58 protein-coding genes (2 of these 58 running past the window's edge) are annotated in these 55240 nt (G+C 67.0%); 32 read left to right on the top strand and 26 right to left on the bottom strand.

The window, feature by feature from the left end; translation table 11 throughout:
* Window positions 1-256, top strand: partial view of a guanylate kinase gene (gmk, locus tag ACT009_RS06995; RefSeq protein WP_445193615.1) — the 3' end only. The gene continues 410 nt to the left of window position 1, outside the view; the window shows 256 of its 666 coding nt (coding positions 411-666); the start codon falls outside the window, past its left edge; its stop codon occupies window positions 254-256.
* A 35-nt stretch (window positions 257-291) separates the two neighbouring features.
* Here gmk and ACT009_RS06990 read toward each other — a convergent pair whose 3' ends face one another.
* Genes ACT009_RS06990 through crcB form a run of 5 tightly spaced genes read right to left on the bottom strand, consistent with a single transcriptional unit; the run spans window position 292 to window position 3445 of the window.
* Window positions 292-975 carry an ATP12 family chaperone protein gene (locus ACT009_RS06990; RefSeq protein ID WP_445193614.1) on the bottom strand — a complete coding sequence of 228 codons (684 nt, stop codon included), beginning with the start codon at window positions 973-975 and terminating at the stop codon, window positions 292-294.
* The gene (locus ACT009_RS06985) at window positions 972-1190 is read right to left on the bottom strand and encodes a hypothetical protein (protein WP_445193613.1); all 219 of its coding nucleotides are present in this window, start codon (window positions 1188-1190) and stop codon (window positions 972-974) included. Before ACT009_RS06985 ends, ACT009_RS06990 begins: the two co-directional genes overlap by 4 nt.
* On the bottom strand, window positions 1187-1861 hold the full coding sequence (locus ACT009_RS06980) for an HAD-IA family hydrolase (protein WP_445193612.1): 675 nt from the start codon (window positions 1859-1861) through the stop codon (window positions 1187-1189). The genes ACT009_RS06985 and ACT009_RS06980 overlap by 4 nt, the downstream gene beginning before the upstream one ends.
* A gap of 4 nt (window positions 1862-1865) precedes the next feature.
* The gene (locus ACT009_RS06975) at window positions 1866-3077 is read right to left on the bottom strand and encodes an RluA family pseudouridine synthase (RefSeq protein WP_445193611.1); all 1212 of its coding nucleotides are present in this window, start codon (window positions 3075-3077) and stop codon (window positions 1866-1868) included.
* The gene (gene crcB / locus ACT009_RS06970) at window positions 3074-3445 is read right to left on the bottom strand and encodes a fluoride efflux transporter CrcB (protein ID WP_445193610.1); all 372 of its coding nucleotides are present in this window, start codon (window positions 3443-3445) and stop codon (window positions 3074-3076) included. Before crcB ends, ACT009_RS06975 begins: the two co-directional genes overlap by 4 nt.
* 94 nt (window positions 3446-3539) lie before the next feature.
* Between crcB and ACT009_RS06965 the strand changes: the two genes are divergently transcribed.
* Together ACT009_RS06965 and ACT009_RS06960 are read left to right on the top strand one after the other, a co-directional pair.
* Entirely contained in the window at window positions 3540-3761 is a 222-nt protein-coding gene (locus tag ACT009_RS06965) for a hypothetical protein (protein ID WP_445193609.1), read from the top strand.
* Window positions 3762-4103: 342 nt separating this feature from the next.
* A complete protein-coding gene (locus tag ACT009_RS06960; RefSeq protein ID WP_445193608.1) occupies window positions 4104-5495 on the top strand; it encodes an amino acid permease in 1392 nt (463 codons plus the stop codon).
* Between the two features lie 49 nt (window positions 5496-5544).
* Here ACT009_RS06960 and ACT009_RS06955 read toward each other — a convergent pair whose 3' ends face one another.
* Both ACT009_RS06955 and acnA read right to left on the bottom strand, forming a co-directional pair.
* On the bottom strand, window positions 5545-5958 hold the full coding sequence (locus tag ACT009_RS06955; protein WP_445193607.1) for a DUF2147 domain-containing protein: 414 nt from the start codon (window positions 5956-5958) through the stop codon (window positions 5545-5547).
* Window positions 5955-8636: an aconitate hydratase AcnA gene (acnA, locus tag ACT009_RS06950; protein ID WP_445193606.1), complete on the bottom strand. Its 2682-nt coding sequence runs from the start codon at window positions 8634-8636 to the stop codon at window positions 5955-5957. The genes ACT009_RS06955 and acnA overlap by 4 nt, the downstream gene beginning before the upstream one ends.
* Window positions 8637-8776: 140 nt before the next feature.
* On the opposite strand from acnA, the gene ACT009_RS06945 reads away from it, so the two are divergent.
* From ACT009_RS06945 to ACT009_RS06930, 4 genes are read left to right on the top strand one after another with little or no spacing between them, the layout of a single operon-like run.
* Complete coding sequence (locus ACT009_RS06945) at window positions 8777-9439, top strand: helix-turn-helix domain-containing protein (RefSeq protein ID WP_445193605.1); 663 nt, start codon at window positions 8777-8779, stop codon at window positions 9437-9439.
* Between the two features lie 37 nt (window positions 9440-9476).
* The gene (locus tag ACT009_RS06940) at window positions 9477-9827 is read left to right on the top strand and encodes a hypothetical protein (protein WP_445193604.1); all 351 of its coding nucleotides are present in this window, start codon (window positions 9477-9479) and stop codon (window positions 9825-9827) included.
* A gap of 45 nt (window positions 9828-9872) precedes the next feature.
* Entirely contained in the window at window positions 9873-10310 is a 438-nt protein-coding gene (locus tag ACT009_RS06935) for a hypothetical protein (RefSeq protein WP_445193603.1), read from the top strand.
* Window positions 10311-10326: 16 nt separating this feature from the next.
* Complete coding sequence (locus ACT009_RS06930; protein ID WP_445193602.1) at window positions 10327-10794, top strand: hypothetical protein; 468 nt, start codon at window positions 10327-10329, stop codon at window positions 10792-10794.
* A gap of 88 nt (window positions 10795-10882) precedes the next feature.
* On the opposite strand, the gene ACT009_RS06925 is transcribed toward ACT009_RS06930, so the two are convergent.
* Window positions 10883-11059: a hypothetical protein gene (locus ACT009_RS06925; protein ID WP_445193601.1), complete on the bottom strand. Its 177-nt coding sequence runs from the start codon at window positions 11057-11059 to the stop codon at window positions 10883-10885.
* 152 nt (window positions 11060-11211) lie between these two features.
* Between ACT009_RS06925 and ACT009_RS06920 the strand changes: the two genes are divergently transcribed.
* From ACT009_RS06920 to ACT009_RS06905, 4 genes are all read left to right on the top strand, one after another.
* The gene (locus ACT009_RS06920) at window positions 11212-11664 is read left to right on the top strand and encodes a hypothetical protein (RefSeq protein ID WP_445193600.1); all 453 of its coding nucleotides are present in this window, start codon (window positions 11212-11214) and stop codon (window positions 11662-11664) included.
* Window positions 11665-11722: 58 nt separating this feature from the next.
* Complete coding sequence (locus tag ACT009_RS06915; protein ID WP_445193599.1) at window positions 11723-14896, top strand: bifunctional cytochrome P450/NADPH--P450 reductase; 3174 nt, start codon at window positions 11723-11725, stop codon at window positions 14894-14896.
* Between the two features lie 72 nt (window positions 14897-14968).
* Complete coding sequence (locus ACT009_RS06910; protein ID WP_445193598.1) at window positions 14969-16465, top strand: WS/DGAT/MGAT family O-acyltransferase; 1497 nt, start codon at window positions 14969-14971, stop codon at window positions 16463-16465.
* Entirely contained in the window at window positions 16465-16878 is a 414-nt protein-coding gene (locus tag ACT009_RS06905; RefSeq protein WP_445193597.1) for a phasin family protein, read from the top strand. The genes ACT009_RS06910 and ACT009_RS06905 overlap by 1 nt, the downstream gene beginning before the upstream one ends.
* A gap of 155 nt (window positions 16879-17033) precedes the next feature.
* On the opposite strand, the gene ACT009_RS06900 is transcribed toward ACT009_RS06905, so the two are convergent.
* Genes ACT009_RS06900 through ACT009_RS06870 form a run of 7 tightly spaced genes read right to left on the bottom strand, consistent with a single transcriptional unit; the run spans window position 17034 to window position 25953 of the window.
* Window positions 17034-17840 (bottom strand): esterase/lipase family protein, encoded by an 807-nt coding sequence (locus tag ACT009_RS06900; protein WP_445193596.1) that lies wholly within the window; start codon window positions 17838-17840, stop codon window positions 17034-17036.
* Between the two features lie 56 nt (window positions 17841-17896).
* Window positions 17897-18427: a GNAT family N-acetyltransferase gene (locus tag ACT009_RS06895; RefSeq protein ID WP_445193595.1), complete on the bottom strand. Its 531-nt coding sequence runs from the start codon at window positions 18425-18427 to the stop codon at window positions 17897-17899.
* Window positions 18424-19491 (bottom strand): alpha/beta fold hydrolase, encoded by a 1068-nt coding sequence (locus ACT009_RS06890; protein ID WP_445193594.1) that lies wholly within the window; start codon window positions 19489-19491, stop codon window positions 18424-18426. Before ACT009_RS06890 ends, ACT009_RS06895 begins: the two co-directional genes overlap by 4 nt.
* Window positions 19491-19856, bottom strand: a complete 366-nt coding sequence (locus ACT009_RS06885; RefSeq protein WP_445193593.1) for a poly(R)-hydroxyalkanoic acid synthase subunit PhaE — start codon at window positions 19854-19856, stop codon at window positions 19491-19493. The genes ACT009_RS06890 and ACT009_RS06885 overlap by 1 nt, the downstream gene beginning before the upstream one ends.
* 52 nt (window positions 19857-19908) lie before the next feature.
* Window positions 19909-21492: an efflux transporter outer membrane subunit gene (locus ACT009_RS06880; RefSeq protein ID WP_445193592.1), complete on the bottom strand. Its 1584-nt coding sequence runs from the start codon at window positions 21490-21492 to the stop codon at window positions 19909-19911.
* Window positions 21489-24740 carry a multidrug efflux RND transporter permease subunit gene (locus ACT009_RS06875; RefSeq protein WP_445193591.1) on the bottom strand — a complete coding sequence of 1084 codons (3252 nt, stop codon included), beginning with the start codon at window positions 24738-24740 and terminating at the stop codon, window positions 21489-21491. The genes ACT009_RS06880 and ACT009_RS06875 overlap by 4 nt, the downstream gene beginning before the upstream one ends.
* Window positions 24741-24747: 7 nt before the next feature.
* A complete protein-coding gene (locus ACT009_RS06870) occupies window positions 24748-25953 on the bottom strand; it encodes an efflux RND transporter periplasmic adaptor subunit (RefSeq protein ID WP_445194037.1) in 1206 nt (401 codons plus the stop codon).
* A 447-nt stretch (window positions 25954-26400) separates the two neighbouring features.
* Between ACT009_RS06870 and rpiA the strand changes: the two genes are divergently transcribed.
* The 6 genes from rpiA to ACT009_RS06840 all read left to right on the top strand — a co-directional run bounded on the left by rpiA (window position 26401) and on the right by ACT009_RS06840 (window position 32952).
* A complete protein-coding gene (rpiA, locus tag ACT009_RS06865) occupies window positions 26401-27075 on the top strand; it encodes a ribose-5-phosphate isomerase RpiA (protein WP_445193590.1) in 675 nt (224 codons plus the stop codon).
* Window positions 27076-27144: 69 nt separating this feature from the next.
* Window positions 27145-29244 carry a transketolase gene (gene tkt / locus ACT009_RS06860; RefSeq protein WP_445193589.1) on the top strand — a complete coding sequence of 700 codons (2100 nt, stop codon included), beginning with the start codon at window positions 27145-27147 and terminating at the stop codon, window positions 29242-29244.
* Window positions 29244-30368, top strand: a complete 1125-nt coding sequence (gene tal, locus ACT009_RS06855) for a transaldolase (RefSeq protein ID WP_445193588.1) — start codon at window positions 29244-29246, stop codon at window positions 30366-30368. Before tkt ends, tal begins: the two co-directional genes overlap by 1 nt.
* A gap of 48 nt (window positions 30369-30416) precedes the next feature.
* Window positions 30417-31400, top strand: a complete 984-nt coding sequence (gene gnd / locus ACT009_RS06850; protein ID WP_445193587.1) for a phosphogluconate dehydrogenase (NAD(+)-dependent, decarboxylating) — start codon at window positions 30417-30419, stop codon at window positions 31398-31400.
* Window positions 31397-32209: a Cof-type HAD-IIB family hydrolase gene (locus ACT009_RS06845; RefSeq protein WP_445193586.1), complete on the top strand. Its 813-nt coding sequence runs from the start codon at window positions 31397-31399 to the stop codon at window positions 32207-32209. Before gnd ends, ACT009_RS06845 begins: the two co-directional genes overlap by 4 nt.
* Window positions 32206-32952 (top strand): HAD-IIB family hydrolase, encoded by a 747-nt coding sequence (locus ACT009_RS06840; RefSeq protein WP_445193585.1) that lies wholly within the window; start codon window positions 32206-32208, stop codon window positions 32950-32952. The genes ACT009_RS06845 and ACT009_RS06840 overlap by 4 nt, the downstream gene beginning before the upstream one ends.
* Window positions 32953-33138: 186 nt before the next feature.
* On the opposite strand, the gene glnA is transcribed toward ACT009_RS06840, so the two are convergent.
* The 5 genes from glnA to aroQ form a co-directional block, all read right to left on the bottom strand.
* On the bottom strand, window positions 33139-34551 hold the full coding sequence (gene glnA / locus ACT009_RS06835) for a type I glutamate--ammonia ligase (protein WP_445193584.1): 1413 nt from the start codon (window positions 34549-34551) through the stop codon (window positions 33139-33141).
* Window positions 34552-34606: 55 nt separating this feature from the next.
* Window positions 34607-34945, bottom strand: a complete 339-nt coding sequence (locus ACT009_RS06830) for a P-II family nitrogen regulator (RefSeq protein ID WP_445193583.1) — start codon at window positions 34943-34945, stop codon at window positions 34607-34609.
* A 317-nt stretch (window positions 34946-35262) separates the two neighbouring features.
* Window positions 35263-36612 (bottom strand): acetyl-CoA carboxylase biotin carboxylase subunit, encoded by a 1350-nt coding sequence (gene accC / locus ACT009_RS06825; RefSeq protein WP_445193582.1) that lies wholly within the window; start codon window positions 36610-36612, stop codon window positions 35263-35265.
* A gap of 4 nt (window positions 36613-36616) precedes the next feature.
* Window positions 36617-37108: an acetyl-CoA carboxylase biotin carboxyl carrier protein gene (accB, locus tag ACT009_RS06820; protein WP_445193581.1), complete on the bottom strand. Its 492-nt coding sequence runs from the start codon at window positions 37106-37108 to the stop codon at window positions 36617-36619.
* A 14-nt stretch (window positions 37109-37122) separates the two neighbouring features.
* The gene (aroQ, locus tag ACT009_RS06815) at window positions 37123-37548 is read right to left on the bottom strand and encodes a type II 3-dehydroquinate dehydratase (RefSeq protein ID WP_445194036.1); all 426 of its coding nucleotides are present in this window, start codon (window positions 37546-37548) and stop codon (window positions 37123-37125) included.
* 123 nt (window positions 37549-37671) lie between these two features.
* Between aroQ and thiS the strand changes: the two genes are divergently transcribed.
* The 3 genes from thiS (at window position 37672) to ACT009_RS06800 (ending at window position 39617) form a co-directional block, all read left to right on the top strand.
* The gene (thiS, locus tag ACT009_RS06810) at window positions 37672-38679 is read left to right on the top strand and encodes a sulfur carrier protein ThiS (RefSeq protein WP_445193580.1); all 1008 of its coding nucleotides are present in this window, start codon (window positions 37672-37674) and stop codon (window positions 38677-38679) included.
* A gap of 95 nt (window positions 38680-38774) precedes the next feature.
* Window positions 38775-38945, top strand: a complete 171-nt coding sequence (locus ACT009_RS06805) for a CsbD family protein (protein WP_445193579.1) — start codon at window positions 38775-38777, stop codon at window positions 38943-38945.
* Window positions 38946-39119: 174 nt separating this feature from the next.
* Window positions 39120-39617, top strand: a complete 498-nt coding sequence (locus ACT009_RS06800; RefSeq protein WP_445193578.1) for a GAF domain-containing protein — start codon at window positions 39120-39122, stop codon at window positions 39615-39617.
* 77 nt (window positions 39618-39694) lie between these two features.
* Here the strand turns inward: ACT009_RS06800 and ACT009_RS06795 are convergent, their stop codons facing one another.
* Entirely contained in the window at window positions 39695-41338 is a 1644-nt protein-coding gene (locus ACT009_RS06795; protein WP_445193577.1) for a thiamine pyrophosphate-binding protein, read from the bottom strand.
* 89 nt (window positions 41339-41427) lie between these two features.
* Between ACT009_RS06795 and ACT009_RS06790 the strand changes: the two genes are divergently transcribed.
* The 9 genes from ACT009_RS06790 to ACT009_RS06750 all read left to right on the top strand — a co-directional run bounded on the left by ACT009_RS06790 (window position 41428) and on the right by ACT009_RS06750 (window position 48595).
* Window positions 41428-42342 (top strand): SMP-30/gluconolactonase/LRE family protein, encoded by a 915-nt coding sequence (locus ACT009_RS06790; RefSeq protein WP_445193576.1) that lies wholly within the window; start codon window positions 41428-41430, stop codon window positions 42340-42342.
* Window positions 42343-42415: 73 nt separating this feature from the next.
* Window positions 42416-43123 (top strand): CoA transferase subunit A, encoded by a 708-nt coding sequence (locus ACT009_RS06785; protein WP_445193575.1) that lies wholly within the window; start codon window positions 42416-42418, stop codon window positions 43121-43123.
* A complete protein-coding gene (locus tag ACT009_RS06780) occupies window positions 43123-43758 on the top strand; it encodes a CoA transferase subunit B (protein ID WP_445194035.1) in 636 nt (211 codons plus the stop codon). The genes ACT009_RS06785 and ACT009_RS06780 overlap by 1 nt, the downstream gene beginning before the upstream one ends.
* Window positions 43759-44184 carry an HI0074 family nucleotidyltransferase substrate-binding subunit gene (locus tag ACT009_RS06775; RefSeq protein WP_445193574.1) on the top strand — a complete coding sequence of 142 codons (426 nt, stop codon included), beginning with the start codon at window positions 43759-43761 and terminating at the stop codon, window positions 44182-44184.
* Window positions 44181-44585 carry a nucleotidyltransferase family protein gene (locus ACT009_RS06770; protein ID WP_445193573.1) on the top strand — a complete coding sequence of 135 codons (405 nt, stop codon included), beginning with the start codon at window positions 44181-44183 and terminating at the stop codon, window positions 44583-44585. The genes ACT009_RS06775 and ACT009_RS06770 overlap by 4 nt, the downstream gene beginning before the upstream one ends.
* 11 nt (window positions 44586-44596) lie before the next feature.
* A complete protein-coding gene (gene leuC, locus ACT009_RS06765; RefSeq protein ID WP_445193572.1) occupies window positions 44597-46039 on the top strand; it encodes a 3-isopropylmalate dehydratase large subunit in 1443 nt (480 codons plus the stop codon).
* A gap of 129 nt (window positions 46040-46168) precedes the next feature.
* Complete coding sequence (locus ACT009_RS06760; protein ID WP_445193571.1) at window positions 46169-47005, top strand: N-acyl homoserine lactonase family protein; 837 nt, start codon at window positions 46169-46171, stop codon at window positions 47003-47005.
* Window positions 47005-47634 (top strand): 3-isopropylmalate dehydratase small subunit, encoded by a 630-nt coding sequence (gene leuD / locus ACT009_RS06755; protein WP_445193570.1) that lies wholly within the window; start codon window positions 47005-47007, stop codon window positions 47632-47634. The genes ACT009_RS06760 and leuD overlap by 1 nt, the downstream gene beginning before the upstream one ends.
* Window positions 47597-48595: an NADPH:quinone oxidoreductase family protein gene (locus ACT009_RS06750; RefSeq protein WP_445193569.1), complete on the top strand. Its 999-nt coding sequence runs from the start codon at window positions 47597-47599 to the stop codon at window positions 48593-48595. Before leuD ends, ACT009_RS06750 begins: the two co-directional genes overlap by 38 nt.
* A 187-nt stretch (window positions 48596-48782) precedes the next feature.
* On the opposite strand, the gene ACT009_RS06745 is transcribed toward ACT009_RS06750, so the two are convergent.
* Entirely contained in the window at window positions 48783-48923 is a 141-nt protein-coding gene (locus ACT009_RS06745; RefSeq protein WP_445193568.1) for a hypothetical protein, read from the bottom strand.
* Between the two features lie 172 nt (window positions 48924-49095).
* Between ACT009_RS06745 and ACT009_RS06740 the strand changes: the two genes are divergently transcribed.
* The 3 genes from ACT009_RS06740 to grxD are packed head-to-tail and all read left to right on the top strand — an operon-like array spanning window position 49096 to window position 49995.
* Window positions 49096-49419, top strand: a complete 324-nt coding sequence (locus ACT009_RS06740) for a DUF1476 domain-containing protein (protein ID WP_445193567.1) — start codon at window positions 49096-49098, stop codon at window positions 49417-49419.
* A 1-nt stretch (window position 49420) separates the two neighbouring features.
* Window positions 49421-49651: a BolA family protein gene (locus ACT009_RS06735; RefSeq protein ID WP_445193566.1), complete on the top strand. Its 231-nt coding sequence runs from the start codon at window positions 49421-49423 to the stop codon at window positions 49649-49651.
* Window positions 49652-49662: 11 nt separating this feature from the next.
* Window positions 49663-49995 carry a Grx4 family monothiol glutaredoxin gene (grxD, locus tag ACT009_RS06730; RefSeq protein WP_445193565.1) on the top strand — a complete coding sequence of 111 codons (333 nt, stop codon included), beginning with the start codon at window positions 49663-49665 and terminating at the stop codon, window positions 49993-49995.
* Window positions 49996-50416: 421 nt separating this feature from the next.
* On the opposite strand, the gene ACT009_RS06725 is transcribed toward grxD, so the two are convergent.
* The 4 genes from ACT009_RS06725 to ACT009_RS06710 all read right to left on the bottom strand — a co-directional run.
* Complete coding sequence (locus ACT009_RS06725; protein ID WP_445193564.1) at window positions 50417-52282, bottom strand: ABC-F family ATP-binding cassette domain-containing protein; 1866 nt, start codon at window positions 52280-52282, stop codon at window positions 50417-50419.
* Between the two features lie 72 nt (window positions 52283-52354).
* Complete coding sequence (locus ACT009_RS06720) at window positions 52355-53158, bottom strand: LytR/AlgR family response regulator transcription factor (protein ID WP_445193563.1); 804 nt, start codon at window positions 53156-53158, stop codon at window positions 52355-52357.
* A complete protein-coding gene (locus ACT009_RS06715) occupies window positions 53155-54273 on the bottom strand; it encodes a sensor histidine kinase (RefSeq protein ID WP_445193562.1) in 1119 nt (372 codons plus the stop codon). Before ACT009_RS06715 ends, ACT009_RS06720 begins: the two co-directional genes overlap by 4 nt.
* A 90-nt stretch (window positions 54274-54363) precedes the next feature.
* Window positions 54364-55240: the 3' portion of a TonB-dependent receptor domain-containing protein gene (locus tag ACT009_RS06710; protein ID WP_445193561.1), read on the bottom strand. 2432 nt of this gene lie beyond the right edge of the window; the window shows 877 of its 3309 coding nt (coding positions 2433-3309); its start codon lies beyond the right edge, outside the window — the gene reads right to left on this strand; the stop codon is at window positions 54364-54366.

The raw sequence follows: 55240 nt of genomic DNA, 5'->3' as shown, positions 1-55240 counted from the left end.
GTTCATCTTCCCGCCCTCGATGGAGGAACTCCACCGCCGGCTGACGAGCCGCGGCACCGATGCCGCCGAGGTGATCGACGCGCGGATGGCGCGCGCGGCGAACGAGGTGAGCCACTGGGACGGTTATGATTATGTCTTGGTCAACGACGATGTCGACGCGTGTTTCGCGGGCGTGAAAACGATCCTTGCGGCCGAGCGGCTGAAGCGGTCGCGGCAAACCGGGTTGATCGGGTTCATCAGGAAACTGACGCGGTAGGGACGCCGTTCCTCGCTCGTTCTAGCGGCGGGACGTCAACGTAGCGTCTCCAGAAACCGGACCGCTGCGTCATAGTCCGTCCGTTTCGCGGCGAGCGCCTGCACGGCCAGCGTGTCGTTGCCCCAATGCTCCTCCTGCCAATCCTCGTCGACGTGTGCGGTCGACCAGACCACGTCGGGCGTCATCGCGCGTTCGATCAGCGCCAGCGCGAGCACCAGCGAGCCGGTGATCGTCACCACCGGCGAGAGCGCGGCAAGCTCGAACGGCGCGAGCGCGCCCACCGCATCGCCCAGCCGGGTGACGGTCGCGGCGGGCTGATCGATATGCATGATCCCGCGGGTGACCGCGAAATGCACATCGTAGCGGGTTCGCGCCCAGTCGAGCGGCGGGTCCCACGCCTCCGCCTGGCGCGCGACCAGTTCGGCGGGAGTATCGGCGCGGTAGCAGAGCAGGTCGCTCCCGGCGTAGCGCGCGAGATCGGCCGCGAAACGCTCCGGGTCGGGACCGATGCGGTCGATCGCGGCGTTGGCGAGCCCGGTCAGCGGCATCGCACGGGGATCGACCTCGCCCTCCACCCCGCGCCATTCCGCCGCCACTGCCTCGGCAAGCGCGGCGGTCGGCAGGATCAGTGGGGTGCGGTCCGGGGTCCGCACCGGCCGTGCATCGAGCGAGATCCCGCCGGTGTCGTCGACCGCGACGGCCGTCCAGAACCGCTTCACGGCAGCGGGCTTCGCCAGCGGCGCGCCAGTGCGCGCGGGACAGTGGCGATCATCAGCAACGCCGACAGCACGATCGCGAAGCCGAGGATCTTGGTCGGCAGGTCGGTGGCGCGGGCAAGCAGCATCAACCCCAGGATCGCGCCCGCGACGCCCGCGATCCGGACCCCGATCATCATGAAGTAGCGCGTCCGCGCGCGCGCATCCTGGTCGGTCATGCGGCCTCCATCATCAGCCCGGGCAGGTCGGCGACCACCGTCGCGATGCAATCGGCGCCCGCGAACGTCAACTCGCCGATCGCGTGATAGCCCCATGCCACGCCGATCGCGCGCGCACCCGCCGCACGCGCCATCGCCATGTCGAAGCTGGTGTCGCCGATCATCACCGTGGTCGCGGGTACCGCGCCCGCCTCCGCCATCGCCGCCGCAAGCATCGCGGGGTGCGGCTTGGACGGGTGCCGGTCGGCGGTCTGCAACGTCACGAAGGTGTCGGTCAGGCCGTGGGCGGCGAGCACATGCGCGAGCCCGCGGTCGCTCTTGCCGGTCGCGACGCCGAGCACCCAGCCGGCGGCGGCGAGATCCGCGAGCACGCGATCGATGCCGACGAACAACGGCTCGTCCTGCAACGCGCCGCTGATCCGCATCGCGCCGTAAGCGTCCTTGTAATCCTGCGCCAGGCGGCGGTGGACCGGGTCGTCGGCATCGGGCAGCAACATCCGCATCGCCTCGACCAAGCTCAGGCCGACGATGCGCCGGATCGCGGCGCGCGGCGGCGGCGGCATGCCCACGCCTCCGAACGCGGCTTCGCAGGCGACGCAGATGTTCGCCTGACTATCGACCAGCGTCCCGTCGCAGTCGAACACCGCCAGACGCGCAGGATCCTGTGCCACGGCCTCAGCCCCGGCCGCTACCGCGCCCGCTTCCGCCTGGCTTGGGCCCACGCGGACCCGGCTTCGGCGGCCTTCCCGGCGAGGCGGGGCGCGCGGGAGCGTCGTCCGCGCCGCGCCCGCGCCGTTCGCCGCGGCGTTCCTTGCGGACCGATTTAGCATGTGCCCGGGCGCGGGTCTTGAGCTGTTCCCTGCTGGGCGGGCTCTTCTCGTCGAGAACCAGCGCGTCCCCGAGCTTTTCGTCGAAGCCGAGCTGCGTCAGGCTCTCGGCGAAGTGGGTGGGCAGCGGCGCGGTGACGTCGATCGCGCCGCCATCGGGGTGATCGACCTTGATGCGCCGGGCATGGAGGTGCATCTTGCGGCTGATCCCGCCGGTCAGGAACGCGGCGGCGCCGCCATATTTGCCGTCGCCGACGATCGGGTGGCCGATCGCGGCCATATGCACGCGCAGCTGGTGGGTTCGTCCGGTGAAGGGCTGCAGCTCGACCCAGGCGGCGCGGTTGCCGGCATGTTCGATGACGCGGTAGCGGGTGCGCGCGGGCGCGCCCTCCGCTTCGTCGACGTGCATCTTCTCGCCGCCGGTGCCGGGCTGCTTAGCGATCGGCAGCTCGATCATGCCGTCCTCGATCGAGGGCACGTCGACCACCAGCGCCCAATAGACTTTGCGCGCGGTCCGCCCCGAAAATGCCTTGGCGAAGAACGCCGCGGCACGGCTGGTGCGTGCGACCAGCAGCGCCCCCGAGGTATCCTTGTCGAGCCGGTGGACCAGCTTCGGCCGGCCTTCATTGTCGTATTGCAGGGCGTCGAGCAGCCCGTCGACGTGACGGTCGGTCTTGGTGCCGCCCTGGGTCGCGAGGCCCGGCGGCTTGTTGAGCACGAAGGCCTGGAAATCCTGGTGGATCACCATTTCCTGCGCGAAGGCGGTCTCGTCATCGGACAGGATCACCCGTTCGCGCTCGCGCTTCGGCTTGTCGTCGACCCGCGCGGGTTCGGCAGGGGGCACGCGCAAGACTTGCCCCGCCTTGATCCGGTCGCCCGGGGTCGCGCGCGCACCGTCGACCCGCAACTGCCCGGTGCGCGCCCACATCGCGACCGTAGTGAAGCTGGTGTCGGGCAGATGCCGTTTGAACCAGCGATCGAGCCGGATGTCGTCGTCGTCGAAACCGACGCTGAATTCGCGCACGGTGGCGCTCTGGCTGTCGCCCTTGCCCGCGGTCATGCGACGCTCCGGGCGAGCGTCAGCCCTGCGAACAGCGCCAGCGCGGCGCCGAAAACCGACGCCAGCGCATAGCCGATCGCGGTCGCCGCGGCGCCGCTTTCGACCAGCGTCACCAGATCGAGCGAAAAGGCGGAGAAGGTGGTGAACCCGCCGAGCACCCCGACCCCGACGAACAGGCGCCAGTCGTCGCTGGCCCCGGTCCGCGCGAGGGTGCCGACGAGGAGCCCCATCAGCAGCCCGCCGGCCAGGTTCACAGCAAGCGTGCCATAGGGGAAATCCGGCCCCAGCCATGCGAGCATCGCACGGCCGGTCAGGAAGCGGGCGCCGGATCCGAGCGCGCCACCGATCATGACGAGAAGAAGTTGCATTGCCGGGCTCCTAGCGCGTTTCGCGGCCAACGCGAAGCATCGCCTGCGCGGACAGGCTTGCGCGGTGCGCGGGCACGCGCCATCTTTACCGGATATGTTGAACCTCGCCTCTATCCTGTTCGGCCTCGTCACCCTGGTGCTCGGCCTCGTCGCCTTCGTTCCGCTGCTTGGGTGGATGAACTGGCTCGTCATCCCGATCGGCATCGTCGGCGCCGCGCTCGGTGCGATGTCATCGAGCAACACCGGGCGGAACCTGAACCTGGTGCTGATCGTGATCTTCGCGATCCGGCTGAGTTTGGGCGGCGGGATCATCTGATCGGCGGCGTTTACCTGTACTGCGCCTGATCGTGCTCCCGCCAAGGCGAGACCTCTGCGAAAGTCGCCGGATTCGCCAAATCCTTTCGTCACCCCGGACTCGTTCCGGGTCCACCGTCATGCTAAATCAATGGCTTATGCCCGTGCGGAACAGTAGATCCCGGAACAAGGCTCTCCTGAGCGAAGTCGAAGGGTCCGGGATGACGGAGTGGGTTTTGCAGTGGTCTCGCGACGGCGGGAACCCAGTATTGGGTTCCCGCCTTCGCGGGGACACTGGGTAGAGTACGCCCCCTTTACACTCCGCGCGCTCTCCCCCTACCCCGGCGTAAAGGGGAGAGCGGCCATGAGCATGTTCCGGCGCAAGATCATCACCGAACAGCCTGCCGAGCAGCAGCTCGCGCGAACCTTGTCGTGGCCGCATCTGGTCGCGCTCGGGGTCGGGGCGATCGTCGGCACCGGCATCCTGACGCTGATCGGGGTCGGCGCCGACCGGGCGGGGCCGGCGGTGATCCTGTCGTTCGTGATCGCGGGTGCGATCTGCGCGTGCGCGGCGCTCTGCTATGCCGAGATGGCGACGATGATCCCCGCCTCGGGATCGGCCTATACCTATAGCTATGCAGTGCTGGGCGAGATCATCGCCTGGGTGGTCGGCTGGTCGCTGATCCTCGAATATTCGCTGGTGGTATCGACCGTCGCGGTCGGTTGGTCGGGCTATGCGGTCGGGTTCCTGAAGGGGCTCGGCATCGTGGTGCCGCCGGCGCTCGCCAACGGGCCGGCGCTCGGCGGGGTGGTCAACCTGCCCGCGGTGGCGATCATCGCGATCGTCGCGGGGCTGCTGACACTCGGCACCCGCGAGAGCGCGCGAATCAACATGGCGCTGGTGCTGCTGAAGATCGCGACGCTGGCGCTGTTCGTCGCGGTGGCGCTGCCGCATTTCGATGCCGCCAACCTGACGCCGTTCGCGCCTTATGGCTATGGCAGCACCGCCGCCGCGGGCGGGGTGAAGTACGGCGTGATGGGCGCCGCGGCGATCATCTTCTTCGCCTTCTACGGCTTCGATGCGATCTCGACCGCGGCGGAGGAGACCAAGCGGCCCGAGCGTGACCTGGCGATCGGGATCGTGGGGTCGATGCTGGCGTGCACGGTGATCTACATGGTCGTCGCCGCGACTGCGGTGGGGGCGATGTCGTTCACGCGCTTCGCCAAGAGCCCGGAGCCGCTGGCGCTGATCCTGCGCGAGATCGGCAGCCCCGGCATCGCCACGATCGTCGCCGCCGCCGCCGCGATCGCGCTGCCGACCGTGCTGCTGGCGTTCCTTTACGGCCAGAGCCGGATCTTCCTGGTGATGGCGCGCGACGGGTTCCTGCCTGTCGGGCTCGCCAAGATCTCCGCGCGGGGCACGCCGGTTCGGATCACGCTGCTGACCGCGATATTCGTTGCCGTCATCGCAGGCGTGGCGCCGCTCGACACCATCGCCAGCCTCGCCAATGCCGGCACCCTGTGCGCGTTCATCGCGGTGGCGGCGTGCGTGCTGGTGCTGCGACGCCGCGATCCGGCGGCGGCGCGGCCGTTCCGCACGCCGATCGCGTGGGTGGTGGCGCCGGCGGCGATCCTCGGCTGCGTGTACCTGTTCTTCAGCCTGCAGGCGGTGACCCAGCTGTGGTTCCTGGGATGGAACGGCGTCGGGCTGGTGGTGTACTTCGCCTATGGGCGGCGGCGGGCAGTGGCGACTTGACGGGATAGCTCCCGGCGTCACCTCTCCTTCCGTCACGCCACCCCAAACGTTATCGCGCCGCGGTCCAGACCTGGGTGCGGCAGAACGGGCCGACGCAGCCCTTCACCTTCAGCGTGTTGCCGCTGCGGATGAGTTCGGAACGGTAGCTCTTGCCGCTTTCGGGGTCGTAGATGCGGCCCTTCCAGCGGCCGTCGTCGGGGGCGAAGCCGGTCAGGAAGACCATGCCGACGATCGGGCGGGTACGCAGCGCCGCGTCGGGGTTGTTGGTGTCGGTGGTCGGCTTGGACGGATCGACCTTCAGCACCTTGGAGATGCGGCCGCAGACATGCTGGCCGCAGGCGCCGATCTCGACCAGCGCCTTGCCTTCGACCGTGACCCAGCGGCCAGCGATCGGGGCCGGTGAGACCGCTGCCGCGGCGGTGCTGGCGGCACCGAGTACTGCCAGCGCGATGAGCGCCTTCATGCCGCGAGCTTACGCAGCACGTAGTGGAGGATGCCGCCGTTGAGGAAATATTCCAGCTCGTTGACGGTATCGATCCGGCACCGCGTCGCGAAGGTTTCTGTGGTGCCGTCGGCGCGGGCCAGCGTGACCTCGACGACCTGGCGGGGGCGGAGCGCGCCGACGCCGAGGATCGTGAAGGTCTCCGACCCGTCGAGCTTCAGCGTCTCGCGGGTGATGCCGTCCGCGAACTGAAGCGGCAGCACGCCCATGCCGACCAGGTTCGACCGGTGGATGCGTTCGAAGCTTTCGGTGATCACCGCGCGGACGCCGAGCAGGTTGGTGCCCTTTGCCGCCCAATCGCGCGACGAACCGGTGCCGTATTCCTTGCCTGCGACGATGACGAGCGGGGTGCCGTCTGCTTTGTAGCGCATCGCCGCGTCGTAGATCGGCATGGTCTCGCCGTCGTACCTGGTCATGCCGCCTTCGACGCCCGGCACCATTTCGTTCCGGATGCGGATGTTGGCGAAGGTGCCGCGCATCATCACGTCGTGGTTGCCGCGACGCGCGCCGTAGCTGTTGAAGTCGGCCTGGCTGACCTGATGTTCCTGGAGGAACACGCCCGCCGGGCTCGCCGCCTTGATGCTGCCGGCAGGGCTGATGTGATCGGTGGTGATCGAGTCGCCGAGGATCGCGAGCGGCTTGGCCTCGATGATGTCCTGCACCGCGCCTGGGGTCATCTCCAGCCCGTCGAAATAGGGCGGGTTGGCGACATAGGTGCTGCCGGCGCGCCACTGATAGGTGTCCGACCCGGTGACCTCGATCCCGCTCCACTTGGCGTCGCCCGCATAGACGTTGCCGTAGCGCGCGCGGAACATGCCGTCGTCAATATTGGCGTCCATCACCGATCGGACCTCGGCATTGGTCGGCCAGATGTCGCGCAGATAGACGTCGTTGCCGTCGCCGCCCTGGCCGAGCGGCGTCTCGATCATGTCGGAGGTGACGCTGCCCTTGATCGCATAGGCGACGACGAGTGGGGGCGAGGCGAGGAAGTTCGCGCGAACGTCGGCCGAGACGCGGCCTTCGAAGTTGCGGTTGCCCGACAGCACCGAGGCGGCGACGATGTCGTTCTCGTTGATCGCAGCCGAGATCGCGGGCGCAAGCGGCCCGGAATTGCCGATGCAGGTGGTGCAGCCATAGCCGACCAGGTTGAAGCCGAGCGCGTTGAGGTCGTCCGTCAGCCCCGCCTTGTCGAGATAGTCGGTGACGACCTGGCTGCCGGGTGCGAGCGAGGTCTTGACCCACGGCTTGGACGTTAGTCCGAGCGCGCGCGCCTTGCGGGCGACGAGGCCGGCGGCGACGAGCACGCTGGGGTTCGAGGTGTTGGTGCAGCTGGTGATCGCGGCGATGACGACGTCGCCGTCGCCGATGCCGTGATCCTCACCCGACACGTCGACGCGGGCAGGCTGTTCCTTGTGGTAGATCTTGAACAGGTCGCCGTTGAACACCTCGTCGACCTTGCCGAGCGAGACGCGGTCCTGCGGGCGCTTCGGCCCGGCGAGCGAGGCGACGACGCAGCTCATGTCGAGTTCCAGCGTGTCGGTAAAGATCGGATCGGGCGCGTCGTCGTGGCGCCACAGGCCGTTCGCCTTGGCATAGGCCTCGACCAGCGCGATCGTCTCTTCGGGCCGCGCGGTGAGACGCAGATAGTCCATCGTCTTGTCGTCGATCGGGAAGAAGCCACAGGTCGCGCCATATTCGGGCGCCATGTTCGCGATCGTCGCGCGATCGGCGAGCGTCATCGAGGCGAGGCCGGGGCCGAAGAATTCGACGAAGCGCCCGACCACACCCTTGGCGCGCAGCATCTGGGTGACGGTGAGGACGAGATCGGTGGCGGTGATGCCTTCGTTCAGCGCGCCGGTCAGCTTGAAACCGACGACCTCCGGGATGAGCATCGACACCGGTTGGCCGAGCATCGCTGCCTCCGCCTCGATGCCGCCGACGCCCCAGCCGAGCACGCCGAGGCCGTTGACCATCGTGGTGTGGCTGTCGGTGCCGACCAGCGTATCCGGATAGGCGATCATCTTCCCGTCGCTCGCGCCGCTCGCGTTCGACGACCAAATAGCCTGGCCGATATATTCGAGATTTACCTGGTGGCAGATCCCGGTGCCCGGCGGCACGACCTGGAAATTGTCGAGCGCCTTCGATCCCCATTTCAGGAACTCGTAGCGCTCCATGTTGCGCCGGTATTCGAGATCGACATTGTCTTCGAACGCTTTGGGCGTCCCGAATTCGTCGACCATCACCGAGTGATCGATGACGAGGTGGACGGGAACCTGCGGGTTGATCTTGGCGGGATCGCCGCCGAGCTTGGTGATCGCGTCGCGCATCGCGGCGAGATCGACGACGCAGGGAACGCCGGTGAAATCCTGCATCAGCACGCGGGCGGGGCGATACTGGATCTCGCGGTCGCTGCGGCGTTCCTGCTGCCAGTCGACGATCGCCTGGATATCCTCACGCGTGACGGTGACGCCGTCTTCGAAACGGAGCAGGTTTTCGAGCAGCACCTTCATCGAGAAGGGCAGCCGGCTGATGTCGCCGAGCTGTGCCGACGCCTTGTCGAGCGAATAATAGTCGTAGGACTTGCCGCCGGCTTCCAGAGTCGATCGGGTGTTGAGGCTGTCCTGGCCGATGGCGGTCATATGCGTCCTTCCTGGTCGCGCAAGCCTGCCTCACGATCCGGCGCTCGGGGAGGCGGCGGAAACCGCGCGGGCGGTGCGGGCGCAAGCGAATTGCGGGTATGTGCGCGGCCTTAGCAAGGGGGGCGGAGCGGGGGAAGGGTGTGCGGCGCCTTTCGACCGGCGGCAGCGACAAGGTCCGAAGCGGCGCGGATCATATGCTCGCGGGGCACGCGCCATTGCTTTGTCGATGCAGGCATCGGAAAGCCGTGGCCATGGAGTCCACTCGATTCGACCGGCTGACAAAGCGCCACCGCGAGTGCCTGCGCGGGGTGCGCGAGCTGAAGGGATCCAAGGAGATCGCCGAGGAGCTCGGGATCGAGAAATCCACCGTCGACAGCTATCTGACCGAAGCCGTGAAGGTGCTGGGCGCGCGCAACCGCCGGGACGCCGCGCTCCAGCTCGACCGCCACGAGCGCGATGTCGACGCCCCATCATCCCCGCGTGCGGACGCCCCCGACAAAATCGGGGGTCATTCTGCACGGCTAGCTGCCGCCACCGATCCGCTGCCAGTGACGGCGTTGCCGGGCGAACAGGTCGCCGGGCGATCGGCAGACGATGCGGAGGAGCCCGGTAAGGGCCGCTTCGCACGGTTCCGGTTGCCCTATCGGCGGAAGGGGCAAGCGGGGAACGAACTCTCTGTCGGCGACCGGTTAATATGGATTCAGGTGATCACCTTGGGGCTGGCGATCGGCTTCGGCATGCTCATGATGGGCCTGCAAATCCTGACCGGTATCATGGAGAGTCTGTCTCGCCACCTTTCCTGACTGGGAACGGGAGCCCTTCGGGGCCGGGAGGATGGCTATGTCCACGACGAACACGATGCCCGCGGCGGATGCCGTGGCGGAATTGCTGTGGCGGATCGAAAGCCAGATCGACGAGGTCTTTGCGACCGGCGGCGAACTGCTCAGCGCGTTGCCGCGTGCCAGGGTCGCCTCCAACCTGCCGGCGATCGCCGGGCAGGCCGCGTTCGAACATTTCAGCCAGGCGCTTCTCGCCCTCGGTACGGCGCGCGGCCATGTCGTCGCCGGCCACCGGGTGGTCGAGAAGGTCGGCAAACAGATCGGGTATGAAACCAACTTCGGCGATGAAAAGCCGAAGGGAATGTTCAACCCGACAGGCGGAGACGTCGCCCAGCTGCGCGTCGCTGCCTAGGCGTCATGGCTTGGCTCCCGGGTCGCTCCTTTTTGGGGCCAAGCCATGACCCATATCATCGTCTTCAATCTGCTCCTCGGTGCCGCCTGCCTCTACGCCTTCACGCGGGGCGGGGCGCCCGAGCGGCTCACCGCCGCCGTGTTCCTGATCGCGGCCTGCGCGAGTTATTATGCTCCCTTCAGCCGGTATCGCCAGGTGGAGCTGACGCTGTTCGCGATCGATCTGGTCACGCTCGCCGCGCTGGCCCTGATCGCCGCGCGCGCCGATCGGTTCTGGCCGCTCTACGTCAGCGCGCTGCAACTGCTCACACTCGCGATCCACGGCGCCAAGGCCTATCAGCCCGGGCTCGTCTACTGGATGTACGGGGGCGCCAGTGGCAAGATCGCCTATCCGATGATCGTCCTGCTCGTGGCCGGCGTCGTCCGGCACCGGAAGCGACTGGGCGAATGGGGCCGCGATCCGGATTGGTCGTTCCGTGCTTGACCTCGACCCTTCGCCGATGACCGACGTCCGGCTGCTGCGCTGGCCGGATCGCGACCGCGACGATTACGAGCGGCTCGCGGCGACGCTGACCCGCGTCCGCACCGTCGCGGCACGGACCCGCGGCGAGCTGATCGCGGTGGTGCCGACCGGGCCCGAGGAGCCGAGCGACCTCGATCGCGCGCGCATGCTGTTCGCGCAACGCCGCGCGCGCGACGACGCGGCGGGTGAGGATGCCGACCTGTTCGGCGACATCGCCTGGGACATCATGCTGGTGCTGTTCATTGCCAACGAGGAGGACCGCGACGTCGACCATGCCACGATGTCCGCCCTCGCGCGGATGCTGCCGCAGACGGTGGAGCGGTGGCTGACGGTGTTGGAGAGCCGCGGGTTGCTGAACCGGCCGGCCGACGACGCCGGGCGGGTGGTGGTGCGGCTCGCGGACCGCGGGTTGGCGCTGATGCTGCGGAGTTTGAGCGTGATCTGAGGGTTGGCGACCCGATCACCCCTCCCCTTCAGGGAAGGGGCTTAGAGGCTCTGGAGCCATATTCGCTGGGCCGAACCGGCGCCTGCGCTCACTCGCCCAGCGCCAGACCTGCGTCTTCGGCATGGGCGCGCATCATCTCCACGCCTTGGCAGATGTGGTTGCCCGCGATCGACAGGCCGAGATCGTCGGCAAGCCGGACCAGCTCTTCGCCCAGCGCGACCGCGCGGCGCATCAATTCGATCCGGATCTGGTCTTCCACGGTCATCGCAACTCCCTGCGGCGCCATATCGTGTCGCGATGTTGCAGCGCAACTGATCACGCATCCAATATCGTTGCAGGACGGGACAATCGACCGGAATTCGAAACGACTCGACGCGCGGCATTTGGCGGTGGCAGTGGTTGAACGGGAGATCGATCATGCTGTTTGCCGTTTCGCTCGCCTTGCCCGCGCCGGCGGAGACGATGAGATGCACCGCGCCGCTGCCCGCCGACATGGCGAGCTGGGCCACACCGGTCGCACTCGAGAACGACACGATGCTCCCGATCGGGCGTGCGGCGCGTGCGACACTCTCGGCCGATGCCAAGCTTGCGGTCGCGCCCGAGAAACTGCCGGCGGCCGGCAGCTTCGGCGGTACCCTGCGTTTTAGGATCGTCAGGCAGGGGCGGTACAAGGTCGCGCTCGATGGTCCGGCGTGGATCGACGTGCTGAACGGCGGCGCGCGGCTTGCCTCGGTTGCGCACAAGCATGGCGAACAATGCTCGTCGATCAGGAAGACCGTCGAGTTCGTGCTGACGCCGGGCAGCTATGCGCTCCAGTTGTCGGGTGCGGCTCGGGCGTCGGTGACCGTGTTCGTGGGTCCTGCGAAGTAGACAGTGGTGTCGAGAGCGTCCCCGCCGGTTCGGTGGGTGACCGAGCGAGAGGAACAAGATGGCTGAAGTGCCCGTCGCTGCATCGATCCCCAGCCCCAAAGGGCTGCCCGTGGTCGGCCATCTCCACCAGATCGCGCGGGCGGGGCTGATCGGCCACCTGCTGAACGTCAGCCGCGACTTTCCGGAAGGCATCTTCAAGCTGAAGTTCGGCAGCCGCGTCGGGGTGTTCGTCACCGATCCCGACCTGGTCGCGATCCTTTCCGACGAGGCCCGGTTCCGCAAGATGCCGGGGCCTGGGCTGCGCGTGGTCCGTCGCTTCGCCGGCGACGGGCTGTTCACCGCGTTCAGCGAGGAGCCGAACTGGGGCAAGGCGCACCGCATCCTGCTGCCGGCGTTCAGCCAACGCGCGATGCGCGGCTATTTCGACATGATCGTCGAGGTGTGCGACCAGCTGGTGGCGAAATGGACGCGGGCGAGCGGCACCGACGTGCTGGTCGCCGACGACATGACCCGGCTGACGCTCGATTCGATCGCGATCGCGGGGTTCGGGCATCGCTTCGACAGTTTCGAGAAGGAGGAGCTCGACAGCTTCCTCCTGGCGCTCGGCCGGGCGCTGAGCGAATCGCTGTCGATGATCACGCGAATGCCGCTGCAGAACCGGCTCGCCAAGAAATCGCAGCGCCAGTTCGACGCCGACATCGCGGAGATGAACGCGCTCGTCGACGGGCTGATCGCCGAGCGCCGCCGGACGCCGACCGACGGCCGCGACCTGCTCAACCTGATGCTGACCGCGGTCGATCCCGAGACCGGCGAGCAGCTCGACGACGTCAACATCCGCTACCAAGTGCTGACGTTCCTGATCGCGGGGCACGAGACCACCAGCGGCATGCTGACCTTCGCGTTCAGCTATCTGCTGCGCAATCCCAGCATCCTCGCCCAGGCCTATGCGGAGGTGGACCGGGTGCTGCCGGGCGATGTCCGGCCCGATTACGCGCAGGTCGCGAAGCTGGAGGTGATCGAGCGCATCCTGAAGGAGGCGCTGCGGCTGTGGCCGACCGCGCCCGCGTTCAGCCTGGCGCCGTTCGAGGATACCGAGGTCGGCGGCTATCTGTTGAAGAAGGACCGCCCGGTCAACGTCTTCGCCCCCGGCGTTCATCGCAACCCGAAGGTATGGGACGATCCCGACAGCTTCGACATCGATCGCTGGCTGCCCGAGAACGAGGCGAAGCACCATCCGCACGCCTACAAGCCGTTCGGCAATGGCGAGCGCGCCTGCATCGGGCGGCAGTTCGCGATGGTCGAGGCGAAGATCGCGATGGCGATGCTGCTGCGTGCCTTCTCGATCAGCGATCCGCATTCCTATCGGCTGCGGATCAAGGAGACGCTGTCGATCAAGCCCGACGAGTTCTTCATGCGGATCCGCCTACGCCAGCCGCACGAGCGCATCGCCGTGGCCCCGGCCGCGACCGCCGCCGCGGACGAGGCTGTCGCTGCGGTGACCGGGACCGGGCAGCGCTTCGCGGTTCTCTACGGATCGAGCCTCGGCACCGCGCGCGACATCGCCGAGGAGATCGCCGAGCGTGCGCGGGTCGACGGGTTCGACGTCGTCGTCCGATCGATGGACGACAGCTTCAAGGGCGGCGCGGCGCCCGAGGATAAGGTGATCGTCATCGTCACCGCGACCTATAACGGACGCGCGCCGGATACCGCGATCGCGGTCGAACGCGCGCTCGACTCGGGGGCGTTCGAGGGCGCCGACTGGTCGGGCGCGCGGTTCGCGGTGCTCGGGATCGGCAATTCGCAATGGCCGAACTACCAACTGTTTCCCAAGCGGGTCGATGCCGCGATCGAGCAGGCGGGCGCCGCGCGGCTGATCTCGCGGGCGGAGGCGGACGGGCAGGGCGATTTCGACGGCGCGGTCGCGGGCTTCGTCCGCGATCTTTGGAAGGCGCTGGGCAGCGACACTGCGCCGAGCGCGTCGGACGCGATGCTGTCGCTGACGCCGGTCGACACCGTTGCCGCGCGCGCCGGCGCCTTGCCCGAACACGCTCAACGATTGGAGATCGTCGCCAACGACGAACTCGTTCGCCCCGCGGACGGCCTGTGGGATTTCGCCAAGGAACCGCCGCGACCGTCGACCCGGCTGATCCGGGTGCGGCTGCCCGCCGAGCAGGTCTACCACACCGGCGATCACATCGCCGTCTATGCGCGCAACCGCCCCGAACTCGTCGAGCGCGCGGTGGCGCGGCTCGGCGTCGATGCGGCCGGACAGCTGAAGGTCGAGGGGCAGGGTGGCCGCTTCCGGCACCTCCCGCTCGGGCAGACGGTGACGGTGGCGCAGTTGCTGTCGGACTTCGTCGAACTGTCCGATCCGCTGCCGAAGCGCGCGCTGGCAGTCGTGGCCGCGCAGACCCGCTGCCCCAACACCAAGCGCGCGCTGGCGGCGCTGGAGGTGGATTACGACGCGGCGGTCGCGGCGAAGCGGATGACGCTGCTCGACCTGCTGGAGGCGCATCCCGCGGCGGAGCTGTCGTTCGACGCGCTGGTCGAACTGTCGGCGCCGATCGCGCCGCGCTTCTATTCGATCGCGTCGAGCCCGCTGGTGGCCCCCGACATCGCCGACCTGATCGTGGGGACCAGCGTCGCGCCGGCCTGGTCGGGGCTTGGCGAGCATCGCGGCTTCGCATCGGGCTATATGGCAGGCGTTGCGCCTGGCGAGCAGGTGTTCGGCTATGTCCGGCGGCCCAACCCGCCCTTCGCGCCCGCGGCGCCCGACGTGCCGATGATCCTGATCGGCCCGGGCACGGGCTTCGCGCCGCTCCGCGGGTTCCTGGCCGAGCGGGCCGCGCAGCCGGGTTCGGCCAAGAGCCTGTTGTTCTTCGGGTGTCGCCATCCCGATCACGACTGGTTCTGCCGCGAGGAGATGGAGCGGTGGCAGGCCGACGGCGTGGCCACGCTCCACCTCGCCTTCTCGGGGGTCGAGAGCCACCCGTGGCGCTTCGTCCAGGACGCGCTCTGGGCCGAACAGGAGCAGGTCTGGGCGGCGATCGAGGCGGGGGCGGCGATCTACCTGTGCGGCGACGGGCGGTTCATGGCGCCGGCGGTTCGCGACACGCTGATCCGGATCTGGATGCAGCAGGTCGGCGGCGAACATGCGCAGGGATCGGCGTGGCTCAACGAGATGATCGAACAGGGGCGTTTCCACCAGGACGTGTTCGGCTTCGGCAAATAGGCCGCGCTTGCCGTCGGCGGCGAACGGGTCCAGCATCCCCACAGGCGCCGTGCGAGCGCCGAGGAGAGCAGCATGCAGCAACTGAGCGCGCAGGACGCGTCGTTCGTCTATCTCGAAACGCCGCACACGCCGATGCATATCGGCTCGGTCGGGATCTACGATCCGTCCACCGCGCCGGGCGGCTTCGTCCGTTTCAAGGACGTGCTGAAGTTCATCGAGAGCAGGCTGGGCGGGGCGCGCAGCTTCCGCCAGCGGCTGGTGCGGGTGCCGTTCGACCTGGATCACCCCTATTGGATCGAGGACCCCGAGTTCGACCTGGAATTTCACGTCCGCCACATCGCGCTGCCCAAGCCCGGCGACTGGCGCCAGCTGTGCATCCAGGTCGCGCGACTCCACGCGCGGCCGATGGATCTGTCCAAACCGCTATGGGAGTTCACGATCGTTGAGGGGCTCGACAACATCGAAGGGCTGCCGAAGGGCTGTTTCGCGCTCGTCAGCAAGGTCCATCACGCCGCGATCGACGGGATGAGCGGGGTCGAGATGTCGGCGGCGGTGCACGATCTGGATGCGGCGATGACCCCGCCCGACAAGATCGATCGCTGGTCGCCCGAGCACATGCCGAACGTCGCCGACCTGCTGACACGGAGCTATTTCAACAGCCTGGTCCAGCCGATGCGCGTGGTCGAGACGATCGGCCGGTCGCTGCCGGGCATGGCCAAGCTCACCGCGCAGGTCGGCAAGGGCGACGTGTCGATCCGTAACGCCCGGCCCGCGCCCAAGACGCGATTCAACGCGAAGGTCTCCGCGCACCGGGTGTGGGATGCGGTGCCGTTCGCGCTGAAGGACATCCGCGCGATCAAGGAGGCGGTGCCGGATGCGACCGTCAACGACGTCATCCTCTCGATCGTCGGCGGGGGGTTGCGCAGCTATCTGCGCGGCACCGACGAGCTGCCGAAGGACACGCTGACCGCGATGGCGCCGATCTCGGTTCGCGGGACCGGCGAGAAGGCGGCGCTCGGCAACCTCGTCTCGGCGATGGTGGTGGGGCTCGGCACCCAGATCGAGGATCCGCTCGAGCGGTTGCGCTTCGTGCATGACGAGGCGGTCAATTCTAAGGCGATGACCAATGCGGTCGGGGCCAAGAACCTCGCCGATTACAGCAAGCTGGTACCCTCTGGCCTCGCCGGGCTCGCGGCGCGGCTGTACACGCGGGTGGGTGCGGCGAACGCGCATGCGCCGGCGTTCAATTGCGTCGTCACCAATGTGCCGGGCAGCCGGGTGCCGCTCTATTTTTGCGGCGCGCGAATGGTGGCGATGTACGGCACCGGCCCGGTGTTCGACGGCATGGGGTTGATCAATCCGGTCTACAGCTATGGCGACACGATCGCGATCTCCTTCACCGCGGATCGATCGGCGATGCCCGATCCGGATCGCTATGCCGATGCATTGCGGGCGTCGTTCGCGGCGCTGAAGGCCGCCACCGTGAAACCCGCGCCCGCGCCGCCGGTTGAGACCAACGACAACAAGCCGGCACCCAAGCCGAAACTCCCGCGAAAAGGAACCAGATGATGGCAGACGACGTGAACGACGCGATCGACCAGGGCGCCAACGCCGCGAAGAGCGCCGCGGAGACCATGCGCAATGCCGGCGAGCAGGCCCGCACCGGCTTCAATGAACGCGTCGTCGATCCCGCCAAACGCGCGGGCGAAGCGATCAAGGCGTCGGGGCAGAAGGTCGCCGAGGGCGGCGCAACGATCGGCACCAAGATGATCGACCAGGCCGAACAGAATGCCCGCGAAGCCTTCGCCGCGATGCGCGAGGCGGCTAGCGCCAAGGACATTTCCGACGTGATGCGGATCCAGGGCGATTACCTGCGCGAACAGGGCCAGCGCAGCATGAGCCAAGCCCGTGAGATCGGCGAGCTGATCATGCAGTTCGGCCGCGACGCCGTCGCGCCGCTGCGGAGTTCGGGCGAGAAGTGAGCGACTGGCGGGCGTGATCCCCGTTAGTCATCTCCACGCAGGCGGGGATCCAGACTGGCAAGCCGCGGCCATCTAATTGCTACGCTAGCCGCTATGGATCCCCGCCTGCGCGGGGGATGACGATACAGGTATCGAGGGAAGGCGCGGACTCCCGCTCAGGCGTGCCCGGCAGACGGATAGACCAAGCCCTTCAGACCGGTCCGCTGGAACGGGTGCCAATCGTCCTGTGCCTGCGACAGCCGGTCGGCAACCGCATACAGCACCGCGGGGTTGACGCCGAGGCCGCAATGGCTGCCGTGGACCTCGATATTGTCGGTCTCGGGGCCCGAGGGCTCCATGCAATTCTGCCACGCGACGACGCCGTCCTCGCGGGTGTAGATCGCCGTCGAGGGCACCGGGGGCGGGACCGCGACTTCGGACAGCTGGTTTTTGGTGTGATCGTCGTCGATCTTCTGGCCGGTCAGATACTCGTATGCACGCCACACGTTAGTGGCGCGCGGGCTGCCTGCGAAGGGCGAGCCGAGCGTGATCACCTGGCGGACCGCGTCGGGGGCACGGCGGGCAACGAGGCGTGCCATGATGCCGCCGAGGCTCCACCCGATCACGCTGACCTTCTGCCCGGTCAGATCGTGGATCGCATGGAGGCGCGCGATGAGCTTCTCGCCCTCGTGCCCAATCGCCTTGGGGCCAAGGTTGCGGCCGAGTTCCCAGGCATGCGCGTCATAACCGAGGCGCTTGAGGTAGCGGCGCAGCACGCCGGTCGAGGTATCGCTGGCTATAAAGCCGGGCAGGACCAGCACCGGATGCCCGTCGCCACGGGGTGCCGCGGCGAGCATCGGCGCGGCGAACGGTAGCGACCCAAGCTCCGCCAGCGCTCGTGGCAGCTCGGTGAGCGCTAGCAGCGCGGAGGGGGCACGTACGGTGTCGTAGCGGTCAGCGGTCTTGGGGGCGGCGGTCGCCATTCGGGCAGTCCTTCTTTGCAGTGCAGCATGAATGCGCAAGTGGCGGGGAAAGTTCATTATAGGCCAAAGGCTTCGCTCCTCACCGCGGCGCGGGCAGCGTCGAGCGCGAGGATCGCGAGGTCGTGCGACACGCCGTCGCGTCCGCGGACCTGATCCTTCAGCATCGCCTCCGCGCGGAAGCCGAGGCTTTCGAACAAGGCAATCGAGCCGTTCTGATCGGTGGTCATCTGCGCCGTCAGCTTGTCGAGCTTGCGGTCGGCGGCGATCGCGAAGATCGCCTCGAGCAGGTCGCGGCCGAGCCCCGCGCCGCGCCGGTCGCCCGACACCAGCAGCCGCACCTCGCCGACATGCGCGCTCCAGCCGAGCGGATCGCGGACCAGCGCGGCGGTACCGACGATCGTGCCATCGTCCTCTGCGACGAGGCTGTCGATCCAGCCCTCCGCGATCGCATCCTGCCACGCCGCGACGACGCGGGGGTGGCGCAGGTCGCGGCCGAGGAACAGCAGGTCGTGTTCGGCAAGCGTGGCGGTGAAGGCGAGCATCGCGTCGCGATCGGCGGGCTGGAAGCGGCGGATGGTGTGGCTCATGTCGACCTCGTCGCCAGCCATTCCACGAGCCGCGGCCACAGTCGGCGGATCGCATTGCCCCCGGCGACCAGGCTGACATGGCCGCCCTTCAGCATCACCTCCTCCTTGTCGGTCGACCCGATCATCCCGAGCAGCGGCGCGGAGGCCGCGGTGGGGACGATATGATCGTGCTGCGCGGCGACGTGGAGGAACGGCGCGGTGATCCGCGCGAGATCGATCGCGCGGCCGCCGACCTCCATGGTGCCGGCGAGCAGGCGGTTCTCCCACAGCAGCTGGCGGGTGGTCTGGCGGAAATACTCGCCCGCGAGCGGCAGTATGTCGGCCGCCCAGCGATCGAACATCCGGAACGACTTCACGAATTCGTCGTCATGGAGGTTGTCGACCAGCCGGACCTGCCCCGCGGCGCGGCTGCCCGGGCGCAGCATGTCGAACGCGGTGTAGAGGTAATCGCCGGGGCAATTGCCGAACGTGTCGACGAGCCGGTCGACGTCGAAGAAGCGCGGATCGGCCCAGGCCTGGAACATGTCCATTTTGGAGAAATCGACCGGGGTGGTGAAGGTGACGAGGTTGGCGAGCCCGTGATCCGGGTGCAGCGCCGCCCAGAGAAGCGACAGGACGCCGCCGAAGCAATAGCCGATCAGGCTGACATCGCGCTCTCCGGTCTCGCGCGCGACCCGCGCCAGCGCAGCGGGCAAAAAATCGAGGATATAGTCGTCCATCCCGAGGCGCTTCTCGTCGGCGCGCGGCGCTTCCCAGTCGAGCATGAAGACGTCGAATCCCGCCTCCAGCAGATATTCGACGAGGCTCTGCCCAGGCACCATGTCGAAGATGTAGCCGCGGTTGGTCGTCGCCATTACCAGCAGGATCGGCACGCGGTACACGTCCTCCACCCGTGGGCGATAATGGTAGAGCCGCATCGTCCCGCGCTCGATCAGTACGTCCTTCACGCTCGCGCCGAGACTCGGGCCGTTGGTGGTGAAGTAGGATAGCCCCTTCAGGTTGCGCCGCATCGCGCGATCGAATTCGCTCCTCGCGGCGGTGAGAAGATCGGGCGCGGTCGCCATCAGGCGGAGGGTGCCGGGGGTTTGCGGCCGCGGGTGGGCTTCGGCTTATCGGGGACGGCGGGCGCCGCGCCGTCGGTCAGCAGCGCCTCGATCCGGAGCAGGGATGCTTCGATCCGGCCGATCCGTGCGGACAGATCCTCGATCTCGCCACGGCTCGGCATGTTTGCGGCAGCGAGCCCGCGCTCCATCATCTGCTTCATGGCCGCCTGGGCATTCATGGTCGCGGCGTTCGCGCCGTGCATCGTCTGCGACCACTGGTCCGACTTCAGCACCTGCCCGCCAACGCTGTTGGCCATCTTCTCCCATTCGCCCAGCATCTCGCGAAAGAACGCGGCCGGATCGGGTATCGTCATGCTGCGCAGCATCGGCGCGGGAAGGGGTGGCGTCAAGCGCGGCGGGCGGCGCCGGTGTCCCGCATCAGCGCTCCGGCCGCGGCGCCCCGGTCGCGGTCACCGGCTGCGGGCCGTCCGCGGTCGCCTCCAGCAGCGAATCCGCACCGAGTACCCGGTACAGCGTCACCGCGTTGCTCGCGCCGATCAGCTGGGTCTGCACCAGGTTGCGCTGCGCGGTGTAATAGGCGCGTTGGGCGTCGAGGCTGGTCAGGAAGGTATCGATCCCGCCGCGATAGCGGAGCGTCGTCAGATTGAGGGTGTCGAGCGCCGCGGCGCGGAACGCGGTGTTGGCGCGGAGCTGGTCCGCAAAGGTGCCCTGGCGGGCAAGGGCGTCGGCAGTCTCGCGGAACGCGATCTGAATCGCGCGTTCGTAGGTCGCCAGCGCGGCGTCGCGCTGCGCCTTGGAATATTCGACTCCGCCGATGCCTGCGCCGCCCTGGAAGATCGGGACGCTGACTTGCGGGGTGACCGAATAGTTGAACGCGCCGCCGCTGAACAGCGAGGTGAGCGCGCTGCTCGCGAAGCCGACCAGCCCGGTCAGCGAAATGCGAGGGAACAGCGCCGCGCGCGCGGCACCAATCTCGGCATTGGCGGCGCGCAGGTCGTATTCTGCCTGAACCACGTCGGGACGGCGCAGCAGCACGCGACTGTCGAGCCCGGCCGGCAGCGCGGCGACGCTCGCCTGCGCGGTGTCGATCGAGGTGGCCAGCAGCGCCGGATCGACCGGCGCGCCGACCAGCAGCTGAAGCGCGTTGGCGTCCTGCGCGATTGCGGTGCGCTGCAAAGCCAGGTCGGCGTTCGCGGTTTCCAGCACCTGTTCGGCCTGACGGAGATCGGTGCGCGGCGCGATGCCGCCTTCGAGGCGCTGGCGGGTGAGCTTGACGCTCTGCTCGGCACTGGTGGCAGTGTCCTGCGCGATCTTGAGCAGGCTGGCGTCCGCGGCATAGGTCAGCCAGGCATCGGCGATGTCGCCGACCAGGGTCAGGCGGGTCGCGCGCGCCGCGGCCTCGGTGCCGAAATAGCGATCGAGTGCGGCGCCGGTCAGCGAGCGGATGCGGCCGAACAGATCGAGTTCGAACGCAGTGATGCCGAGGTTGACCGAATAGGAGCTGCCACGCCCGCCCGACGAGATGACGGTGCCGCCGGTGCCGGTCCCGGTTCCGCCGGTGCCGGTTCCCGTACTGGTCCCGCCGGTGCCCGTGCCCCCCGTGCCGGTGCCCGTTCCCGTGCCGCCGCCGACGGTGGTGCCCGTCGTCGTCGTGGCGCCGTCGCCGCCGCCCGACCGGCTGTAGCGGACGTTGCCGTCCACCTGCGGGAGGAGGTCAGCACGCTGGATCCGGTACTGCGCCCGCGCCGCGGCGATGTTCGCCGCGGCGATGCGGAGATCGCGGTTATTGGCGAGTGCCTGTTCGACGATCGCCTGCAGCCGCGGGTCGCGGAACACGTCGCGATAGGTGATCGCGGGCAGCACCGCCTCGGACTGGCGCAGATAGGCGTCGCCCACCAACCACGAGGCGGGCACCGGCAGCTCGGGGCGCACATATTTGGGCGCGAGCGAACAGCCCGCAAGCATCGACGCGGCAAGCAGGGGTAGGGCGCGGGGCATCATGCTGGCTCCGGCACGGGCTGGGCAGGGGGCATCGGCGGCGCGGGCGGCTGATCCTCGCCCTTGCCGTCGCCCTGGTGGCCGGTCGGCCGGCCACGGATCTTGGCGATGCCGTCGCGGACGCCGCGGCGAACCAGCACGAAGAAGAATGGAATGTAGAAGATCGCCAGCAGCGTTGCGGTCAGCATGCCGCCGATTACCGCGGTGCCGATCGCGATGCGGCTATTCGCGCCGGCGCCGGTCGAGATCGCCAAGGGCAGCACGCCGAAGATGAACGCGAACGAGGTCATCAGGATCGGACGGAGCCGGATCCGTGCGGCTTCCAGCGCGGCGTCGATCACGCGAGCGCCCGATCGTTCGGCCTGTTCGGCAAATTCGATCATCAGGATCGCGTTCTTGGCGGCGAGGCCCATCGTCGTCAGCAGCCCAATCTGCAGATAGACGTCGTTGATCAACCCGCGCAGCGTCACGAACAACACCGCGCCGACCAGCCCGAGCGGGATGACGAGCAGCACCGCGACCGGAATCGACCAGCTTTCATAGAGCGCGGCGAGGCACAGGAACACGACGAGCAGCGACAGCCCGTAGAGGATCGGCGCCTGCCCGGACGACAGCCGCTCCTGGAACGACAGGCCGGACCACGCGACCGTGGTGCCGGGGATCTTGGCGGCGAGCGCCGCGATCTTCTCCATCGCCTCGCCCGAGCTGGTGCCCGGCGCGCCCGAACCGCTGAATTCGTAGGATGGAATGCCGTTGAAGCGCGACAGCGTCGTCGGCGCCTGCGACCAGCTGGTCTGGGCGAAGGCGGAGAACGGCGCCATCGCGCCGGTCGAGCCGCGGACAAACCATTGCGACAGGTCCGACGGCGACGACCGGTAGGGCGCGTCGCCCTGGACGTAGACGCGCTTGACGCGGCCGCGGTCGACGAAGTCGTTGACGTACTGGCCACCCCACGCGGTCGACAGGGTGCTGTTCACGGTCGTCTGGTTGAGCCCGAGCGCGCTGAGCTTCTGCTGGTCGACATTGACCTGCAGGGTCGCGACGTCGGGCAATTCGGTCAGGCGGATCGAGGCCAGCGAGGGATCCGCACGCGCCGCGGCCAGCAGCTTCTCGCGGGCGGCGGCGAAATCGGTCTGGCTCATGCCGCTGCTGTTCTGGAGCTGCATGGTGAAGCCGTTCGATTGGCCAAGGCCGCGGATCGCGGGCGGGACCAGCGCGAAGACCTGTGCATCGCGTTCGCCGCGAAAGGCGGCAGCGGCGCGCGCGACGATCGCGTCGGCGTTGTTTTCCTTGCCCTTGCGGTCGTCCCAGGGCGCCAAAGCGATGAAGCCCTGACCGGTGTTCTGGCCGCTGGTGCCGCCACCACCGCCGCCGGCGACGGTGAACATCGTCTTCGTGTTGGCGGCTTCGCTCTTGTAGAAATAATCCTCGACTTCGCGCTGTACCGCGGTGGTCCGCGCCTGGGTGGCGCCGGCGGGCAGCTGGAACTGGACGAGCGCGGTGCCCTGGTCCTCGGTCGGCAGGAAGCCGGTCGGCAGCCGCAGGAACAGGACGGCAAGCAGCGCAACGGTGCCGGCATAGATCAGCAGGAACAGCCATTTGCGGCTGATCACGGTCTTCACGCCGTTCGCATAGCGTTCGATGCCGCGATCGAAGGTGGTGTTGAACTTGTTCGATGCGCGCGTGAAGAAGCCCGCCACGCCCGGGAAACGACGCTTGAACCAGCCGCCGTCGCCCTGGTCCTTCTTGCGCTTCAGCAGCGTCGTGGTGAGCGCGGGCGAAAGGATCAGCGCGACCAGCACCGACAGGATCATCGCCGACACGATCGTGATCGAGAACTGGCGGTAGATCACGCCGGTCGATCCGCCGAAGAACGCCATCGGCAGGAACACCGCGGACAGTACCAGCGCGATCGCGACCAGCGCGACGCTGATCTCGTCCATCGAGCGGATCGTCGCGTCGCGCGGCGAGAGCTCCGGATCCTCCTCCATCAATCGCTCGACATTCTCGACGACGACGATCGCGTCGTCGACGAGCAGACCGATCGCGAGCACCAGCCCGAACAGCGTCATCGTGTTGATCGAGAACCCGGCCAGGTAGAACACGCCGAAGGTGCCGAGCAGCACCACCGGCACCGCGATCGTCGGGATCAGCGTCGCGCGCCAGCTTTGCAGGAACACGAACATGACGATGACAACGAGGATGATCGCCTCGATCAGGGTCTTCACCACGTCGTCGATCGACAATTTGATGAAGTCGGTCGAATCGTTGGCGTAAGCGTATTGCAGCCCGGCAGGGAACGACTTCGCCTGCTGATCGACGAACGACTTGACCAGTTCGGCCGTCTTCAACGCGTCGGCGCCGGGCGACAGCAGCACCGCGATGCCCGCGCCCGGATGGCGGTTGACGCGGCTGGTCGCGGCATAGCTTTCGGCGCCGAGTTCGACCCGAGCGACGTCGCGCAGCTTGACGGTGGCGCCGTTGTTCTGGGTCTTGACGATGATGTCGGCGAATTGGGCGGGAGTCTGCAGCCGGCTTTGTGCGGTCACCGTCGCATTGAGCATCTGTTCCTGCGACGACGGCTGGCCACCGATCTCGCCCGCCGCGACTTCGGCATTCTGCGCCTGGATTGCGGTGACGATGTCGCTCGGCATCAGCTGGACCCGTGCGAGTTTCGCGGGATCGAGCCAGATCCGCATCGCATATTGCGACCCGAACACGTTGGTGTCGCCGACACCCTCGATCCGGCCGAGCGGATCCTGAAGGTTGGAGACGAGATAGTCCGAGACGTCCTGGTTGGTCAGCTTGTCGGTGGAATCATAGACGCCGACGATCAACAGGAAATCGGGGTTCGACTTGCGGACGACGAGGCCCTGCTGCTGGACCTGTTGCGGCAGGCGCGCGATCGATTGCTGGACCTGGTTCTGGACCTGGACCTGCGCAATGTCGGGATCGACGCCCTTGTCGAAGGTCGCGGTGATCGTGACCTGGCCGCGCGAGCTTGACGAGGACTGGAAATAGAGCAGCCCGTCGATGCCGGTCAGCGATTGTTCGACAACTTGGGTGACGCTGTTCTGGATCGTCTGCGCGTTGGCGCCGGGATAGGAGGCGCGAACCGAGACCTGCGGCGGCGCAACGTCGGGATATTGCGCGATCGGCAGGCCCATGATCGCGCCGACGCCGCCGAGCATGACGATGATCGCGAGCACCCATGCGAAGATGGGGCGATCGATGAAGATGCGGGAGAGCATGAGGGCGTCAGCCGCCCTTGGCCTGGGCGCCGCTTTGCCCCGATTTGCCCTGGTCCTTATCCTGCCCCTGAGGCGCCTGGATGCGCTGCGGGCTGTTCGCCGGCACCGGTTTGACGCCCTGTCCGGGCAGCAGCTTGGCGAGCCCCTGGGTGATCACGCGATCCTGCTGGTCGAGCCCTTCGGTCACGACCCAGAATGCACCCTGGGTGCGGTCCGCCTTGATCTTCTTCTGCTGGACCTTGTTGCCGGGGCCGACGACCATCACCGTCGCATTGCCCTTGGGATCTCGTGCCACCGCCTGTTGCGGGACGAGGAAGGCGCGGTTGTTGATCGCTTGCGCGAAGGTGGCGCGGACGAACATGCCGGGCAGCAGCAGCCCTTGCGGGTTGGGGAAGCGTGCGCGCAGCGTCACCGTGCCGGTGCTGGTGTCGACCACGGTTTCGGCGAATTCGACGCTGCCGGTCTGGCCATAGTCGCTGCCGTCTTCCAGCTTCAGCCGCACCACCGCCTTGGTCGGCACGACGCCGTTGGTGGCGAGCGAGCGGCGCAGCGACAGCAGGTCGGCGGAGGATTGCTGAATGTCGACGAACATCGGGTCGAGCCGCTGGATCTGCGCGAGCGGATCGGCCTGGCTCGCGGACACCAGCGCGCCGACGGTGAACAGCGAGCGCCCGATCCGCCCGGTGATCGGCGCGGGCACGGTGGTGAACTTCAGGTTGATCCGCGCGGTCTCCAGCGCGGCGCGGGTTTGCGCGACCGATGCGGTGGCCTGGCGCGAGGATGCGATCGCGTTGGTATATTCCTGCTTGCTGATCGCCTCCGCCGCGGCGAGCGGCTTGTAGCGATCGGCGAGGATGCCAGTGGCTTCGGCGTTGGCTTGCGCGCTTTGCAGGTTCGCACGCGCTTCGTTGGCGGCGGCGCGGTACAGCCGCGGGTCGATCTCGTAGAGAGTCTGCCCGGCGCGGACGAGCGTGCCTTCGGTGAACAGGCGGCGGCGGATGATGCCCGACACCTGCGGGCGGACGTCCGAGCTTTCAAAGGCGTTGGTGCGGCCGGCGAGTTCCGTGGTGATCGCGACGCTGGTCGGGGTCAGCGTGACGAAGCCGACCTCGGGCGTGCCCTGGCCGGGGGCGCTACGGCCGCCGCCCGTCTGTTCGGCGCCGTCGCCCTTGCCGCACGCCGACAGCGCGAGCGCCGGGGCGAGCGCAAGCATCGCCAGCGTGGTTCCGGCACCGACATGCCGCCCGTTCTTCCCGATTGTCGTCAATGCGTACGATCCGTTCGCCATGACCGGGCGAACGACCGGTCGGGTGCCAAATGCGTGAAAGGCCGCCAAGTTGCATGGTTGCCGATGCCTGCCATTTGCGCGGCGGCGCCACGAGCATCAAGAGCGCAATTGTATGAAAGTGTAACAGGTGCTGTCGAAGCTGTGTCGGACATTGCGTTGACGCAATTGCGCTAACGCTGCCTCACCCCTCCCGTCATCCCGGACTGGTTCCGGGATCCACCGTTCCGCAAGGGCAAAACCCGCTGATCGTGCGGCACGGTGGACCCCGGAACGAGTCCGGGGTGACGAATGTAGTGGGAAGGGCGACGACTTTTGCGAGCGTCGCGCAACCGCGACCTTTCGCTCACCGGGGATCGAGCCTAGCGGTTCGGCATGCAGGATGACGACAAGCGGGCCGCGGCGGACGCGGCGGTGGGGGAGATCGGGGCGGGCATGCTGATCGGGCTCGGCACCGGATCGACCGCGCGCTTCGCGATCGACGCGGTGGGGCGGCTGGTGCGCGACGGACTCTCGATCCGTGCGGTCGCGACATCCGACGCGAGCGAGCGGCAGGCGAAGGCGCTCGGCATCGAGATGCTCGATTTCGCGCGCGTCGAGCGGGTAGACCTGACGATCGACGGTGCCGATGAGATCGACGACCGGTGCCGTGCGATCAAAGGCGCGGGCGGCGCGATGCTGCGCGAGAAGACCGTGGCGGCCGCGTCGCGGCGGATGATCGTGATCGCGGATGGCTCCAAGCAGGTCGTGCGACTGGGCGGCGTACCCGTGCCGGTCGAAATCCTGCCGTTCGCGTGCGCGTCGATCCTGAAGGCGCTGGGCGGCGAGCCGGTGCTCCGTCTCAGCGGCGGCCAACCGTATCGTACCGACAACGGCAACTGGATCGCGGACGTGCGCTACGACCTCGACGATCCCGCCGCGATCGCGCGGCGGCTCGACACGATCCCCGGCGTGCTCGGGCATGGCCTGTTCCTCGACGAGGTCGATGCGGCCTATATCGCGTGCCGAGGCGTCGTTACGCGACTGGAACGCAGCGCACCTTCGGGGTAAGGGGCACGCGAAACTTGGCAACCGGATCGTGCGCGCGGCGTTCGGTCATCGTCTAGAACGAGGCTTTTCATGTCAGAGACACAAACCGTCCCCGCCGCTTCGGCGGATCCGCACCTGCACGAGGACGGTTCGCCCGAGCGTCTGGCGATCGATACGATCCGCACGCTGTCGATGGACGCGGTGCAGAAGGCGAATTCGGGGCACCCCGGTACGCCGATGGCGCTCGCTCCGGTCGGCTATACGCTGTGGACGCGGTTCCTGCGCTACGATCCCGCGCATGCCGACTGGCCCAATCGCGACCGCTTCGTGCTGTCGGTCGGCCACGCGTCTATGTTGCTCTATTCGCTGATCCACCTTGCCGGGATCGAGGAGATCGACGCCGAGGGCAACAAGACCGGCAACGAGGCGATCAGCATCGAGGATATCGAGCAGTTCCGGCAGTTGTCGTCGCGCACGCCCGGCCACCCCGAGTACCGCCACACCACCGGCGTCGAGACCACGACCGGTCCGCTCGGCCAGGGTTGCGGCAATTCGGTCGGCATGGCGATCGCCGAGCGCTGGCTCGCGGCGCGCTACAACAAGGACGGCTTCCCGCTGTTCGATCACGACGTCTACGCGCTGTGCGGCGACGGCGACATGATGGAGGGCGTGTCGGCCGAGGCGGCGAGCCTCGCCGGGCATCTCAAGCTGTCCAACCTGTGCTGGATTTACGACAGCAACCACATCTCGATCGAGGGCGCGACCGATCTGGCGTTCGACGAGGACGTCGGGCTGCGCTTCCAGGCCTATGGCTGGAACGTCATCCATATCGACGACGCCAACGACGTCGAGGCGCTGGCGAACGCGTTCGCCGCGTTCAAGGCGACCGAGGACCGGCCGACCTTCATCGTCGTCCATTCGGTGATCGGCTATGGCAGCCCCAAGGCGGGCAGCGAGAAGGCGCATGGCGAGCCGCTGGGCGAGGACAATATCCGCGCGACCAAGCGCGCCTATGGCTGGCCCGAGGACAAGTCCTTCTACATCCCGGATGGCGTGCTCGATCATTTCCGCGAGGCGATCGGCGGCCGCGGCGGCAAGCTGCGCGACGAATGGGTCGCGATGATGGAGCGGTATCGCGGTGAATACCCGGAACTCGCGGGCGAGCTCGACCTGATGCTGAAGGACAAGCTGCCCGACGGTTGGGATGCCGACGTGCCGGTGTTCCCGGCGGATGCGAAGGGTGTCGCCAGCCGCGATTCGGGGGGCAAGGTGCTCAACGCGATCGCCGGCCGAGTGCCGTGGCTTATCGGCGGCTCCGCGGATCTCGCGCCGTCGACCAAGACCGACATCAAGGGCGCGCCGTCGTTCGAGGCGAATAACTACGCTGGGCAGAATTTCCATTTCGGGGTGCGCGAGCACGGCATGGGCGCGGTGGTGAACGGCATGTCGCTGTCGCACCTGCGTGGCTACGGCTCCACCTTCCTGGTGTTCGCGGACTATATGCGCGCGCCGATACGGTTGTCGTCGATCATGGAGATCGGCGCGATCTGGGTGTTCACGCATGATTCGATCGGGGTTGGCGAGGATGGCCCGACGCATCAGCCGATCGAGCATCTGGCGACGCTGCGCGCGATCCCCGGGCTCGACACGATCCGCCCGGGTGACGCCAACGAGGTCGCCGCCGCGTACAAGGCGGTGCTGACCGATGCGAGCCGGCCCGCGGTGCTGGTGCTGTCGCGCCAGGCGCTGCCGACGCTCGACCGCGAGAAATACGCGAGCGCCGAGGGCGTCGTGAAGGGCGGCTACGTGCTTGCCGACGTGGCCGACGGCGGGGCGCCCGACGTCATCCTGATCGCAACGGGCAGCGAGCTGTCGCTGGTCGTCGACGCGCATGAGCGGCTCGCCGCGGAGGGTGTCCGCAGCCGGGTGGTGTCGCTGCCGAGCTGGCACCGGTTCGAGATGCAGGACGCGGCGTACAAGGAAAGCGTGTTGCCGCGTGCGGTGACCGCCCGGGTCGCGGTGGAGATGGCGGGCGAGATCGGCTGGGATCGCTATGTCGGGCTCGCCGGCAAGACCGTGACCATGTCGACCTTCGGCGCGTCGGCGCCGATCGCGAAGCTGCAGGACAAATTCGGGTTCACCGTCGACAATGTCGTGAAGGTGGCCCGCGAGACGATGGAGGCCAAGTGATGAGCAAGCTGAAGGATCTGGGCGGACTCGGCCAGGCGGTGTGGCTCGACTTCGTCGACCGCAAGTTCCTCGAGGCGGGCGGGCTCAAGAAGCTGGTCGACGAGGACGGGCTGACCGGGGTCACCTCGAACCCGTCGATCTTCGAGAAGGCGATGGGTCATGGCGACGCCTATGACGAGACGCTCGCCACCTTCGACGCGAAGACGCCGGGTGCCGCGACGATCGACCGCTACGAACATCTCGCGATCCAGGACATCAAGGCGGCGGCGGAGACGCTGCAACCGGTCTACGATCGGCTCGACGCCAAGGATGGCTATGTCAGCCTGGAAGTGTCGCCCTACATCTCCGACGATACCGATGCGACGATCGCGGAGGCCGCCAAGCTGTGGGCGGCGGTGGATCGCCCGAACCTGATGATCAAGATCCCCGGCACCCAGGCGGGCGCGCCCGCGATCGCGGCGACGATCGCGGCGGGGATCAACGTCAACGTCACACTGCTGTTCGCGGTCGACGCCTATATCCGCGTTGCAGAGGCCTATGCGATGGGGCTGGAAGAGCGAGTGAGGCAGGGCCAGCCGATCGACCGGATCGCGAGCGTCGCGAGCTTCTTCGTCAGCCGCATCGACACGATGATCGACAAGGAGATCGATCGCCGTGTGGGCGAGGGCGATGCGGAGGCCGACGCGCTGAAGGCGGTGCGCGGCAAGGTCGCGATCGCCAACGCCAAGATCGCGTATCAATGGTATCTCGAGTTCCTGAAGACGGACCGCTGGCAGGCGCTGGCCGCCAAGGGCGCGCAGCCGCAGCGGCTGCTGTGGGCGTCGACCGGGGTGAAGGATCCCGCCTATCCCGACACGCTCTACATCGACACGCTGATCGGTGCCGACACCGTCAACACGATGCCGCCCAAGACGATGGACGCATTCCGCGACCACGGCACCGCGGCGGTGACGCTGACCGAACAGATCGACGAGGCGCGCCACGTGCTCGCCGAGGCGGATCGGCTCGGGCTCGATCTCGATGGGGTCACCGGCACGCTGGTGCAGGAAGGCGTCGCATCGTTCGTGAAGGCGTTCGACGACCTGCTCGGATCGATCGCCGCGAAGCAACCGGCGACCGCATAACAATCACTTCCTCGCCCCGGAGGGGAGAGGTCTTATAAGGAACCCGCGATGAAGATCGGAATGATCGGCCTCGGCCGGATGGGCGGCAACATCGCCCGCCGGCTGATGCGAAACGGCCATACGGTGGTCGCGTTCGACCGCAGCGCCGACGCGGTCGCCGCGCTGGTGAAGGACGGTGCCGAGGGCGCCGATTCGCTCGACGCGATGCATGCGCTGCTCGACAAGCCCGCCATCTGGTGGGTGATGCTGCCCGCGGGTGCGCCGACCGAGGACACGATCGCCGCGATCGCCGAGAAGGCCGCCGCGGGCGACATCGTCATCGACGGGGGCAACAGCTTCTACAAGGACGACATCCGTCGCGCGAAGGACCTGGCGGACAAGGGCCTGCACTATGTCGACGTCGGGACCTCCGGCGGGGTCTGGGGGCTCGAGCGCGGTTATTGCATGATGATCGGCGGCGACAAGGAAACAGTCGATCTGCTCGATCCGATCTTCGACACGCTTGCACCGGGGCTCGGCAGCATCGCACGCACCCCCGACCGGGTCGATTCGAACGAGGATCCGCGCGCCGAGAAGGGCTATATCCATGCCGGTCCGGCCGGCGCGGGGCACTTCGTGAAGATGGTCCATAACGGCATCGAGTACGGGCTGATGCAGGCCTATGCCGAGGGCTTCGACATCCTGAAGGGCAAGTCTTCGGAGAAGCTGGCGGTGGAGGAGCGGTTCGACCTCAACCTCACCGACATCGCCGAGGTGTGGCGGCGCGGCAGCGTGATCTCGTCGTGGCTGCTCGATCTCACCGCCGCCGGCCTCGCGCGCGACCAGAACCTCGAACAGTTCAGCGGCAGTGTCGCCGATTCGGGCGAGGGCCAGTGGACGATCGACGCCGCGATGGAGGAGAAGGTGCCCGCCAACGTGCTGACCGCGGCGCTGTTCGCGCGCTATCGCAGCCGGGTCGAACATACGTTCGGCGACAAGTTGCTGTCGGCGATGCGGTTCGGCTTCGGCGGCCATGTCGAGATCCCGCAATGACCGTACGGTTGGTGGTGTCCGACGTCGACGGGACGCTGGTCGACAAGCAGAAGGTGCTGACTGAGGGAACGATCGCGGCAGTGCGGCGGCTGGATGCGGCGGGGATCGGCTTCACGATCATCAGCGCGCGGCCGATGTCGGGGCTGAAGCCGATCGCCGACGCGCTCGCGCTCGACGTGCCGATCGCCGCATTCAATGGCGGCATCGTATTCCACCGCGACGGCCGGATCGAATCGCACGTCACCATCCCGTCCGAGGTCGCGACCGCGGTGCTGGAGGCGGCGAAGGGCCAGGCGGTCGACATCTGGGTCTTCGCCGACGACCGCTGGTACGCGACCAGCGACCAGGGGACTCATGTCGAGCATGAGCGCGTCGCGTCGAACCAGGCGCCAATCGTCACCACCGACTTCGCTGCGCTGATCGATCACGCCGACAAGATCACCTTCGTCAGCGACGACGAGGCGCTGCTGCGCGCGCTGCATGGCAAGGTCGAGCATCTCGACGACGGCGCCACGATCGCGCAGAGCCAGACTTATTATCTCGACGTCACCGCGCTCGCCGCCAACAAGGGCGACGGCATCGCCGCGCTCGCAAAGGCGTTCGACGTGCCGATGGACGTGATCGCCGCGATCGGGGACCAAGCCAACGACCTGCCGATGCTGAAGCGTGCTGGCGTCGCGATCGCGATGGGCAACGCGCCCGACGGCGTGAAAGCCGCCGCGCACCATGTCGTCGCCGGCAACGATGCCGACGGCGTCGCGGAGGCAATCGACACGCTGATCCTCAACCCCACCGGAGTTGCCGCATGAAAGAACTCGTAGCCTTCGACCTCGACGGAACGCTTGCCGAAAGCAAGCAGGCGCTGAAGGAGCCGATGGGCGAGGCGCTGGCGGATCTGCTCGCGGTGGTGAATGTCGCGGTAATCTCGGGCGGGGACTGGCCGCAGTTCGACAAGCAGGTTGCGAGCCGGCTGCCCGAGCGCGCCGACCGGTCCAAGCTGTGGCTGATGCCGACCACCGGCACCAAGCTGTTCCGCTATCAGGACGGCAAATGGGCGACGGTCTATGCCGAACTGTTCGACGATGCGCTGAAGGCCAAGATCCTCGCCGCGTTCGACGAGGCGCTGGCGGCGACCGGCTTCACCCCCGAGCAGACCTGGGGCGACCGGATCGAGGACCGTGGCAGCCAGATCACCTTCTCCGCGCTCGGCCAGCAGGCGCCGCTCGATGCCAAGGAACATTGGGACCCGGATTTCGCCAAGCGCAAGGTAATCCAGGCGGACCTGCAGAAGCGGCTGCCGGGCCTGTCGATCAACATGGGCGGGGCGACGTCGATCGACATCACCCGCGAAGGCGTCGACAAGGCGTACGGCCTCAAGAAGCTGCGCGACGAAAGCGGCATCGCGCTGGACGCGATGATGTTCATCGGCGACGCGATCTTCCCGGGCGGCAACGACTATCCGGCCAAGCAGCTCGGGCTGGACACGGTGCGCGTGCGCGATCCGGAAGAGACGCTGTCGGTGATCGCGGCGATCGTGGCATGCCAGAAGTGAGGGGCTGAGGGTCCTTTTCTGGCTCGCGGTGTTCCTGCGGACGCAGGAATCCAGGGTTACGTAGCGTGATGTTCGTGGCCCTTGGCTCCTGCGGTCGCAGGAGCACGGGAGTGGTTGGGTAACAGCTCGCCCATAGAAAAAGGGGGCCGCCTTCCGGCAGCCCCCCTTCGCCGATCCCGCGAAGGATCAGGCGCTGTAGTACATGTCGTATTCGACCGGGCTGGGGGTCATCTCCCAGCGGGCGACTTCGGCCCACTTGACCTCGACATAGGCCTCGATCTGGTCCTTCGAGAATACGTCGCCCTTCAGCAGGAAGTCGTGGTCGGCGGTCAGGCTTTCCAGCGCCTCGCGCAGCGACGCGCAGACGGTGGGGACCTGGGCGAGCTCCGCTGGGGGAAGGTCGTACAGGTTCTTGTCCATTGCCTCGCCGGGGTGGATCTTGTTCTGGATGCCGTCCATGCCGGCCATCATCAGCGCCGCATAGGCGAGATACGGGTTGGCCATCGCATCGGGGAAGCGGACCTCGACGCGCTTGGACTTGGGCCCGGTGCCGTACGGGATGCGGCACGATGCCGAGCGGTTGCGCGCCGAATAGGCGAGCAGCACCGGCGCCTCGTAGCCAGGAACCAGCCGCTTGTAGCTGTTTGTGGTCGGGTTGGTGAAGGCGTTGATCGCCTTGGCGTGCTTGATGATCCCGCCGATGAAGAACAGGCACATCTCGCTGAGGCCCGCATAGCCGTTGCCAGCGAACAGCGGTTCCTTGCCGTTCCAGATCGAGAAGTGGGTGTGCATGCCCGAGCCGTTATCTTCCTTGATCGGCTTGGGCATAAAGGTCGCCGACTTGCCATAGGCGTGCGCGACCTGGTGAACGACGTACTTGTAGATCTGCATGCGATCCGCGGTGGTCGTCAGCGTGCCGAAGGTCAGGCCGAGCTCGTGCTGCGCGGCGGCGACCTCGTGGTGATGCTTGTCGCAGGGCAGGCCCATTTCGAGCATGGTCGAGACCATCTCGCCGCGGATGTCGACCGCGCTGTCGACCGGCGCGACGGGGAAGTAGCCGCCCTTGGCGCGCGGACGATGGCCGAGATTGCCGCCTTCATACGCGCGGCCGGTGTTGGTCGGCAGCTCGATGTCGTCGATCTTGAAGTAGGATTCGGCGTAGTTGGTATCGAACTGCACGTTGTCGAACATGAAGAATTCGGCTTCCGGGCCGACATAGACGGTGTCGCCGATCCCGGTCGTCTTCAGATACGATTCGGCGCGCTTGGCGGTCGAGCGCGGATCACGGGCGTAGAGTTCGCCGGTCGACGGCTCGACGACGTCGCAGAACACGATCAGCATCGGCGTCGCCGAGAACGGGTCGGTATAGACCGCGTCGAGATCGGGCATCAGCGTCATGTCGGATTCGTTGATCGCCTTCCAGCCCTCGATCGAGCTGCCGTCGAACATCAGGCCGTCGGTGAATTCGTCCTCGCCCATGATCGACGCGACCATGGTCAGATGCTGCCACTTGCCCTTGGGATCGGTGAAGCGAAGGTCGATCCACTCGATCTCCTCTTCCTTGATGCGCTTCAGGATGTCGGCGGCGGTATTGGCCATTGGGTTTTCTTCCTTTGAGTTCCCCGCCCGCCCGCGGGAGGGGAGATTGCTTGAATCAGATCGCGGCGTCGTCGCGTTCGCCGGTGCGGATCCGCAGCGCGGTCTCGACCGGGATGACGAAGATCTTGCCGTCGCCGATCCGCCCGGTCTGCGCGGCGGCGGCGATCGCCTCCACCACGCGTTCGGCGAGCGAATCCTCGACGACTACTTCCAGCTTCACCTTGGGGAGGAAATCGACGACGTATTCGGCGCCACGATAGAGCTCGGTATGGCCCTTCTGACGGCCGAAGCCCTTCGCCTCGGTGACGGTGATGCCGGACACGCCGATCTCGTGGAGTGCTTCCTTCACCTCATCGAGCTTGAACGGCTTGATGATGGCTTCGACCTTCTTCACGACTGATGTGCCCCCTCGCGTCAGAGCGACGCCCCACGGGCGCCTTGCACCAAGCGTGCCAGCAGCAGCCCCTTCGGGCAACCGGTGATTTGGGCAAATCGGCTGCCCGCGAATCGGGCATTTTGGAGAAGGTGCCTGCTTGTGGGGCAGGGTGGTACGGATGCGATCTGGGTGCCCTGAACTCCTCCCCGATACGGGGAGGGGGACCGCCGCGCTTTAGGCGCGGGGGTGGAGGGGGATCGCCGCGAGCACGTCGTTTGCGGAAGCCCCCCTCTGTCACCGCTTCGCGGTGCCACCTCCCCATGCTGGGGAGGAATTCAGTCCTGCTTGGCTAGCCATTCCTCGAGCCACTTGATCGTATAGGCCCCGTCCTGGAACTCGGGGTCGTCGACCAGCGCGCGGTGGAGCGGGATGGTGGTCGTGACGCCCTCGATCACGAATTCTTCCAGCGCGCGACGGAGGCGGCGGAGCGCGCCGTTGCGTGTGGTGCCGTAGACAATCAGCTTGGCGATCATGCTGTCGTAATAGGGCGGCACCCGGTAGCCGGCGTACAGGCCGCTATCGACACGGACGTGCATGCCGCCCGGTGCGTGGAACAGCTTCACCAGGCCCGGCGAGGGCGCGAAGGTGCGCGGGTCCTCGGCATTGATGCGGCATTCGATCGCGTGGCCGCGGAACTGGACGTCCTGCTGGCGCAGCGTCAGCGGATGGCCTTCGGCGATGCGGATCTGTTCGCGCACCAGATCGAGCCCGGTGATCATTTCGGTGACCGGATGTTCGACCTGCAGGCGGGTATTCATCTCGATGAAGTAGAACTCGCCGTCTTCCCAAAGGAACTCGATCGTGCCCGCGCCGCGATAGCCCATGTCGGCCATCGCCTTGGCGACGACGCCGCCCATGCGGTCGCGCTCGTCGGGTGTGATGATCGGGGAGGGAGCTTCCTCGAGCACCTTCTGGTGGCGGCGCTGCAGCGAACAGTCGCGCTCGCCGAGATGAATCGCGTTGCCCTCGCCGTCGCCGAACACCTGGAACTCGATGTGACGCGGGTTGCCGAGATACTTCTCCATGTAGACGGTGGCGTCGCCGAACGCCGCCTTCGCCTCGGTGCCCGCCTGCTGCATCAGCGTTTCGAGGCTGTCCTCCGAGGTGCAGACCTTCATGCCGCGGCCACCGCCGCCCGACGCGGCCTTGATGATCACCGGATAGCCGATCTCGTCGGCGAGCCGCTTGGCCTCGCCGAGGTCGGAGATCGCGCCGTCGGAGCCGGGCACCAGCGGCAGCCCGAGCGCGCCCGCGGTGCGCTTCGCCTCGACCTTGTCGCCCATCGTGCGGATATGTTCGGGCTTCGGCCCGACGAAGATGATGTTGTGGAGCTCGACGATCTCGGCGAAGCGCGCGTTTTCGCTGAGGAAGCCGTAACCGGGATGGATCGCATCGGCGCCGCTGATCTCGGCGGCCGAGATGATGTTTGGAATGTTGAGATAGCTGTCGGTCGCGGCGGGCGGCCCGATGCAGATCGCCTCGTCGGCGAGGCGGACGTGCATCGCATCGGCATCCGCGGTGGAGTGCACCGCGACGGTCTTGATCCCCATCTCGTGGCAGGCGCGGTGGATGCGCAACGCGATCTCGCCGCGGTTTGCGATCAGCAGCTTCTTGATCTGGGGCATGGAATTACTCGACCACCACGAGCGGCTGATCGAACTCGACCGGCTGGCCGTTCTCGACCAGCACCGCGCGGACGGTGCCCGCGGCGGGGGCGACGATCGGGTTCATCACCTTCATCGCCTCGACGATCACCAGCGTGTCGCCCGCGGCAACCGACTGACCGACGCCTACGAACGCCTTCGCGCCCGGCTCGGCCGAGAGGTACACGGTGCCGACCATCGGCGATTTGACCGCGTTCGCGGTGGAGGCGGGCGCGGAGGCGCCGACCTCTGCCGCGACAGGCGCGCTGGCGGCGGGCGCCGTGGCGGCGAGCGCGGGCGGCGGGGCCGGCGCGTAGTGTGCGGGTGCCGAGATCGCCGCGGCCTTCCGCGCGACGCGGATCTTGCGATCGCCGTCCTCGACTTCGATTTCGGTCAGCTGGGTCGTGTCGAGCAGCTCGGCGAGCTGGCGGACGAGCTCGACATCGACCTGCATGGAGCCCTCTTTGGTATCGGTCATGGACCAGCCTCCTGTCAGAAGCGTGCGGCTGCTTCAAGCGCGAGCAGATAGGAAAGCGCACCGAAGCCCGCGATCGTTCCGCGTGCGGCCTGGCCGATCAGGCTGACGTGGCGAAACGCCTCGCGGGTATGCGGGTTGGAGAGATGGACCTCGATCACCGGGGTCTTCACACCCTTGATCGCGTCGTGGATGGCGACCGAGGTATGGGTGAAGCCACCGGCATTGAGCAGCACCGCGCGGCACGACCGTGCCTGCGCCTCGTGCAGCCAATCGACCAGATGACCTTCGTGATTGGATTGGCGCAGGTCGATCTCCAGCCCCAGTTCGCGGGCGCGATCGTCCAGCTGACCGGCGATGTCGTCGAGCGTGTCGTGGCCGTAGATCTCTGGCTCGCGCACGCCGAGCAGGTTCAGATTGGGGCCGTTCAGCACCATGATCATGTCGGACACGCGGCACCTCCCGGTTGCGGGGCTTGGCGGCGGCCCCCTATATGGCTCGGGTCCGCCCATACCCGGTCGTGTCGCGCGAAGTCGAGACACCGCCCCTCACATGGTGAATTCCCGATGCCGCATACCGATGGAACCGTTTCGATCACTGTCAACGGCGAACACAAGCGCGTCGCCGCGGGCATGACCATCGCCCAGTTGGCGAGCGAGCTCGGGCTGGTGCCGGAGAAGATCGCGGTGGAGCGCAACCTCGAGGTGGTGCCGCGTTCGACACTTGCCCAGGTGATGGTCGACGACGGCGACGATCTGGAGATCGTGCATTTCGTCGGCGGCGGCGATCATGTGACCGCGATCGACGAGGATCGCTGGACGGTGGCGGGGCGCAGCTTCCGCTCGCGGCTGATCGTGGGCACCGGCAAGTACAAGGATTTCGCGCAGAACGCCGCTGCGCTCGAGGCGTCGGGGGCGGAGATCGTCACCGTCGCGGTGCGCCGGGTCAACGTGTCCGATCCGGGCGCGCCGATGCTAACCGATTTCATCGACCCGAAGAAGGTGACCTACCTGCCGAACACCGCGGGCTGCTTCGACGCCGACAGCGCGATCCGCACGCTGCGACTGGCGCGCGAAGCCGGCGGTTGGGACCTCGTCAAGCTGGAGGTGCTGGGCGAGGCGAAGACGCTCTACCCCGATATGGTCGAGACGCTGCGCGCGACCGAGGTGCTTGCGAACGAAGGCTTCCTGCCGATGGTCTATTGCGTCGACGATCCGATCGCGGCGAAGCGGCTGGAGAATGCGGGCGCGGTCGCGATCATGCCGCTGGGCGCGCCGATCGGATCGGGGCTCGGCATCCAGAACAAGGTCACGATCCGTCTGATCGTCGAGGGTGCGGGCGTGCCGGTGCTGGTCGACGCCGGAGTCGGCACCGCGTCGGACGCGGCGGTGGCGATGGAGCTGGGCTGCGACGGGGTGCTGATGAACACCGCGATCGCAGAAGCCAAGGACCCGGTCATGATGGCGAGCGCGATGCGCAGCGCGGTGGAAAGCGGGCGACTCGCCTATCGCGCCGGCCGGATGGCGCAGCGGCGCTACGCCGATCCGTCCAGTCCGCTGGCAGGGTTGATCTAAAGCATTAACATGGAACCGGTTAGCCCGTGACCCGTTCTACTTTCGCGATCCACGACGGCCTATCCCCTGGCCGCCGCACCGCGATGGAGAACATCATGGGCGAGCTCATCGACAAGATCAAAGGCAATGTGAACGAGGCCATCGGTAAGGCCAAGCAGAATAGCGACAATCCCGACACCCGCGCAGAAGGTGCGGCACAAGAGGGCAAGGGCAAGGCCCAGCAGCTCGGCGGCAAGGTCAAGGGCGCGCTCGGTGACGACATCTGATCGATCGCCAATCAGGCGATGACTCGATCTTGAAATATCCAGACTAACGGGCGTCCCATCTTTCGTCTTCGGTTGCCGCCGGAGCGATTGAGGGGCGCCCGATATGCGTCGTTTGGGAACGATCGCGCGGCGAAGCGTGCTTGCAGCGGAACGGTTCCGCGGTAAGACGAACGGGTGATCCATGCAGCATACCCAACGGGCGATATCGACCGCGACGTCGGCGCGTTGCGCGACGATCCGCGGATCGCGACCATCCTCGACGAGGTCTGCCGGCTGACCGGCATGGGGTTTGCCGCGGTGGCGCGCGTAACCGACGAACGCTGGGTCGCCTGCCAGGTCCTCGACCGGGTCGAGTTCGGGCTGAAGCCGGGCGACGAACTCGTCCTGAAAACCACGATCTGCGACGAGATTCGCGAGAGCGGCCAGGCCGTGATCATCGATCATGTCGGCGACGAGCCGACCTGGCGCACCCATCCTACGCCGATGCTCTACGGCTTCGAAAGTTATGCTTCGCTGCCGATCATACTTGCCGACGGTCAGTTCTTCGGGACACTATGCGCGATCGATCCGGAGCCGAGGCGGCTGCGATCGCCGGAACTCGTCGCGGTGCTGGAACGGTTCAGTCGCGAGATCGCGGGGATCGTGACGGCCAAGCGGGCGGTGATGGCGTGAGGGTGGCTTCTTCGTCTTAATTCCTTCCCTGACAGGGGAAGAATTGCGGGGGCCGCTCTCGAGGAGATCAGGGTCGCTCAATCCCCACGCAGCTTTGCAAGCGTCGTCGCGGCGCTGATTGCCTCGACATCGGTCTTGACGTGGAGCAGCCGTACGCCGGGTGTCGCCAGCGCCTCGCGCAAGGCCGGCTCGAACGCGTCGGTGCGCTCGACCGTCGCCGCCCAGCAGCCATAGGCCCGCGCCAGCGCCGCAAAGTCGGGATTGGCGAGCGTCGTGCCGGCGATCCGGCGCGGAAATTCGCGCTCCTGGTGCATGCGGATCGTACCGTAGGCGCTGTTGTCGACCACGATCACCAGCATGCTCGCGCGATGCTGGACCGCGGTGGCGAGCTCCTGGCCGTTCATCAGGAAGCAGCCGTCGCCGGCGAGCGCCACCACCATCCGTTCGGGATGGCGCAGCGACGCGGCGACCGCGGCGGGCACGCCATATCCCATCGCACCCGCAGTCGGCGCCAGCTGGGTGCCCGGCCCCGCATAGGGCCAATAGCGGTGCCACCAGCCCGAATAATTGCCCGCACCGTTGCAGATGATCGTATCGGCGGGCAGCAATTTCCGCATCGTCGCGACGCAGGGGCCGAGATCCATCGCCAGGTCGCGCGGCTGCGGAGTCGACCATTCGACCCATTCGGCATGCGCCTCCGCACCCGCGGCGTGCGGCGGGCCCTCGATCGTGGTCAGCGCCTCCGCGAACGCGATCATGTCGGCGCAGATCGCGAGATCGGTACGGTAGGTCATGCCCAGTTCGGCGGGATCGGGATGGACATGGACGAGCCGCTGGCCCGGATGATCGGGGGTGATCAGCGTGTAGCCATCGGTGGTCGCTTCGCCGAGCCGCGGGCCGACCACCAGCAGCAGGTCCGCCTCGCGCACCCGGGCCACCAGCTTGGGATTGGGGCCGTAGCCGAGATTGCCCGCATAGGCCGGGCAGTCATTGGGGATGGCATCCTGGCGACGGAAGGCGGCGGCGACCGGAATGCCGGTGCGATCGGCCCAGCTGGCGAAATCCTGCGAGGCGACGAGCCCCCAGCCGGCACCGCCGACGATCGCGACCGGGCGCTCGGCGGTGGCGAGCAGGTCCGCCAGCTGCTCCATCGACTCGGCATCGCAGCCTTGCGCGAGCGGCTGACCCCGCGGTCGGTCGATCGCCTCGACCTGGTCGAGCAGCATGTCCTCGGGCAGCGCCAGCACCACCGGCCCGGGGCGCCCGCCGGTTGCTACCGCATAGGCGCGCGCGACATATTCGGGGATTCGCGCGGCATCGTCGATCCGCGTCGCCCATTTGGCGATCGGCGCGAACATCGCCGCGAAGTCGATCTCCTGAAACGCCTCGCGGTCGCGAGTACCGCGGTCGACGTCGCCGATGAACAGGATCATCGGCTGCGAATCCTGCATCGCGACATGCACGCCGATCGACGCGTTGGTCGCACCCGGCCCGCGGGTAACGAAGGCGATGCCGGGACGATGCGTCATCGCGCCGTCTGCGCACGCCATGAACGCGACGCCGCCCTCCTGCCGGCACACGACGAGGTCGATCGCGGGGGTGTCGTGCAGCGCATCGAGTACCGCGAGGAAGCTCTCGCCGGGGACGGTGAAGATGCGCTCGCAGCCCTGCGCGAGAAGCTGGTCGACGAGGATGCGACCGCCGGTGCGAAGATTGGTCATCCGCGCCTTCTGCCCGTCCGCCGGCGCGAAGTCGATTGCGGGTCGGTGGCTTTTCGGCAGAGTGGCGCAAACAGGATCGGGAGAGCGCGATGGCCGACTTCATCACCGTGGCGGACGGCTTGCGCTTCCCCGAAGGGCCGGTGTGGCTGCCCGACGGCAGCATCGTGCTGGTCGAGATCGCGGCGGGGCGGATCACGCGGATCGCCGCCGACGGCAGCCGATCGGTGGTCGCGACACCCGGCGGCGGCCCCAACGGGCTGGCAATCGGGCCCGACGGCGCGCTGTATTGCTGCAACAATGGCGGCTTCAACTGGCACGAGGCGGCAGGCTTCCTCGCACCGCACGGCCAGGCCGACGATTACAGCGGCGGCCGGATCGAACGGATCGATCTCGCGACGGGCAAGGTCGAGCCGCTCTATGCCGATGGCGATTTCGGGTGCTCGCTGCGCGGCCCCAACGATATCGTGTTCGACGGCGAAGGCGGCTTCTGGTTCACCGATCACGGCAAGACCCGCACCCGCGAGCGCGACGTCACCGGCATCTTCTACGCGAAGGCCGACGGCAGCAACCTTGCCGAGATCGTGTTCCCCAGCGAGAACCCCAACGGCGTCGGCCTCTCCCCGGACCATCGCACGCTCTATGCCGCGGAGACCTATACCTGCCGACTGATGAAGTTCACGATCACCGCGCCGGGCGAGGTCGACGCGACCGCCGGGCTCGGCGGGCCGGGGACACCGCTCTACCGGCCGGCGGGGTACAAGTTCTTCGATTCGCTCGGCGTCGAGGCGGGCGGCAACATCTGCGTCGCGACGATCGGCGAGAGCGGGATCAGCGTCGTCTCCCCCGACGGCGAACTGGTCGATTTCGTCGCGACAGACGATGCCTTCACCACCAACATCTGCTGGGGCGGCGACGACATGATGGACGCGTACATCACGCTGTCGGGCAGCGGCCGGCTGGTGAAGACACGGTGGGCGCGGCCGGGGCTGCGGCTCGCCTATTGACCGATTGGCGGCGCGCGGTTGACCCTGGCGCCTGCCGCTCGCTATCGCCGCATCGACGCAGGAGAAAGCGCTGATGAAGAAGCTCTACCCCGATGCCGCGGCGGCGCTCGACGGCGTGTTGTTCGACGGGATGATGGTGTGCGCGGGCGGATTCGGCCTGTGCGGAATCCCCGAGCGGCTGATCGACGCGATCCAGGCGGCGGGCACGCGCGAACTGACCATCGCGAGCAATAATGCGGGCATCGACAACGAAGGGTTGGGCAAGCTGCTGCGCAGCCGCCAGGTCAAGAAGATGATCTCGTCCTACGTCGGCGAGAACAAGGAGTTCGAACGGCAATATCTCTCGGGCGAGCTCGAGGTCGAATTCTGTCCGCAGGGGACGCTCGCCGAACGCTGCCGGGCGGGGGGCGCGGGGATCCCGGGCTTCTACACCAAGACCGGGGTCGGCACTCAGGTCGCCGAGGGCAAGGAAGTGAAGACGTTCGACGGTGAGGACTATATCCTCGAACGCGGCATCCGCGCCGACCTGTCGATCATCAAGGGTTGGAAGGCGGACGAGAGCGGCAACCTCGTGTTCCGCAAGACCGCGCGCAACTTCAACCAGCCGATGGCGACCGCGGGCAAGATCTGCGTGGCGGAGGTGGAGGAGATCGTGCCCGTCGGCTCGCTCGATCCCGACGCGATCCACCTGCCGGGCATCTACGTCAACCGCATGATCCTCGGCGCGCCTTACGACAAGAAGATCGAGTTCCGCACCGTGCGCGAACGGGAGGCGGCGTGATGGTGTGGGATCGCAACCAGATGGCGGCGCGCGCGGCGCAGGAGCTGCGCGACGGCTATTACGTCAACCTCGGCATCGGCATCCCGACGCTGGTCGCCAACAACATTCCCGTGGGCATGACGGTGACGCTGCAGTCGGAGAACGGCATGCTCGGGATCGGGCCCTTCCCCTATGCGGGCGAAGAAGACCCCGACCTGATCAACGCCGGCAAGCAGACGATCAGCGAGCTGCCGCAGAGCGCCTATTTCGGCAGCGAGCAGAGCTTCGCGATGATCCGCGGCGGGCATATCGACCTGACGGTGCTCGGCGCGATGGAGGTGAGCGAAGGCGGCGACATTGCCAACTGGATGATCCCGGGCAAGATGATCAAGGGCATGGGCGGCGCGATGGACCTGGTCGCCGGCGTCAAGCAGATCATCGTGGTGATGGACCATAACGCGAAGGACGGCAGCCCCAAGTTCATCCCGTCGTGCACGCTGCCGCTGACCGGTAAGAACGTGGTCGACATGATCGTCACCGACCTCGCGGTATTCCGCCGTCCCGACCACCAGTCCCCCTTCCGCCTGATCGAGATGGCACCGGGCGTCACGGCGGAAGAGGTGGCGGCGAAGACGACGGCTGGCTATGATGAGTGAATGACGGGCCGAGCCGACATTCCGCGATGGACGCGACGGCGCGATGAGTTCGGCCGGATGGTCGATCTGCTTGCGCGGACCGAGATGATCCAGGCCGATCGGCCGCTGACCGAGGCGGAGGAGGCGGGCATGGTCCAGTTCTTCGAAATGTCGGTCGAACTCGCCTGGAAGACGCTGGCGCTGCAGATGCGGGAGAGCGGCGTGCTGCTGCATGTCATGTCCCCAGTGCCGATCTTCCGCGAAGCCGCGCGCCTGGGATTCATCGACGATCCAGATCTCTGGATGGAAGCGGTCGAGCGTCGAAACATCATGTCGCATACCTATGATGCAGCCGCCTATCGCCTCCTGATCGCGGATATCGGCGCGACGTTCCTCCCGATGATCATCGGGCTGCGCCAGACATTGCGCGATGTTACCGGGTCATGAGCGGTTCGATCGACCTTACCGATACGCAGCGACGGCGATTGCTCGAAGTACTCGGCTGCTTCGCCCCGCCGATCGAACGGGTCGACGTGTTCGGCTCGCGCGTGCGGGGAACCGCGCGCGCCGGATCCGACGTCGATCTGATCGTTGCCGGTCCCGTCAGCTACGAGACGGTGGCACGGCTCTCGTCCGCGCTTGCAGATAGCTATCTCAGCATCTTCGCGGACGTGACCGCCTATGCGCTGTTGCAGGACGATGACTTTGCGCGCGAAGTGCGTCGTTATGCCATACCGCTGTTCGATGCTGCGGAGCTCGCTGCTGCTCCCCCCTTCCGCCCGCTCGCAGGTCTCCGCGAATGGTATAGTCCGCGTGAAACAGTATCGCTCGGTGCACATCTAGGTTAACGCGCGTGATCATGGCAAGTCGTCCGCTGACCCTGTACGAGAAGATCTGGCACGCGCATGTCGTCGAGCGGCGTGATGATGGGACCTGCCTGATCTATATCGACCGGCATCTGGTCCACGAAGTCACCAGCCCGCAGGCGTTCGAGGGACTGCGCGCGGCGGGGCGGCGGGTGCGGCGGCCGGATCTGACGCTGGCGGTGCCCGACCATAATCTGCCGACGACGCGGCGGACCGATGCGCAGGGGCGGGCCTTGCCGATTGCGGACCCGGAGAGCGCGCAGCAACTCGACACACTGCGCCAGAACACGCGCGAGTTCGGGATCGACTATATCGATGCCAATGCGCCCGAACAGGGGATCGTCCACGTCATCGGGCCCGAGCTCGGCTTCACGTTGCCGGGCACGACGTTGGTGTGCGGCGACAGCCATACCTCGGCGCACGGCGCGCTGGGGGCGCTGGCGTTCGGGATCGGCACCAGCGAGGTCGAGCATGTCCTCGCCACCCAGACGCTGCTGCTGTCGCCGTCGAGGACGATGGAGGTGCGGGTCGACGGCACGCTCGGCTTCGGGGTGAGCGCCAAGGACGTGATCCTGTCGATCATCGGTAAGATCGGCGCTGCGGGCGGGACCGGGCACGTCATCGAATATACCGGCGACGTAATCCGCGCGCTGTCGATCGAGGGGCGACTGACGATTGCCAACATGTCGATCGAGGGCGGCGCGCGCGCCGGGCTGGTCGCGCCCGACGATACCACATTCGCCTATCTGAAGGGTCGGCCACTCGCACCGACGGGGGAGGCATGGGACCGCGCCGTCGCGTGGTGGCGCTCGCTCGCGAGCGATCCGGCGGCGACCTACGACAAGGTCGTCCGGCTCGACGCCACCGACATCGCGCCGGCACTGACGTGGGGGACGAGCCCCGAGGACGTGGTGCCGATCACCGGCGTCGTGCCCGAACCCGAAAGCTTCGCCGACCCGTCAAAGCAGGCGGCGGCGCGCAAGTCGCTCGATTATATGGGCCTGACGCCGGGCACCGCGATGCGCGACGTCGCGATTCAGCACGTCTTCATCGGCAGCTGTACCAACAGCCGGATCGAGGATCTGCGTGCCGCCGCCTCGGTCGCTGACGGCCGCCGCGTCGCCGAAGGCGTTCGCGCGCTGGTGGTGCCGGGGTCGGGACTGGTCAAGCGCCAGGCCGAGGCCGAGGGGCTCGACCGGATCTTCACCAGCGCAGGCTTCGAATGGCGTGAGCCGGGTTGTTCGATGTGCCTGGCGATGAACCCGGACAAGGTGCCGCCGGGCGAGCGCTGCGCGTCGACGTCGAACCGCAATTTCGTCGGGCGGCAGGGGCCGGGGGCGAGGACGCATCTCGTGTCGCCCGCCATGGCGGCGGCGGCGGCGGTGACCGGCCGACTGACCGACGTGAGAGACATAATGGGGAGAGCATCGTCATGAAGCGCGCATTGATCCTGTTGGTGCTGGGAACCCTGGTGAGCGGGGTCGCCGCCTATGCCGCGACCACGCGGGTCGTCGCGCAGCCTGCGACCACCACCAAGGGCTGATCCGACGCCGGGGGAAACGACGATGAAGACCGCGTTATTCGCCGCGCTTTCCGCGGTGGCCCTTATGGCGCAATCGACGCCGCCTGCGCCCGCCGCGGGGGCGCTGAAGCTCTGGCGGCTCGATTGCGGCGCGGTGCAGGTCAACACGCTCGATGCGTTTTCCGACACCTTCGCCTATCCGGGGCAGTCGAAGCGGCTGGCCGCCAGCTGCTATCTGATCAAGCATGGCGATCGCTGCATGCTGTGGGATGCAGGGCTTCCCGCCGCGCTGAAGGGCGCCGCGACCGATCCGAAACCCGCGATGTCGCCGACCCTGACGACGACGCTGGTGGAGCAGCTCGCCAAGATCGGGCTGGCGCCGGCAGCGATCTCGATCCTCGGCATCAGCCATTATCATTTCGATCATATCGGCCAGGCGCCGAGTTTTCCGGCCGCGACGCTGATGATCGGCAAGGCTGATCTCGACGCATTGAAGGCGGGGGCGCCCGGCGTCGACGGCGCTCCGCTGGCGCATTGGCTGACCGGCGGCGGCAAGGCGGAGCCGGTGAGCGGGGACAAGGACGTGTTCGGCGACGGCAGCGTCGTCATGCTCGACCTGCCCGGCCATACGCCCGGCCATCATGGGCTGCTGGTGAACCTGCCGCGCACCGGCGTCGTGCTGCTGAGCGGCGACCTGGCGCACTTCACCGAGAATTACGACGCGGACGGGGTGCCGCCGTTCAACACCGATCGGGCGCAGTCGCTGGCGTCACTAGCGCGGATGAAGGCAGTCGCGCGCAACCTTAAGGCGCGGGTGATCATCCAGCACGAAGCCCGGGACATCGCGAAGCTGCCGGCCTTCCCCGCGGCGGCCGACTGATGCAGCCGATCACCCACGTTTCCGGCAGCGCCTATCCATGGGGGCAGAAGAACGTCGACACCGACGTGATCATCCCCGCGGCGTGGCTGAAGACGATCACGCGATCCGGCCTGGCGCGGGGCGCGTTCGAGACGGTGCGCGCGCAGCCCGGCAACATCTTCGACGACGAACGCTATGCGGGTGCGCCGATCCTGATCGCCGGGGATAATTTCGGCTGCGGATCGAGCCGCGAACATGCCGCGTGGGCCCTGATCGACATGGGGATCGTCGCGGTGCTGGCACCGAGTTTCTCCGACATCTTTTCGAGCAACGCGTTCAAGAACGGCATCATCCCGGTAGTGCTGCCGCAACCGGCTATCGATCGCCTGATCGAGGTGGCGCGCGAGCATCCGATCACCGTCGATCTCGAGACGATGTCGGTGACGACCCCATTCCAGGACCGCTTCGCCTTCGAACTCGATCCGTTCCGCCGCCAATGCCTGATGCAGGGGCTGGACGAGATCGGCTTGACCCTGGCAAGGGATACCGCGATTTCGAATTTCGAAGGCGCGGTGAACGAACATCGCCCTTGGCTAAGGCAGGAGAGGCGATATGCGGGCGTTGCTATCGAAGGCGATCGGCGGACCTGAAACTCTGGAAATGTCGGAGCTGCCGGATCCGACCGCCGCTGCCGGGCAGGTCTTGGTTGCGGTGAAAGCCTGCGCGATCAACTATCCCGACGTCATCATCATCGAGGACAAGTATCAGTTCAAGCCGCCGCGCCCGTTTGCGCCGGGTGGCGAGATCGCGGGCGTGGTCGAGAGCGTCGGCGACGGCGTGACCGGGTGGTCGGTCGGCGACCGGATCATGGGCACGATCGGGCATGGCGGGCTCGCCGAGAAGATCGTCGTCGATCCGGCGCGCATGTACCGGCTGCCTGCGGAGCGGAGCTTCGCCGAGGGCGCGGCGCTGATCCTGACCTATGGCACGACGATCCACGCGCTGCTCGACCGCGGGCATCTGAAGGCGGGGCAGACGCTGCTGGTGCTCGGCGCCGCGGGTGGTGTGGGGCTGGCGGCGATCGAGCTCGGCAAGGCGTTCGGCGCACGGGTGGTCGCGGCGGTGTCGTCCGAGGAGAAGGCTGCGGCGGCGCGCGAGGCCGGGGCGGACGAGACGCTGATCTACGGCCGGGCGCCGTTCGACAAGGACGCGTCGAAGGCGCTTGCCGAACAGTTCAAGGCGGCGGGCGGCAAGGCCGGGTACGACGTGATCTACGATCCAGTCGGCGGCGATTATGCCGAGCCCGCGCTGCGGTCGATCGGCTGGGAAGGGCGCTATCTGGTGGTCGGCTTCCCCGCGGGCATTCCGCGGCTGCCGCTCAACCTGACGCTGCTGAAGAGCTGCGACGTGTGCGGCGTGTTCTGGGGCGCGTTCGCGGCGCGCGACCCAAAGGCGAACGAGGCGCATGTCGAGCATCTGTTCCGGCTTTGGGCCGAGGGCAAGATCTCGCCGCGGGTGACGGAGGTGTTTCCGTTCGAGCGCGGTGGGGATGCGATCGCGAAGATGGCGGCGCGTGGGGCGATCGGGAAGCTTGTCGTGGAGATCGGGTGAGGGAGGCGGGATCAGGCGCCGCTGCTTTCCGTCATTCGCGCTGGGGCTAGAGTTCCGGCTGACGAATGTAGCGAATGAGAAGAGAGGTCAGCCAGTCTGAATTCCCGCCTGCGCGGGGGTGACGGGATGAGAGAAGCCCGACTTCACCGATGCATGTCGCCGCACCGGGCGCCAACAATAGCGCGCGTCAGACGAGCAGGTAGAGCGCCGCGCCGATCATCGCCCAGAGTAGAATCGAGATCACGATGCCGGACACCGCGCCGGCCATCGCGGGCGGGCTGGACCTGTCTTTATCGACCTCCATGCCTGCAACGATGGGCATGTCCATGCTGGCTCTCCTAGTTGGCAGGCGTCTTTTGCACCCGTTAAGTATGATATAGCGGGGCGATCGATTTTGTTCCAGTCCCATCGTGCGGTTTGGCACAACGGTTGCACTCCGTTGCGCCACCCGCGGCGCCCACCTATGTGTTCGGCGACGTGGAGCAACAGGGGAACGCCACATGACGACCTTCGACGAACGCGAACAAGCATTCGAAGCCAAGTTCGCGCGCGATGAGGAAATGGCGTTCCGGATCATCGCTCGGCGCAACCGCCTGTTGGGGGTATGGGCGGCCGAATTGATGAAGCTTACACCCGAAGAGGCGGATGCCTATTCGAAGGCCGTGGTGCACGCCGAATTCGAGGAGGCCGGGGACGACGACGTGGTTCGCAAGCTGGTCGGCGATCTGACCGCGGCGGGGATCGACGTCGACGAGGTGACCGTGCGTCGCGCGCTCGACGAGCAGTCGGTCGAGGCACGGCGCCAGCTGATGGGGCTCGAATAACATGCCGATGGCGGCCGACGAGATCGCTGCGATGATCCGGGGGGCGATTCCGGATGCCGAAGTCGAGATTACCGATCTGGCAGGCGATGGGGATCACTATGCCGCCCGGGTCGTCAGTGCGAGCTTCGCCGGCCTGTCGCGGGTCAAGCAGCACCAGGCCGTCTATGCGGCGCTCGGCGGACGCATGGGCGGCGTGCTCCACGCGCTCCAACTCACAACCGCAACATCCTGAGGACCGACGACATGACCGACGAGACCGACGCCAACGCCCGCATCGACGCCATCGTCAAGGCGAACCCGGTAGTGCTGTTCATGAAGGGCAGTCCGCTGTTTCCGCAATGCGGCTTTTCGAGCCGAGCGATCGCGATCCTCAACCACCTGAATGTCGACTTCGAGAGCGTCGACGTGCTGCAGGATCAGGGCATTCGTCAGGGCATCAAGGCCTATTCCGACTGGCCGACGATCCCGCAGCTCTATGTCGGCGGGGAATTCGTCGGCGGATCGGACATCATGATGGAGATGTACGAGAGCGGCGAGTTGGCAACGCTGTTCGAAAAGAGCGTAGAGGCGAACTGAGGCCGGCGGCCCGAAGCCGGGTGAGGGTGGACCGTCGCGAGACCGGTTAGCGGACGGTCCACCCTGCTGAAGCGCGATTGCTCGGCAACGTAAGGGACGATGCACCGGGCGTGCCAGTGGGGCTGATGTGCGGGTTTCTGCGGGGGGCCGTGGTTAATGGGGCCTGTCGCGAGGGTTGGGGTGTAAAGGCGACCGACGGTTTGCTCGCGCCGCACGTCGTCCGTTTAAATAGTGCGGCGCTACTCCTGCCGCTTTCGTGCTCATTTCGCATGCCGCCGCTTCCTATCACCCCGGCGGAGGCCGGGGCCCAGGTAGACAGGCCCTCGTTGCAGCGCGATGCGGCCCGATACCTTCTATTCCCGACTGGGCCCCGGCCTTCGCCGGGGTAGTGTTCCGGGAGGAATGCCTGGCGTGCAACGCTCTAAACCGCTGCCGTCTCCAGCGCCTCGCTCGCGTCCAGCCACTTGGCTTCGACCGCGTCCAGCTTCACCTGCACCTCGGCGCGGCGCTTGTTCAGATCTCCCATCGTCATCCGCGAGAAGCGTGGCTCCGCGCCGGCGGGGTCGGCCATGGCGCGTTCGATCGCGTTGCGTTCCTTCATGTGCCGCGCGGTTTCGTCCTCGAGGTCGCGGATCGTCTTGCGCAGCGCGGCGTCGCGATCGCGAGTGTCGGCGGCGGCCTTCTTTTCGGCCTTGCGATCCGCCTTGGACGCGCCCGCCTTGGCCGGATCACCCTTCAGGATCAGCGCGATATAGTCGTCGAGGCTGCCATCGAATTCGCGCGCGGTGCCTTCGTCGACCAGTACCAGGCGGTCGGCGGTCAGTTCGAGCATGTGGCGATCGTGGCTGACCAGCACCACCGCGCCGGCATAGTCGTTGAGGGCTTGCACCAGCGCTTCGCGCGCATCGACGTCCAGATGGTTGGTCGGTTCGTCGAGGATCAGCAGGTGCGGCGCGTCGCGGGTGATCAGCGCCAGCGCCAGCCGCGCGCGCTCGCCGCCGGAAAGCTTGCCGACCTTGGTGATCGCCTTGTCGCCCGAAAAGCCGAACCGCCCGAGCTGCGCGCGCACGGCGGCGGGGGTCGCGCCCTTCATCATGTGGGTCATGTGGTCGAGCGGCGTATCCTCGGTATCCAGCTCCTCGACCTGATACTGGGTAAAATAGCCGACCTTCATCTTGCCGGTCGCATTCATCTCGCCCGCCATCGGGGCTAGCTGCGCCGCGAGCAGCCGGGCGAGGGTGGTCTTGCCGTTGCCGTTGCGGCCGAGCAGCGCGATGCGGTCGTCGGGATCGAGCCGCAGGTTGAGCCGCTTCAGGATCGGCGTCTCGCTATAGCCGACCGACGCCATGTCGAGCGTGATCAGCGGCGGGCGCAGTTCGCTGGGATTGGGGAATCCGAACGACAGCGTCGGATCGTTGTAGGCGTCCGCGATCGGCTGCATCTTGGCGAGCATCTTCTGCCGCGACTGTGCCTGTTTCGCGGTCGATGCGCGCGCGGAGTTCTTGGCGATGTAGCTTTGCAGCTTCTCGCGCTGCACCGCTTGGTTGGCGCGCGCCGCCTCGATCTGCGCGAGGCGTTCGGCACGCTGGCGTTCGAACGCATCGTAGCCGCCGGGGTAGAGCGTGATCTTGCCGCCCTGGAGGTGGAGGATGTGATCGACGACGTTGTTGAGGAAATCGCGTTCGTGGCTGACGACGACGATCGTTGCCTTGTAGCCCTTCAGGAAATCCTCGAGCCACATCACCGCTTCGAGATCGAGATGGTTCGAGGGCTCGTCGAGCAGCAGCAGGTCGGGCTGCGAGAACAGCAGCGCGGCGAGCGCGACGCGCATCTTCCAGCCGCCCGAGAAGCTGTCGAGCGGGCGCGCCTGCATGTCCTCGTCGAAGCCCAGGCCGAGCAGGATCTGCGCGGCGCGCGCGGGGGCGGTATAGGCGTCGATCGCGATCAGCCGCTCGTACAGGTCGCCCAGGCGATCGGGGTCGTCGCTGGTCTCGCTCTCCGCCATCAACGCGGCGCGCTCGGTGTCGGCGGCGAGGACGGTTTCGAACGGAGTCGCATCCCCGTGCGGGGCCTCCTGCGCGATGTAGCCGATGCGACTGCCGCGCGGCATGTCCGCGCTGCCGTCGTCGGGCTCGAGCATGCCGGCGATGACCCGGACCATCGTCGACTTGCCCGCACCGTTGCGGCCGATCAGCCCGACGCGGCTACCCGGCGGCAGCGACGCGGTCGCGCCGTCGAGGATGACCCGCCCGCCGAGGCGCACCGTGATACCGTTGAGGTTGAGCATGGCGCGCCGTTAGCAGATGCAGCATGATTTGTCGAAGGGAGTGGCGCGCCGCGTCACCCCAACCCTCGAGGATCAGTGGACGAAGCGCGCCACTACGTCGCGGTAGCTGCGCGACACCTTCACGCTGGCGCCGGAATTGAGCACCAGGAAGCATTCGCCGTTGGTGTGCGGCTTGACCTGCTTGACGAGATCGAGGTTGACGATCGTCGAACGGTGCACGCGCTGGAAACGCCGCGGATCGAGGCGCTTTTCGAGATCCTTCATGGTCTCGCGCAGGATCAGCGTATTGTCGCCGGTGTAGATACACATATAGTCGCCCGCGGCGTCGATCCGCTCGATGGTGTCGACGTCGACGCGGAAGATCTGGCCGCGATCCTTGATGTTGATGAGCTTTTCGAAGCGGTTGGCGCTGTGTTCGCCGCCGCTCCCCGTGGCCATGTCGGCCGCCGCATCGGGCGCGACGTCGGCGAGCACCTCCCGCAGTTTTTCGACCTCTTCGACCCCGCGTTTCTCGCTCAACCGTTGGCGGACGCTGTCGAGCGTCTTGGCGAGGCGGCTCTCCTCGACCGGCTTCATCAGGTAATCGACCGCCTGCGCCTCGAACGCGCGCACCGCGTGGTCCGAATAGGCGGTGACGAACACGAACAGCGGCGGTTCGACCTCCATCAGGCCCTGCACCACGGAGAAGCCGTCGAAGCCGGGCATCTGAATATCGAGGAAGACGAGATCGGGCTTCTGGGTCTTGATCGCGCGGATCGCCTCGCGCCCGTTGGAGCATTTCTCGACGATCTCGACATCGTCATGTGCCTGGAGCCGGAGCTCCAGTCCCTGGATGGCCAGTGGTTCGTCGTCCACCAGGATGGTTCTGATCGTCATGCAGCCTCTCTACTCAGGTCGTCGAGCTGGAACGGGATCTCGATCTCGACCGAGAAGCCGCCAGCGGGCGCGGTGCGTGTCTCGAAACGCTGATCCGGGCCGTACGCCTGCACCAGTCGCTCCCTTATATTGGCAAGCCCCACGCCGGTTGAAAGGCTTGGGCTAATCCGCGTCTCGTGCAAGCCCGGCCCAGTGTCGGATACGGTGATCTGCACGCGTTCCCCGGCCAGCCGCACCGCGACGCTGATTTCGGCGCCTTCCTCTTGCGGCGTCACCGCGTATTTGATCGCGTTTTCGACCAGCGGCTGGAGCAGCAGCGACGGCAGCCGCGCGCGTTCGGCGCTGGGATCGATCTCGAATACGGTACGCAGCCGTTCCTCGAACCGCATCTTTTCGATCTCGAGATAGAGCTTCAGCGTCTCGACTTCCTGCAGCACGGTGACGTGCGCGGTCGGTTCGTTGGCGAGGGTATAGCGCAGGAACGACGAGAGCCGGCTCAGCATCGCGTTAGCGCGCTCGGTCTGCTTCAGCAGCACCAGCGTCGAGATCGAGTTGAGCGTGTTGAACAGGAAATGCGGGTTGAGCTGGTAGCGCAGCATCGCCAGCTGCGCCGAGGAGGCCTGCGTCTCCAGATGCTGCATCTGATCGATCTGTTCCTCGACAATGAGGTAGAAGTTGATCCCGAAATACAGCGCCGACCAGCCCGCGATCAGCGTGAAGCAGACGTAGAGCGTGCCGAGCATCCGGCCGAGCGTGATCCCCGGATTGGTCGATTGCAGCAGCGAGAAGGTGAACGCATCGATCGCGGCGAACATCAGCACCGCGGCGACCAGCGTGAAGATGGTGAGCAACAGCCCGGTCACCCGCGGCAGTCCCCGATAATAGCCGTAGAGCGCGGACAGCAGCAGGGTGATGCAATAGCCGGTGATCGCCTCGACGATCACCAGGATCAGCAGGTCGAGCGACGGCCCGTTCGAGATCGACGAGGCGCCGCGCAGGACGAGATACCCGCCCCACCCGACCGCCTGCAGCGTCCAGAAGGCACGGCTCTTGTTCTCGAAGAAGGGACGCACCGACAGGCGCGGCGAAGGGGCGGGTAGGGTCGCCATCCGCATCGCCCTACACGGGCAAAGCGCCGGGCGCAAAAAGAAGCCGCCGCTCCCGATGGGGAACGGCGGCTGCGTGAGGCGTCAAGCGCGGCGTGCTTAGAAGGAGAAGCGGGCGCCGACGCGGACCAGGTAGAGCGAGTTGGAAACGCTCGCCTGCGAGGTGTTGGGAGTGCGGAAGCTCGAATACCGATACTGGGCGCACTGCTGGTTGGTGTTGGTGTTCGGCACGCCGGCTGCCGAGAGGCACGTGACCTGCACGACCGCGGCATATTGCGGGAACGCCAGCTGGCGCAGGCCACCCCAATCCTTGTTGAGCAGGTTGGGCAGGTTTTCGATGTCGCCGAAGATCGAGACGCGCGAGCCACCGATGAAGGTCGGCAGTTCCTGCTCCAGATGAAGATCGATCCGCGTAAACGCGCGATTTCGAGCGACATTCCGCGCGGCGATACGGCCGCGATAGTCCTTCAGCTTGGTGTTGCTGATGAGGTTCTCCAACGCGGTCTGCGTTTCAGGGCTGTCGTAGCTGACCAGCGGATCGGTGGTGCTGGTCGGCACGTACAGCAGGAAGCGCTGATCGGAGTTGGTGCCGAGCGTCGGGCCGGCGATCGTGCCGAAGACAGTCGAGCGTCCGTTCACCGCATTTTGCATCGTGTAGCTGAACGGACGTCCCGCGCGCGTCTCGCCAAACAGCTGGAAGATCGTCTTGTAGTCGCCGAAGAACGCGCGCTCGAAGCCGACATTGTACTTGAAGGCCCATTTGGTCTGATCGCCCGAGATGCCGTAGGTGGCATTGTTCGGGTCGCTCATCGCGACGTTGAGATAGTTCGACGTGGCGGTCGACGATGTCGCCGGGCTGACGTCCTTCACGTCCTGGTAGCTGTAGCTGCCGCCGAACGAGAGACCGAAATCGTAAGTCTTGTCGAAATGCACCACCGCGACGTGGCTGCGCCCGCGCGAGGTGTTCGTAAGCAAG

The organism is Sphingomonas sp. Tas61C01 (assembly GCF_052567495.1).
Note: the sequence above shows the minus strand (reverse complement) of the source record. Positions and strands in the feature narration are given on the sequence as shown.

Coding starts and splice junctions, on each gene's coding strand:
- ACT009_RS06985 (WP_445193613.1), bottom strand. CDS start 1,190: ATGACCGACCAGGATGCGCGCGCGCGGACGCGCTACTTCATGATGATC.
- ACT009_RS06975 (WP_445193611.1), bottom strand. CDS start 3,077: ATGACCGCGGGCAAGGGCGACAGCCAGAGCGCCACCGTGCGCGAATTC.
- crcB (WP_445193610.1), bottom strand. CDS start 3,445: ATGCAACTTCTTCTCGTCATGATCGGTGGCGCGCTCGGATCCGGCGCC.
- ACT009_RS06965 (WP_445193609.1), top strand. CDS start 3,540: ATGTTGAACCTCGCCTCTATCCTGTTCGGCCTCGTCACCCTGGTGCTC.
- ACT009_RS06960 (WP_445193608.1), top strand. CDS start 4,104: ATGAGCATGTTCCGGCGCAAGATCATCACCGAACAGCCTGCCGAGCAG.
- ACT009_RS06955 (WP_445193607.1), bottom strand. CDS start 5,958: ATGAAGGCGCTCATCGCGCTGGCAGTACTCGGTGCCGCCAGCACCGCC.
- acnA (WP_445193606.1), bottom strand. CDS start 8,636: ATGACCGCCATCGGCCAGGACAGCCTCAACACCCGATCGACTCTGGAA.
- ACT009_RS06940 (WP_445193604.1), top strand. CDS start 9,477: ATGTCCACGACGAACACGATGCCCGCGGCGGATGCCGTGGCGGAATTG.
- ACT009_RS06935 (WP_445193603.1), top strand. CDS start 9,873: ATGACCCATATCATCGTCTTCAATCTGCTCCTCGGTGCCGCCTGCCTC.
- ACT009_RS06930 (WP_445193602.1), top strand. CDS start 10,327: ATGACCGACGTCCGGCTGCTGCGCTGGCCGGATCGCGACCGCGACGAT.
- ACT009_RS06925 (WP_445193601.1), bottom strand. CDS start 11,059: ATGACCGTGGAAGACCAGATCCGGATCGAATTGATGCGCCGCGCGGTC.
- ACT009_RS06920 (WP_445193600.1), top strand. CDS start 11,212: ATGCTGTTTGCCGTTTCGCTCGCCTTGCCCGCGCCGGCGGAGACGATG.
- ACT009_RS06915 (WP_445193599.1), top strand. CDS start 11,723: ATGGCTGAAGTGCCCGTCGCTGCATCGATCCCCAGCCCCAAAGGGCTG.
- ACT009_RS06910 (WP_445193598.1), top strand. CDS start 14,969: ATGCAGCAACTGAGCGCGCAGGACGCGTCGTTCGTCTATCTCGAAACG.
- ACT009_RS06905 (WP_445193597.1), top strand. CDS start 16,465: ATGGCAGACGACGTGAACGACGCGATCGACCAGGGCGCCAACGCCGCG.
- ACT009_RS06900 (WP_445193596.1), bottom strand. CDS start 17,840: ATGGCGACCGCCGCCCCCAAGACCGCTGACCGCTACGACACCGTACGT.
- ACT009_RS06895 (WP_445193595.1), bottom strand. CDS start 18,427: ATGAGCCACACCATCCGCCGCTTCCAGCCCGCCGATCGCGACGCGATG.
- ACT009_RS06890 (WP_445193594.1), bottom strand. CDS start 19,491: ATGGCGACCGCGCCCGATCTTCTCACCGCCGCGAGGAGCGAATTCGAT.
- ACT009_RS06885 (WP_445193593.1), bottom strand. CDS start 19,856: ATGCTGCGCAGCATGACGATACCCGATCCGGCCGCGTTCTTTCGCGAG.
- ACT009_RS06880 (WP_445193592.1), bottom strand. CDS start 21,492: ATGATGCCCCGCGCCCTACCCCTGCTTGCCGCGTCGATGCTTGCGGGC.
- ACT009_RS06875 (WP_445193591.1), bottom strand. CDS start 24,740: ATGCTCTCCCGCATCTTCATCGATCGCCCCATCTTCGCATGGGTGCTC.
- ACT009_RS06870 (WP_445194037.1), bottom strand. CDS start 25,953: ATGCTTGCGCTCGCCCCGGCGCTCGCGCTGTCGGCGTGCGGCAAGGGC.
- rpiA (WP_445193590.1), top strand. CDS start 26,401: ATGCAGGATGACGACAAGCGGGCCGCGGCGGACGCGGCGGTGGGGGAG.
- tkt (WP_445193589.1), top strand. CDS start 27,145: ATGTCAGAGACACAAACCGTCCCCGCCGCTTCGGCGGATCCGCACCTG.
- tal (WP_445193588.1), top strand. CDS start 29,244: ATGAGCAAGCTGAAGGATCTGGGCGGACTCGGCCAGGCGGTGTGGCTC.
- gnd (WP_445193587.1), top strand. CDS start 30,417: ATGAAGATCGGAATGATCGGCCTCGGCCGGATGGGCGGCAACATCGCC.
- ACT009_RS06845 (WP_445193586.1), top strand. CDS start 31,397: ATGACCGTACGGTTGGTGGTGTCCGACGTCGACGGGACGCTGGTCGAC.
- ACT009_RS06840 (WP_445193585.1), top strand. CDS start 32,206: ATGAAAGAACTCGTAGCCTTCGACCTCGACGGAACGCTTGCCGAAAGC.
- glnA (WP_445193584.1), bottom strand. CDS start 34,551: ATGGCCAATACCGCCGCCGACATCCTGAAGCGCATCAAGGAAGAGGAG.
- accC (WP_445193582.1), bottom strand. CDS start 36,612: ATGCCCCAGATCAAGAAGCTGCTGATCGCAAACCGCGGCGAGATCGCG.
- accB (WP_445193581.1), bottom strand. CDS start 37,108: ATGACCGATACCAAAGAGGGCTCCATGCAGGTCGATGTCGAGCTCGTC.
- aroQ (WP_445194036.1), bottom strand. CDS start 37,548: ATGATCATGGTGCTGAACGGCCCCAATCTGAACCTGCTCGGCGTGCGC.
- thiS (WP_445193580.1), top strand. CDS start 37,672: ATGCCGCATACCGATGGAACCGTTTCGATCACTGTCAACGGCGAACAC.
- ACT009_RS06805 (WP_445193579.1), top strand. CDS start 38,775: ATGGGCGAGCTCATCGACAAGATCAAAGGCAATGTGAACGAGGCCATC.
- ACT009_RS06795 (WP_445193577.1), bottom strand. CDS start 41,338: ATGACCAATCTTCGCACCGGCGGTCGCATCCTCGTCGACCAGCTTCTC.
- ACT009_RS06790 (WP_445193576.1), top strand. CDS start 41,428: ATGGCCGACTTCATCACCGTGGCGGACGGCTTGCGCTTCCCCGAAGGG.
- ACT009_RS06785 (WP_445193575.1), top strand. CDS start 42,416: ATGAAGAAGCTCTACCCCGATGCCGCGGCGGCGCTCGACGGCGTGTTG.
- ACT009_RS06780 (WP_445194035.1), top strand. CDS start 43,123: ATGGTGTGGGATCGCAACCAGATGGCGGCGCGCGCGGCGCAGGAGCTG.
- ACT009_RS06775 (WP_445193574.1), top strand. CDS start 43,759: ATGACGGGCCGAGCCGACATTCCGCGATGGACGCGACGGCGCGATGAG.
- ACT009_RS06770 (WP_445193573.1), top strand. CDS start 44,181: ATGAGCGGTTCGATCGACCTTACCGATACGCAGCGACGGCGATTGCTC.
- leuC (WP_445193572.1), top strand. CDS start 44,597: ATGGCAAGTCGTCCGCTGACCCTGTACGAGAAGATCTGGCACGCGCAT.
- ACT009_RS06760 (WP_445193571.1), top strand. CDS start 46,169: ATGAAGACCGCGTTATTCGCCGCGCTTTCCGCGGTGGCCCTTATGGCG.
- leuD (WP_445193570.1), top strand. CDS start 47,005: ATGCAGCCGATCACCCACGTTTCCGGCAGCGCCTATCCATGGGGGCAG.
- ACT009_RS06750 (WP_445193569.1), top strand. CDS start 47,597: ATGCGGGCGTTGCTATCGAAGGCGATCGGCGGACCTGAAACTCTGGAA.
- ACT009_RS06745 (WP_445193568.1), bottom strand. CDS start 48,923: ATGGACATGCCCATCGTTGCAGGCATGGAGGTCGATAAAGACAGGTCC.
- ACT009_RS06740 (WP_445193567.1), top strand. CDS start 49,096: ATGACGACCTTCGACGAACGCGAACAAGCATTCGAAGCCAAGTTCGCG.
- ACT009_RS06735 (WP_445193566.1), top strand. CDS start 49,421: ATGCCGATGGCGGCCGACGAGATCGCTGCGATGATCCGGGGGGCGATT.
- grxD (WP_445193565.1), top strand. CDS start 49,663: ATGACCGACGAGACCGACGCCAACGCCCGCATCGACGCCATCGTCAAG.
- ACT009_RS06725 (WP_445193564.1), bottom strand. CDS start 52,282: ATGCTCAACCTCAACGGTATCACGGTGCGCCTCGGCGGGCGGGTCATC.
- ACT009_RS06720 (WP_445193563.1), bottom strand. CDS start 53,158: ATGACGATCAGAACCATCCTGGTGGACGACGAACCACTGGCCATCCAG.
- ACT009_RS06715 (WP_445193562.1), bottom strand. CDS start 54,273: ATGCGGATGGCGACCCTACCCGCCCCTTCGCCGCGCCTGTCGGTGCGT.